Consider the following 56204-nt stretch of genomic DNA (forward strand, 5'->3'; position numbering starts at 1 on the left):
CTTCGCCGCGGGCATCGACGTGAGCGCGTCCGAGGTCAGGCTCGTCGTGCTGAGCCGTCGCACGCGACGCGAGGCGTCGGTCCGGGTGGAATGGCTGGGCGCGGTCCCGCTCGAGCGCGCCGCCATGTCCGGTGTCGAAATCGTGGACAGCGCCGCTGTTTCGCGCGCGATCGCGGCGCTTTTCGCCGAGTGGCCACGGCGCCGCGCCACCGGCCTGCTGTCGTGTTCGATGGCGCTTCCCGGCAGCGCCACGCTGATCGACTCAATCCCGATGAACCTCTCGCCGCCTGATGCGATCGGCGGGGTGTCCATGGACACCCTTGCGGAACTCGAACCCGCCGTGTACGCCCACGCTGAACGGGTGGCCGGCATCGAACGCCAGGCGCTGGCGGTGGACTGGTTCGTCGACGAAAGCAATCGCGGCTGCGGCCCGGGCGGTGCCTCGTCGCAGGGCGATGGCGCGGCGCGAGTGACGATTGCCGCGGCGGCTCGGCGGCACCTCGAAGCACGTGTCGAGGCCGCCGCGGCCGCGGGAATCGCCTTGAGCGCGATCGATGGCGAGCCGCCCGCTGCATTGCGTGCGCTCTGCTACGCGGCCCATTACGAAATGCGGGAAAGCGAACGCTACGCCGCGGTCTGGGTGGGCGGCGACGGCGTCTACGGTTGGCGTATCGCCGACGACGCAGTCGAAGCCTATATGCGGTATCCGGCGCCCCAGCACCCGGATTTACCGGCCGCGCTGCGCGCGCTGACCGACGGCGAAGAGCTCGGATGCCTGATGACCGGAGGCGACTTGGAGGTGCTGGCTGAATGCGGGATGACGCTCGCCGACGTGGGCGATCTCCTCGGGTGCACGGTGTTCCCCTTCGAGTGTGCGTCGTTTCTCGATGCAAACGCGCACCATCGGTTGGGCGACGCCTATCGCTGGGCGCAGGCGCCGACGTTCGCCGTCGCGTTCGGCCTCGCCCTGCGCGGGGTGTACGAATGATCGCAAGGCTATTGCCCGGCCGGGGCGGGCAGCCTATCGGCATTTGTATCGGCGGCTTCAATTTGCTGCCTTACCGGCACAACGTCACGCGCGGCCGGCGTCGCCGACTCATCGCTCAGGCGGCCACGGCTGTGCTGTTCGGCGCGCTTGCCGCGCTCGCATGGACCGGGTGGGGCGATGCATTCGGGGCGTCGGGTTCGATGCGGCGGCGAGCGGAGCTGCAAGCGCTGCTCGCCGACTTCGCGGCGCCGCTTGGCGAGTACCGACAACTCGAGCGTGCGGACGCGGAGGCCCGCGAGCGTAGGGCGATTGGCGCTCAACTGGCGAAGCCGCGCGCCTGGTTGGTCGGTATCGCCGAGACGCTGAGCCGCGCGCCGAATCCCGGCGTCGTGCTGCGTCGTTTGACGCTGACCGGCAAGGGGCTCGCCCTCGACGCGACTGCCGTCGATGTTCCCGCCGCCACCTCATGGATCGAGCGATTAGGGCGGGCGGATGGCGTTCGAGCGGCTGAAATAACGCATTGGCGATCGGCCGCCGGCGCCGGCAGCCCTTCCGCCGTGGACATCGCGGCACGGCTGCAGTGGGAGGGTGAGGGGCCTGCCGACGCTCCGTCCAGCACCAGGGACTCGAGGCGAGGGCGCCGATGATCGCGGTTGCGAAGAAAGACGGCGGCGGATTCTTCCGCGGGATGGCACGCGCAGCTCACAGACCGGGGCCCCGCGGACAGCGATTCCGTCGATGGCTCGCAAGCTTTGCGTCGCCTCCCGAACGTTGGAGCGGGAAGCATCGGCTTCTCGCATACGTCGCGCTTGCCGCCACTGCGTTCGCACTCGGCGCGCACGGTTGGCGCGCGGTCGGTGTCGGTGCGACGGCTGGCAGCGGAGCCGCGTTGGCGGATCTCGAGCGACGCGTCGAAGAGGCACGCGCCGCACTCGAGCGGTTGCCGGCAATGAAAAAGGCGGCGATCGAGAGCGATGCTTCTCGCGATACGGCGTCTCGCTCGCCGACAGCAATGTGGCAGGCCATTTCGTCCCTCGCGCAGCGAAGCGGCATGACGCTGGGCGCCCTCGAACCGGGCGCGGTCGGCTCAGACGGCATTCGGGCGGCGCGGGCCGTGCGGGTCGCGGCACATGGTGACTTTGCCTCGCTTCTTGCATTCATGCGGGCGTTGCCGGACCTCCCGGCACTCGCCGTGCCGGTTGCACTGCAGCTCGAGCCCGCGCAACACGGACTCGCGATCGACGCGACACTGCAGGTGTACGACGCACTGCCAGGCGACTCGCTTGCCGATGAGGCGGCGATTGCCGAGGCCGTCAAGGCCGATAGCGGTCCGGGTCCGTTCGCCGATCCGTTCGCGGCCGCGCCGGGCGCTCGTGAGGGAGCGGGCGCGACCGAGATCCGTCTGGTCGGGCTCATGCACGAGCAAGCGCGGGCGCATGGGCTCGCGTTGCTCGCGACCGCCGATAGCGTGGCCATCTACTGGCCTGGCCAGACGATAGGTACGGAGCAGGTCGTCAGTATCGACGCGCGCGGTGTGACGCTCGCAAGCGGGGAGCAACGGCGCGTGATGAAGCTCGAGAGGGAATCGATCTCATGAAGAACCGGCGAATTTTGGTCTGTCTGTCCGCCGCTTCGTCCATGGCCGTCGCTTTCGCGCACGCGGCATTGCCGCCACTGCCGCCACTGCCGCCGGCGATGACGGACGCCGTGTCATACCAGGACGCTTACGACGACGGCGAAGATAGCGACGACGATGACCTCGATCGCGTCAGTGACCACAATAGCGATGGTGCCGGTGCCGGTGCCGGTGCCGGTGCAGCCCACATCGGCGCGCGACCGGACGCTGATGTCGGCGAAGCGCGCGCTTCGGTTCCCGCTCGCGAATTTCCGTCCACTGGCGTTGCCGAAACCGCCGCGGCGCCGGATGAAAAGCCCGGCCAGGCGTTGCCCGGTCCGCGGCAGGCGCTCGAGGGGCCGCCCGTGCCGCTCGCACCGGCCGAGCGCGTCAGCGACTCGCATAAAGGCCGGATCGGCGAGCGGGACGGTTACGCGGACGACGACAAACCGATCACGCTTCATTTCCGCCATGCGGAGCTCGCGGACGTCCTCGAAGCGTTTGCGCGCTTCACCGGCCTCAACATCGTGGCCAGCGAGAAAGTGCGCGGCTCGGTATCGCTTCACCTCGATAACGTGCCGTGGCGTACCGCGTTCGACACGCTGCTCGATGTGAATGGGCTCGCGATGGCGCGACGCGGAAATGTGATCTGGGTGGCGCCGCTCGCCGAGCTCGCGGCGCGTCAGCGTCAGCGCTTCGAGTCGCACGCCCGGGCGGCCGATCTCGAGCCGCTCTCGAGCAGAACGTTCGCGCTGCGCTATCCGCGCGCCGAGGATGTTCAGCGCCTGCTGACGGCACCTGGCGCGCAACGTGTCCTCTCCAAGCGCGGGGGGGCGATGGCCGACGCACGCACGAACCTGTTGTTCGTGACGGACCTGGATGCGCGTCTCGCCCAAGTGGCCGACCTGATCGCCGAGCTCGACAAGCCGACGCGGCAGGTGCTCATCGAAGCGCGCATCGTCGAGGGTGTGCGCGGGTTTTCGCGCGATCTGGGTGCCCGGCTGTCGCTATACTCGACCGGTGCGAAAGCGGATGGCGGCGGCGCGCGAGCGCAGGCGCTCGGCCTCGCCGGCGGCAAAGACGGCGTCGTCCATGACCTTTCGGCCCGCGCGCTCGGCGGTTTCGATGCGGCCGCGGTGGGCCTCGCGCTTTTCGCCGCGCGAGCCACGCGCCTCGTCACGACCGAGCTTTCGGCGCTCGAAGCGCAGGGACGGGGCCAGATCGTGTCGAGCCCGCGCGTCGTGACGGCTGATCGGGCCAAGGCCATGGTCGAGCAAGGCACCGAGATCCCTTATCAGGCCCGGGTGCGCAACGGCGTCGGCGTGCAATTTCGCCGGGCGACGCTCAAACTCGACGTGGAGCCGCGGATCACGCCGAACGGGCGCGTCATTCTGGACCTCGAAATCGCGAAGGACAGCGTGGGACAAGAGACGGCCGCCGGACCCGCCATCGACACCAAACGCGTGCACACGCGCGTCGAGGTGGAGGACGGCGGCACCGTGTCGATCGGAGGGATTTATGAGACCGAGGACCGCGACGATGTGACGGGCGTGCCAGTGTTGGGCAAAATACCGATTCTGGGCGCACTTTTCCGCCATCGGGCGCAGCGTGAGCAAGCGAAAGAGCTTGCTGTTTTCATCACACCGCGCGTGGTCGAACTCGATTGAGACCGGCCGGCCATGCGGAATACGGTGGCGACAGTGGCGAGCGCGCCGGGGCGGCCCGCGCGGGCCGGCTGAGCCCGGCCGGATGGCGCACTCGACAAGCTTGCGGCTTTGCCAGTAAGCTGCGCCACGAACTTTGTCCGAATCAATCAGAGGAATACCGTTGCAAGAGCGGGGCGCTGACACCAATATTTTCTTCGTGGGACTCATGGGGGCCGGCAAGACCACCGTGGGACGCGCCGTGGCTCGCCGGCTCGATCGGCCGTTCTTCGATTCGGACCATGAAATCGAGGCGCGCACGGGCGCGCGCATCCCTGTCATCTTCGAGCTGGAGGGAGAGGCGGGCTTTCGCGAGCGCGAAGCGCAGATGATCGCCGAGCTGACGGCGCGCCAGTCCATCGTGCTCGCCACGGGCGGCGGAGCGATCCTGCGTCCGAATAACAGGGAGTTGCTGCACACGCGCGGCCTGGTCGTCTATCTTCGGGCGAATCCGCACGATCTTTGGCTGCGTACGCGCAAGGACAAGAACCGGCCGTTGCTGCAGACCGAAGATCCGAAGGCGAAGCTCGAGGCGCTTTACGAACTGCGCGACCCGCTTTATCGCGAATGCGCCCATTTCGTCGTCGAAACGGGGCGACCGTCGGTGAACGGGCTCGTCAACATGGTCCTGATGCAACTCGAAATGGCCGGCATCAACCGGCAGGTCAACTCTTGACGAGGCTTAGCGGAGCAATTCCTTGATGATTACGGTCAGTGTCGATTTAGGCGAACGCAGCTATCCCATTCACATCGGGGCCGATCTCATCGGCCGCACCGATCTCTTCGCGCCGCACATCGCGGGCGCCACCGTGACGATCGTGACGAACACGACCGTCGAGCCGCTTTACGGAGACCGGTTGCGAGCGGCGCTCGCGCCGCTCGGCAAAACAGTATCGACGGTCGTGCTGCCCGACGGCGAGGCTTACAAGAACTGGGAAACGCTCAACCGCATTTTCGATGCGCTGCTCGAGCGGCATGCGGATCGCAAGACGACGCTGATCGCGCTCGGCGGAGGCGTGATCGGCGACATGACGGGCTTCGCGGCGGCCAGCTACATGCGCGGCGTACCGTTCATCCAGGTGCCGACGACGCTGCTCTCGCAGGTCGATTCGTCGGTGGGCGGCAAGACGGGCATCAATCATCCGCTCGGCAAGAACATGATCGGCGCCTTCTACCAGCCGCTCGCCGTCGTGGCCGATACGGCCGCCTTGCGAACGCTGCCCGAGCGCGAACTGGCGGCAGGCATCGCCGAAGTCATCAAGACGGCCGCGATTGCCGATGCGGCGTTCTTCGAGTGGATCGAGGCGAACGTCGAGGCGCTCAATCGTTGCGATCCCGACGCGCTCGCGCATGCGATCAAGCGCTGCTGCGAGATCAAGGCGTCGGTTGTCGCCGCCGACGAGCGCGAGGGCGGGTTGCGCGCCATTCTCAATTTCGGGCACACGTTCGGTCATGCGATCGAAGCGGGTCTCGGCTACGGCGAATGGCTGCATGGCGAAGCCGTCGGCTGCGGCATGGCGATGGCGGCCGATCTATCGGTGCGGCTCGGTCATTTGGATGATGCTTCGCGCAAGCGCCTCGTCAGCCTCGTTTCGGCCGCCTGCCTGCCGGTGCGTGCGCCGGCGCTCGGCCAAGAGCGCTATATCGAATTGATGAAGGGCGACAAGAAGGCCGAGGCGGGCACGATCAAGTTCATCCTTCTGAAGCGACTCGGTGAGCCGCTGATCACGAGCGCGCCCGAGGCGGCGCTGCGCGCGACGCTCGCGGCGAGCGGCTGACCCGCTCGCGGGGCGGTCGGATGCGATGGGCAAGCGCCGAGCACACCGAACTGGCGTGACGTTGGAATAGGAGGCGGAGGAAGGTGAAGCAGATGCCGACGCATGAAGAATCGACCGGCGCGTCGCGAACCGAAGCGCGCGAGGAGCCGTCGCCTGGCGTATTGGGCGCACCGACGGTCGCGATGCTCGAAGCGCACCTCGCTCCGTACGCCGCTCATTCGTCGCGCTCGCGCGGCCGGCGCTACCCGGAGCCCCCGCCCGTCGCGCGCACGGAATTCCAGCGCGATCGCGACCGTATCGTTCATTCAACGGCCTTCAGGCGCCTCGAATACAAAACACAGGTTTTCGTCAATCACGAGGGCGATCTATTCCGCACGCGGCTCACGCATAGCCTCGAAGTGGCGCAAATCGCGCGTTCGGTCGCGCGCAACCTGCGCGTGAACGAAGATCTCGTCGAAGCGATTTCGCTCGCGCACGACCTCGGCCACACGCCGTTCGGCCATGCCGGGCAAGATGCGTTGAACGACTGCATGCGCGCGTATGGCGGCTTCGAGCATAACCTGCAGAGCCTCGCCGTCGTCGACGAACTGGAAGAGCATTACGGCGCATTCGACGGGCTCAATCTCTGCTTCGAGACGCGCGAGGGCATTCTCAAGCATTGCTCGCGAGAGAACGCGACGAAGCTCGGCGAGCTCGGCGAGCGATTCCTGAAAGGTAGGCGCCCTTCGCTCGAAGCGCAGATCGCCAACATCGCCGATGAAATCGCCTACAACAATCACGATGTCGACGACGGACTTCGTTCAGGACTGCTGACGATCGAGCAGCTCGCGGAAGTGGAGCTTTGGCAAACGCACTACGAAGACGCCCGGCGCGCGCATCCGCGGCTTGATGGACGTCGGCTCGTGCATGAAACGGTGCGCCGCATCATCAACACGCTGATCGTCGACCTCATCGAGGCGACGCGTCGCAATCTGCTCGAGCACGCGCCCGATTCGCTCGACGCCGTGCGCGCGGCGCCCCCGCTCGTCGCGCATAGCGAGCCGATCGCCGCGCAGGCGGCCGAGCTCAAGCGCTTTCTCTTCAAGAATCTTTACCGCCATTACCGCGTCATGCGGATGGCCAACAAGGCGCGGCGCGTCATTACGGGGCTTTTCGACGCGTTCACCGACGATCCGCGGCTTTTGCCGCCCGATTACATCGCGGGCGATCCGACCGATCAACCGCGGCGCATTGCCCATTACATCGCCGGCATGACGGATCGATATGCGCTCAAGGAATACCAACGTCTTTTTGTCATAAACGACCAATAGACTGCCCGGTCTGCCGAAGGACGGCGAGGCCCGGTCCACTGACCGCAAGCCTCGCGAGACGGGCGTGAACGCGAAAGCGGGCACGTCATAGTGGGGTATATGACCCGCGGGCCTACAGGCCAGGTGTCATTTTCCAAGGAGAAGAAGACAAATGAAGCGTTGTTCGACGTGGGTTCGTTTGATGGCGTTCGGCGCGGCGCTTGCCGCCGGGGCAAGCCAAAGCGCCGTTGCGGCGACGGAAATTCAGTTCTGGCATGCGATGGACGCGGCGCTCGGCGAGCGCGTCAACGATATCGCCAAGGACTTCAATGCCTCCCAGAGCGATTACAAGATCGTGCCGGTCTTCAAGGGAACCTACGATCAGACGCTCGCGGCCGGCATCGCGGCCTATCGCAGCGGCAACGCGCCGGCGATCCTGCAGGTGTACGAGGTCGGCACGGCGACGATGATGCAGGCCAAGAAGGCGATCATCCCGGCGACGGACGTGTTCAAGCAGGCCGGCGTGCCGCTCGACCAAAAGGCCTTTGTGCCGACGGTCGCCAGCTACTACAGCGACGCGAAGACGGACGAGCTCGTTTCGATGCCGTTCAACAGCTCGACGCCGGTGCTCTATTACAACAAGGATGCGTTCAAGAAGGCGGGCCTCGATCCGAACAAGCCGCCCAAGACGTGGGAAGAAGTGGCTGCCGATGCAGAGAAGCTGAAGGCGGCCGGCATGTCGTGCGGCTTCACGACCGGCTGGCAAAGCTGGATCCAGCTCGAGAACTACAGCGCCTGGCACGGTCTGCCCTTCGCGAGCGAGAACAACGGCTTCGACGGCACCGACGCCAAGCTCGAATTCAACGGGCCGCAGCAAATCGCGCATATCGCCATGCTGCAGAAGATGGCGAAGGAAGGCACGTTCACCTACGCGGGCCGCAAGGACGAGGCGAACTCGAAGTTCTACAGCGGCGATTGCGGCATCATGACGAACTCGTCGAGCTCGCTCGCGAACATCCGCAAGTATGCGAAGTTCGACTTCGGCACCGGCATGATGCCGTACGATGCGAGCGTGAAGGGCGCGCCGCAGAACGCGATCATCGGCGGCGCGAGCCTCTGGGTGCTCGCGGGCAAGGTTCCGAACGTCTACAAGGGTGTCGCGAAGTTCCTCGCCTATCTGAGCTCGCCGGCGGTTGCGGCGAAGTGGCATGAGGATACGGGCTATCTGCCGGTGACAAAAGCGGCGTACGAGCTCGCGGAACAGCACGGTTTCTACGCGCAGCATCCGGGCGCGGACACGGCGACCAAGCAAATGCTGAACAAGCCGCCCCTGCCGTTCACCAAGGGGCTGCGTCTCGGCAATATGCCGCAGATCCGCACGGTCATCGACGAAGAGCTCGAGCAGGTCTGGGCGCAGAAGAAGACGCCCAAGGATGCGCTCGATTCCGCCGTGTCGCGTGGCAACGAGCTGCTGCGCCGCTTCGAGCAATCGGGCACGTAACACGCGCGGGCCATGAGCGATCGTTTCCGGTCCCGCTTCGCCGCGAGTCCGCTGCCGTATCTGCTCGTCGCGCCACAGCTCGCGATCACCGCCGTCTTCTTTCTTTGGCCGGCCGGTGTCGCGCTGTGGCAGTCGACGCAAATGCAGGACGCGTTCGGCACTTCGAGTGAATTCGTCGGTTTCGCCAATTTCGCGCATTTGTTCGCGGATCCGCTCTACCTCGATTCGTTCAAGACGACGCTGATCTTCAGCGCGCTGGTGACGGGCTCGGGCCTCGTCGTCTCGCTGTTGCTCGCCGCTTGCGCGGATCGCGTGACGCGCGGCGCCAAGGCCTATCGCACGTTGCTGATCTGGCCGTATGCCGTGGCGCCGGCCATCGCGGCCGTGCTATGGGCCTTTCTCTTCAATCCGAGCATCGGCCTCATCACGTATGCGCTCGCGAAGGGCGGCGTCGTCTGGAATCACGCGCTCAACGGCTCGCAGGCGATGTTTCTCGTCGTGCTCGCCTCCGTCTGGAAGCAGGTCAGCTACAGCTTCCTGTTCTTCTACGCGGGGCTGCAGGCGATTCCGCGCTCGCTGATCGAGGCCGCGGCGATCGACGGAGCGGGTCCCGTCCGGCGATTTTTCGGCATAGCGCTGCCGCTGCTGTCTCCCACGACGTTCTTTCTGCTCGTCGTCAATCTCGTCTACGCGTTCTTCGACACCTTCCCCGTCATCGACGCGGCGACCGGAGGCGGCCCCGCGCAGGCGACGAAGACGCTCATCTACAAGATCTTCGCGGAAGGATTTCAAGGCCTCGATATCGGCAGTTCGGGCGCGCAGTCGATCGTGTTGATGGTGATCGTCGTCGCGCTGACTGTCATCCAGTTCCGCTTCATCGAACGCAAGGTGCAGTACACGTGATTTCACGGAGCAGGTTCCGATGATCGAGAATCGAAGAGGCTTCGATCTCTTTTGCCATGCGGTATTGATCGCCGGCATCCTGGTGATCGCCTTTCCCGTCTACGTCGCCTTCTGCGCGGCGACGATGAGCGAGCGCGAGGTTTTCTCGGTGCCGCTCTCGCTGATGCCGGGCACGCATCTGCTCGAAAATGTGGTTTATGTATGGACGCACGGCACGGGCAACGCGGCGAGTCCGTTCGGACGGATGCTCATGAACAGTCTCGTCATGTCGCTCGCGATCTCGATCGGCAAGATCGCCGTCTCGATTCTGTCGGCCTACGCCATCGTCTTTTTTCGCTTCCCGTTGCGTAATACGGCGTTCTGGCTGATTTTCATCACGCTGATGTTGCCGGTCGAGGTACGGATCTTTCCGACCGTGCAGGTCGTCTCGTCACTGCATCTGACGAACAGCTATGCGGGCTTGACGCTGCCGCTGATTGCGTCGGCCACGGCCACGTTCCTCTTCCGCCAGTTCTTCATGACGCTGCCGGACGAGCTGATCGAGGCGGCGCGTATCGACGGGGCGGGGCCGCTGCGCTTTTTCCGCGATGTGGTGCTGCCGCTTTCGAAGACGAACATTGCGGCCCTCTTCGTCATCACGTTCATCTACGGCTGGAATCAGTATCTCTGGCCGATCCTGATCACGAGCGATCAGTCGCTGACGACGGCTGTCGTCGGCATCAAGTCGATGATCGGGAGCGGCGACACGGCCACCGAATGGCATTACGTAATGGCGGCAACGCTGCTCGCCATGCTGCCGCCGCTCGTCATCGTGATCGCGATGCAGCGATGGTTCGTGCGGGGCCTCGTCGATTCGGAAAAATGAAAGTGGCGTCCCGCGAGCGGCGGCCGCCAGGGCACTATCTAAGGATCAGGATCTCGGGAGAACGAACCGAATGGCTGCATTGAGCTTGAACCGCGTGCGCAAGACCTACGATGCCAAGCAATACGTCCTGCACGGCATCGACGTCGAAATCGGCGACGGCGAATTCGTCGTTCTCGTCGGCCCGTCGGGCTGCGGCAAGTCGACGCTCTTGCGCATGGTCGCGGGGCTCGAAAGCGTATCCGAGGGCGAGATCAAGATCGGCGAGCGCGTCGTCAACGGCCTCGAGCCGAAGGATCGCGACATCGCGATGGTGTTTCAGAACTACGCGCTCTACCCGCATATGAGCGTGCGCGAAAACATGGCCTACGGACTCAAGATCCGCGGGGTGAGCGGCGCCGAGATCGATGCGCGGGTGGCGGCGGCGGCGAAGATTCTCGAGCTCGATCCGTTGCTGTCGCGGCGGCCGCGCGAGCTCTCGGGCGGACAGCGACAGCGCGTGGCGATGGGCCGTGCGATCGTGCGCGAGCCAGCCGTTTTTCTCTTCGACGAGCCGCTCTCGAATCTCGACGCGAAGCTGCGCGTGCAGATGCGGCTCGAGATTCAGCGCTTGCATGCGCGGCTCGCGACGACGAGCCTTTATGTCACGCACGATCAGGTCGAAGCCATGACGCTCGCGGAACGCGTGATCGTCATGAATCGCGGGCACGCCGAGCAAATCGGCGCGCCGACGGAGGTCTACGAACGGCCGGCGACGGTCTTCGTAGCGGGCTTCATCGGCTCGCCGGCGATGAACCTCGTGTCAGGACGGCTGTCGCAAGAGGGCAACCGATTCGAAGTGGCCGGCGGCGGGCCGGTCCTCGAGCTCGACGGCGCGCACGCCATCGGCGGCACGCTCGAGGGCGGGCGCGAGTGGATTCTCGGTATTCGGCCCGAGCACATGACGCCGCGCGCGGACGGGCCTCGCGCGTCGCTCCTCGTCGATTCGTGCGAGTTGCTCGGCGCGGACAATCTGGCGCATGGGCGCTGGGGCGATCACGATGTGACGGTTCGCCTTCCGCACGGACATCGGCCGACGCGCGGGGAGACGCTGCTGGCCGCTTTGCCGCTCGAACATCTTCACTTCTTCGATCCGGCCACGGGCAGGCGAGCGAACTGACAGGCTACCGGAAGGGCAGCGCGCGGAAACGAAAAAGCGCAGCGGCGGCCAAGGGCGCAACGAGTGAACGCAGATGACGATGAACACGAACAGTTGGCCTTACCCGCGCGTGGTCGCACATCGCGGCGGCGGCGCGCTCGCGCCCGAGAACACCTTGGCGGCGATCGATACGGGCGCGCGTTTCGGGCTGCGCATGATCGAATTCGATGCGAAGCTCTCGTCCGACGACGTCGTCTTCCTGCTCCATGACGACAAGGTGGACCGCACGTCGAACGGACGCGGTGACGCAGCCGGCATGACCTATGCCGAACTCGAGGCGCTCGATGCCGGGAGCTGGTTCGACGCCCGTTTCGCGGGCGAGCGGATGCCGACGCTCGAGGCCGTCGCCGCACGCTGCGCGGTGCTCGGACTCGCCGCGAATGTCGAGATCAAGCCGTGTCCGGGGCGCGAGGCGGCGACGGCGCGCCGCGTGGCGACGGAGGCCGCGCGGCTTTGGGCCGGCGCGATGTTGCCGCCGCTGCTGTCGTCGTTTTCCTTCGAGGCGCTCGCGGCTGCGCGCGGCGCGGCCCCGGCGTTGCCGCGCGGCTTGCTGTTCGGCGGCGTGCCCGCCGATTGGCGTTCACAGACGGCTGCGCTCGAGTGCGTTTCGTTGCACGCCGATCATCGCAAGCTCGACGCGCGGCTCGTCGAGCAAATCAAGGCCGAGGGGCTCTTCATCCTCGCTTATACAGTCAACGACCCCGCCCGTGCGCGCGAACTCGCGCAGTGGGGCGTCGACACGATCTGCACCGACCGCATCGATCTGATCGGTGCGGACTTCCTGGCTTCTACGTGAGCACACACTCACGTAGCGGCTTGCGGCGATGTCACCGGCTGCGCGCGAGGAGCCAGCCGGTGAGCAGGGCGAGGCCTCCCACGACGGCAACGGTTTCCCACGGGTTTTCCCGTACGTAGTCGTTGGCGCCTGCCATCGCGTTGACCGCGCGCGTGCGCATCGTTGCGCGAGCGCCGTCGAGCCGCGCTCTCGTCACGTCGATGCGTTTCCTCAATTGCTCGCGCAATTGGGCGGCGTCGGCCTGCGCGCCTTCAGAGAGGGCTTCCTCCAGTTCCGACAGTAGTTCGCGCATTTCTCCTCCGATGTCCTCGGCGGCGTTGCGGCTATGGCGGGCGATACGGCGGGCGTGTCGTCCCGTGCTCTGCCACGATGTTTCGAGCGCGTCTCGCGTATTCGGTAGTGCGGTCATGGTCGCTCCGTCAGCTTCTTTCCTATAACGGGATAAGGCCCCGTTCGAAGAGCGGGGAATGCCACGAGCCGCAACATCGATGCCAGCGGGCGGCTAGCCGAAGGCGCCCGCGCTCGGGACCCATGGTTCGTATGAGGGTACGAGCGCATGCGTAAAAATGGGACGAAACACACGTAGAAAAGTGATTCGGTTCGATTGGGCGGCCCGGCACGACGCCGCCGCGGCTGCGGCGGCGTCAGCGCGGTCACCGCGCGGCCCGAGTTGAACTAGGCTAGAAGGCGTAGCCGATCTTTGCGTAGGTCACGATCGGGTCGAGCCTGATCTTTGCTTGCGTGCGTAGCGTTGTACCAAGCGGGCCGGACGGCGACGTCGTGAAGTCGGCCGTCGCGCTGACCGGGATGTAGGACACGGACAGGCCGGCGAACCAATGCTTGGTGAAGTTGTAGTTGAAGCCGAGATTGAAAACGGGCGCCCAGGAACGATCTGCCGATGCGGTGGTCGGACCCCCTAGGACGCCTGATTCGAACGTGGTGTTCGTAATCTGCGCATCGGTGAACCAGACACGCGTGACGCCCAGGCCGACGTACGGGCGGAACTTGTCGTCCGGTTTCCGGAAGTTCCACTTGAAGAGCACGGCCGGGCTCCAGAGGCGCGCGCTGCCTAGTTTGCCGAACTGCGAGAATCCGTCGGCGCCGTTGATGTCGAACTTCGGCGGGATGCCAAGCTCGAACTCCGCGGCGAGGTGATCGGTGACGAAGTAGCCGAGCGAGAACCCGAGCGTGTCCGATTGGTCGATCCGGGCGCCGGTGTTGGGCTGGTACTGGTTGATGGGCGTGCCGCCCTGGCTGAGTACCTTCAACTGGTCACTGGAACTTTGAGGCGAGAGATGGAACCACCCCGTTGTGACGTAGAACGTGCCGGCCGATTGTGCTTGTGCAGCCGTTGCGCAGGCGAGCGCCACGACGGCCCCCGTAGTGGCCTGTTTTAGTTTCATATGCGTCTTCCTCCATAAAAGGCCCGCCTATTATGAGTAAAAGGATTGAGTCAGACCAAGTGCGCTCGCTAGAGCATTCTCCCTAAGCGGGGCGCGCTTGCGGCGGAACCGCTCGAGGAACCGCGGCGGCTCGTGCGCCGCGTCGTCCCTTCGGGTCATCACCAACGTTCTTAACGGAATCCAGCATGGCACGGCTTGCACGTCTTTACGTCCCTGAACAGCCGCAGCACGTGATCCTGCGCGGACTCGATCAGCAGCCCGCCTTCGTCGACGAGCAGGATTACGAGCTATTCGTCGATTGCTTGAAAGCCGCTTCACGCGACCACCGCCTCGGCGTCCACGCCTATGTGCTGATGCCGGGCGCGGTGCAGCTCCTCGTCACGCCGAGCGACGAATCGAGCTTGCCCAAAGCGATGCAGGCGGTCGGCAGGCGCTACGTGGCGCACTTCAACCGCCGCTACTCGCGGCGGGGCACCCTCTGGGAAGGTCGCTATCGCGCGACCGTCATCGAAGGGGAGCGCTACTTCCTGCTTGCCAGTCGTGTGATCGAGCTTTGTCCGGTTCGCGAGCGCCTCGTGACATCGCCGGAAGACTATCGATGGTCTAGTTATCGGCATCACATCGGCCTGGCTGTAGACAGTCTCGTCACGGACCACCCGCTTTACTGGTCGCTCGGCAATACGCCGTTCGAGCGGCAGCGCGCCTATAAGGAGCTTTGCGAGCAGCCGCTCGACGAGCGCGAGGCGAACGAGCTGCAGCAGGCGACACTGAAAGGATGGGTGCTCGGCGGCGAGTCGTATCGAGAATGGGCGGCGAGGGCGGCGAACCGGCGCGTCTCGCCGCTGCCGCGCGGCCGGCCGAAGAAGGTGCGCGAGACGCCGCAGACGCAATAGCGCTGCTGCGCGCTTGGAACCTGCTTGCCGCCGCCTGCCTTGGCATGCGTGAGCCGCGAGCGGGGTGAGTTCGCCTGTTCGATGCGCGTAGGGCGTCGGTTGGCGCGCTATCGGCAAAGATGGATACGAGGCGGTCGCGGACGGCACGTTCAGCGTGCCGTTTTCTATGCTCATTTTTGATGCGGCCCCAATAAAAGCGCACCGTTTGAATGCGCTGCAATAATTAGGGTCGTATCATGCGATTTTTGTTGCTATTCCTTTGATTCGTCGCGTATATTCCGATTTCCGACGGTTTTTCTTCGGCGCAATGCGCCTTCCCGGCGGCCCTATCGAGAGCGGCCGCGCGGGCAAACTGCGGCTCAGCCCTTTGAGAACGGCCCTTTCGAGGCCCCCTACAGGACGGTGTCCCCATGAACGAACAGCAACCGATGACTTCGGTCCCTGCGGCGCAAGGTCTGTACGACCCGCAAAACGAGCATGACGCCTGCGGCGTCGGCTTCGTCGCGCACATTAAGGGCGCGAAGACTCACGACATCATTCAGCAAGGGCTCAAGATTCTCGAGAATCTCGATCACCGCGGCGCCGTCGGCGCCGATGCGCTGATGGGCGACGGCGCCGGCATCCTGATCCAGATTCCCGATGCGTTCTATCGCGAGGAAATGGCGCGCCAGGGCGTGACGTTGCCGCCCGCCGGCGAGTACGGCGTCGGCATGATCTTTCTGCCCAAGGAGCATGCGTCTCGTCTCGCCTGCGAACAGGAGCTCGAGCGGACGGTGAAGGCGGAGGGCCAGGTCGTCCTCGGGTGGCGCGACGTGCCCGTCGATCATGCGATGCCGATATCGCCGGCCGTCAAGGCCTCCGAGCCCGTCATTCGTCAGATCTTCATCGGCCGTGGCCGCGACATCATGGTCACGGACGCGCTCGAGCGGAAGCTCTACGTGATCCGCAAGACGGCGAGCCACCGCATCCAGGCGCTCAAGCTCAAGCATGGCAAGGAGTATTTCGTGCCGTCGATGTCGGCGCGCACGGTCGTCTACAAGGGCTTGCTGCTCGCGGGGCAGGTGGGCGTCTACTATCGCGACCTGCAGGACGAGCGTGTCGTCTCCGCGCTCGCGCTCGTGCACCAGCGCTTCTCGACGAACACGTTCCCGGCCTGGGAGCTCGCGCACCCGTACCGGATGATCGCGCACAACGGCGAGATCAACACCGTTAAGGGCAACGTCAACTGGCTCAACGCGCGCACGGGCGCGATCGCGAGCGCCGTGCTCGGCGACGATCTGCACAAGCTCTGGCCGCTGATCTACCCGGGCCAGTCCGATACGGCCTCGTTCGACAACTGCCTCGAGCTCCTCGTGATGGCGGGCTATCCGCTCGTGCACGCGATGATGATGATGATTCCGGAGGCGTGGGAGCAGCACACGCTGATGGACGACAATCGGCGCGCCTTCTACGAGTATCACGCCGCCATGATGGAGCCGTGGGACGGCCCCGCCGCGATCGCGTTCACGGACGGCCGCCAGATCGGCGCAACGCTCGACCGTAACGGCCTGCGCCCCGCGCGCTATCTCATCACCGAAGACGATCTCGTGATCATGGCTTCGGAGGCTGGCGTGCTGCCGATCCCCGAATCGAAGATCGTCAAGAAGTGGCGTCTGCAGCCGGGCAAGATGTTCCTCATCGACATGGAGCACGGCCGCATCATCGACGACAAGGAACTCAAGGACAACCTCGCGAACGCGAAGCCGTACAAGAGCTGGATCGACGCCGTGCGCATCAAGCTCGACGAGATCGAGCCGAAGGCCGAGGACGTCATGACGGAGCGCCGCGAGGCGGCGGCGCTGCTCGACCGCCAGCAGGCGTTCGGCTATACGCAGGAGGACGTCAAGTTCCTGATGGCGCCGATGGCGCAGCAGGGCGAGGAGGCGGTCGGCTCGATGGGCAACGACTCGCCGCTCGCGGTGATGTCGAACAAGAACAAGACGCTCTACCACTACTTCAAGCAGCTCTTCGCGCAAGTCACGAACCCGCCGATCGATCCGATCCGCGAAAACCTCGTGATGTCGCTCGTCTCGTTCATCGGTCCGAAGCCGAACCTGCTCGACACGAACAACATCAACCCGCCGATGCGGCTCGAAGTGTCGCAGCCCGTGCTCGACTTCAAGGACATCGCGAAGATTCGCGCGATCGACCAATACACCGGCGGCAAATTCAGCTCGTACGAGCTCAACATCTGCTATCCGATCGCCTGGGGTAAGGAAGGCATCGAGGCGCGCCTCGCGTCGCTGTGCGCCGAAGCCGTCGATGCCGTGAAGTCCGGCTACAACATCCTGATCGTGTCGGATCGCCGCACCGATCGGGAGAACGTCGCGATTCCGGCGCTGCTCGCCACGGCCGCGATCCATACGCACCTCGTCTCGCAGGGTCTGCGCACGAGCACGGGCCTCGTCGTCGAGACCGGCTCGGCGCGTGAAGTTCATCACTTCGCGCTGCTCGCGGGCTACGGCGCGGAAGCGGTCCATCCGTACCTCGCGATGGAAACGCTTGTGCAGATGGCGCAGGGCATGAAGGGCGATCTCTCGCCCGAGAAGGCCATCTACAACTTCACGAAGGCGGTCGGCAAGGGCCTGCAGAAGGTGATGTCGAAGATGGGCATCTCGACCTATATGTCGTACACGGGCGCGCAGATTTTCGAGGCGGTCGGGCTCGCGAGCGATCTCGTCGAGAAGTACTTCAAGGGCACGGCCTCGAAGGTCGGCGGCATCGGTCTCTTCGAGGTCGCCGAGGAGGCCGTCCGTTTGCACCGCGAGGCGTTCGGCGACAACCCGGTGCTCTCGACGATGCTCGACGCCGGCGGCGAATACGCTTACCGCGTGCGCGGCGAAGATCACATGTGGACGCCCGACGCGATCGCCAAGCTCCAGCATTCGACGCGCAGCAACTCGTATCAGACGTACAAGGAGTACGCGCATCTGATCAACGATCAGACGCGCCGTCATATGACGTTCCGCGGCCTCTTCGAATTCAAGGTGGAGCCGTCCAAGGCGATTCCGCTCGACGAGGTGGAGTCGGCCAAGGACATCGTGAAGCGCTTCGCGACCGGTGCGATGTCGCTCGGCTCGATCAGCACGGAGGCCCATGCGACGCTCGCGATCGCGATGAACCGCATCGGCGGCAAATCGAACACGGGCGAGGGCGGCGAGGACGAGAACCGTTACCGCAACGAGCTGCGCGGCATTCCGATCAAGAACGGCGATACGCTCGCCTCGGTGATCGGCGCCGAAGTGGTGCGCGACATCGCGCTCAAGGAAGGCGATTCCCTGCGCTCGAAGATCAAGCAGGTCGCCTCGGGCCGCTTCGGCGTCACGGCCGAGTACCTGGCCTCGGCGGATCAGATTCAGATCAAGATGGCGCAGGGCGCGAAGCCCGGCGAGGGCGGCCAGCTGCCGGGCCATAAGGTTTCCGAGTACATCGGCAAGCTGCGCTATTCGGTGCCCGGCGTCGGCCTCATCTCGCCGCCGCCGCATCACGACATCTATTCGATCGAGGATCTGGCCCAACTCATTCACGATCTGAAGAACGCGAACCCGGTCGCGAGCATCTCGGTGAAGCTCGTCTCCGAAGTGGGCGTCGGCACGGTCGCGGCTGGTGTCGCCAAAGCCAAGGCCGACCACGTCGTGATCGCCGGTCACGATGGCGGCACGGGCGCGTCGCCGCTCTCGTCGGTCAAGCACGCGGGCACGCCGTGGGAACTCGGCCTCGCCGAAACGCAGCAGACGCTCGTGCTCAACCGCCTGCGCGGCCGTATCCGCGTGCAGGCCGACGGCCAGATGAAGACGGGCCGCGACGTCGTGATCGGCGCGCTGCTCGGCGCGGACGAGTTCGGCTTCGCGACGGCTCCGCTCGTCGTCGAGGGCTGCATCATGATGCGCAAGTGCCATCTGAACACGTGTCCGGTCGGCGTCGCCACGCAGGATCCAGTGCTGCGCGCGAAGTTCCAGGGCCAGCCCGAGCACGTCGTCAACTATTTCTTCTTCGTCGCCGAAGAAGTGCGCGAGATCATGGCGCAACTCGGCATCCGCAAGTTCGACGACCTGATCGGCCGCGCGGATCTGCTCGACATGAAGAAAGGAATCGAGCATTGGAAGGCGCGCGGCCTCGATTTCTCGAACATCTTCTATCAGCCCAAGGTTTCGGCCGACATCGCGCGCCGGCATGTCGAGGAGCAGGATCACGGCCTCGTGCGCGCACTCGATCACACGCTGATCGAGAAGTCGCGCGCGGCCATCGAGAACGGCGAGCACGTTTCGTTCATCCAGCCCGTGCGCAACGTGAATCGCACGGTCGGCGCAATGCTCTCGGGGATGATCGCGAAGAAGTACGGTCACGACGGGCTGCCCGACGACACGATCCATATCCAGTTGAAGGGCACGGCGGGGCAGAGCTTCGGCGCGTTCCTCGCGCGCGGCATCACGCTCGATCTCGTCGGCGACGGCAACGACTACGTCGGCAAGGGCCTCTCGGGCGGTCGCATCATCATTCGCCCGACGAACGATTTCCGCGGCAAGTCCGAGGAAAACATCATCTGCGGCAACACGGTGATGTACGGCGCGATCGAGGGTGAGGCGTATCTGCGCGGTGTGGCCGGCGAGCGCTTCTGCGTGCGCAACTCGGGGGCTTCCGCTGTCGTCGAGGGAACGGGCGATCACGGCTGCGAGTACATGACGGGCGGCACCGTCGTCGTGCTCGGCGAGACGGGCCGCAACTTCGCGGCGGGGATGTCGGGCGGCGTCGCGTTCGTCTACGACCCCGAAGGCACGTTCGCCGGCAAGTGCAACAAATCGATGGTCGCGCTCGAGCCCGTGCTGCAGCAGGCCGAGCAGGAGCGCACGGTCGATCGCGCGCTCTGGCATACGGGCGTGACCGACGAGGCGCTGCTGAAGGGGCTCGTCGAGCGGCACTTCCAGTTCACGGGCTCGCCGCGCGCGAAGGCGCTGCTCGAGGATTGGGACGCGTCGCGCCGGCAGTTCGTCAAGGTCTTCCCGACCGAGTACAAGCGCGCGCTTGCCGAGCTCGGAGCGAAGAAGGCCGCCAGCGAGGTGCTCGCGGCGTGAGCGGCGCGTTCACGCGCACCTGAATGCGCCCGTTCGCCTCGCGGTGCGGAAGTCACCGGAGCGAGCGGGCGATAGATAAGATGCCATCGAGGCTTGCCGCCTGCGCACCCCGCGCAGGCGGCGCCCGCCGGCCCCCGATACGACGATTTGGATCAAGACAAGAGAACCCCATGGGCAAGGCAACCGGTTTTCTCGAATATGAACGCCGCCACGAGGCGTACGAAGCGCCGCTCGCGCGCGTCAAGCATTACAAGGAATTCGTTCTCGCGCTGAGCGACGAGGACGCGAAGATTCAGGGCGCGCGCTGCATGGATTGCGGCATTCCGTTTTGCAACAACGGCTGCCCCGTCAACAACATCATCCCGGACTTCAACGATCTCGTTTATCGCCAGGACTGGCGGCACGCGATCGATGTCCTCCATTCGACGAACAACTTCCCCGAGTTCACGGGCCGCATCTGCCCGGCGCCGTGCGAGGCTGCGTGCACGCTCGGCATCAACGCCGATCCCGTCGGCATCAAGTCGATCGAGCACGCGATCATCGACAAGGCCTGGTCCGAAGGGTGGGTCGTCTCGCAGCCGCCCAAGAAGAAGACCGGCAAGAAAGTCGCCGTCGTCGGCTCGGGGCCCGCCGGCCTTGCCGCCGCGCAGCAGCTTGCGCGCGCGGGCCACGAAGTGACGGTCTTCGAGAAGAACGATCGCATCGGCGGCTTGTTGCGCTATGGCATTCCTGACTTCAAGCTCGAGAAGTGGCTCATCGACCGCCGCATGCGGCAGATGGAAGGCGAAGGCGTGACCTTCCGCACGAACGTGTTCGTCGGAAAGGACGCGTTGCCGTCGCACATCGGCAACACGGCCAAGGAGACGATCACGCCCGAAGAGCTTCTCGAGAAGTTTGATGCGGTCATCGCCGCGGGCGGCTCGGAAACGCCGCGCGATCTGCCCGTGCCGGGCCGCGAGTTGGCGGGCATCCACTTCGCGATGGAGTTTCTGCCGCAGCAGAACAAGGTCAACGCAGGCGACAAGGTGGCCGATCAGCTGCTCGCCAAGGGCAAGCATGTGATCGTGATCGGTGGGGGCGATACGGGTTCCGACTGCGTCGGCACCTCCAATCGTCATGGTGCGAAGAGCGTGACTCAGTTCGAGCTCTTGCCGCAGCCGCCCGAGGAAGAGAACAAGCCGCTCGTCTGGCCGTATTGGCCGGTCAAGCTGCGCACGTCGTCTTCGCACGAAGAAGGCTGCAGCCGCGATTGGTCGGTGGCGACGAAGCGCTTCGAAGGCAAGAACGGCAAGGTCGAGAAGCTCGTGGCGGCGCGCGTCGAATGGAAGGACGGCAAGATGCAGGAAGTGCCGGGTTCCGAGTTCGAAATGAAGGCCGACCTCGTGCTGCTCGCCATGGGCTTCACCCAGCCTGCTTCGCCCGTGCTCGACGCTTTCGGCGTCGACAAGGACGCCCGCGGCAACGTTCGCGCGACGACCGAGGGCGAGCGCGCCTACTACACGTCCGTCGACAAGGTGTTCGCGGCCGGCGACATGCGCCGCGGGCAGTCGCTCGTCGTCTGGGCGATTCGGGAAGGCCGCCAATGTGCGCGCTCAGTCGACGCCTACCTGATGGGCAGCTCGGAGCTCCCGCGCTGACGACGCCGATGTCGCCGGCGGCGCCGGTGGCCGAGCGCGATGATTGGCATCGCTGCTTCATTGCGCTCGTCCCCGATGCATCGACGCGCGAGACGTTCGCGTCGATGCCGCTCGACGTCGCCGTGCGCCGCGTGCCCGTCGATCAATTGCATCTGACGCTGGCGTTTCTCGGCTCTGTCTCGCCGGAGAAGGGCGCTTTGCTGGCAGCGGCGCTGCCGTCCGTGATCGTGCCGCTGCCGGCGCTTGACGGCGAGCGGTTCGAATATTGGCCGAATCGGTCGCATCCGCGCCTCGTCGTCGTTTCTTTTGCCCTGTCCGACGCGCTGGCCGAAATCGAATCGCGTGTGCGCACGCTCGTTGCGGGGCTCGGGCTGCCGATCGACGACCATCGCCCGTTTCTTCCGCACGTCACGCTTGCGCGGCTGCCTCGTAACGCGAAGCCGATCGCGGCTCCGGTTGCGCGATCGGACGGCACTGCCGACCGGCGAGGCGAAACGGCGGCAGAGACTGGCTCTGTCTCGCGCTTCGATACCTTGACGCTATACTCGAGCACCCTTGAGCGTCGTGGCGCTCGCTATCGTGCGCTTGCATCGGCGTGCGTGCCGGCGGACTGACTCGACTGGGACTTCGTTGACGCGTTCGTATGGGCGGAGTTAGGGGGGCCGGCATCGACATGAAAGACCGATGTTGAATGAGCCCCATTATTGGCGCGACGTCCGTCACCTTTCTGTCTCTTACCGATTGCTACATTTGGCATCCAAAGCTTTCTGGCCGCGATAACCTTGCGATTTGCCGCTTCGCGGCGCGGGTGCGTTTGCGTTTTCGTCCTGCCGGCTCGCCGGCATCCGCTACTTGTCCTTAACCACTGCAATGACTCCGACCGCCAAAGTCGATTCGTCCTCCGGACGCATCGGCTTCGACATCCACCTTCCGCAGCGGACCGCGACTGAGGATGTATGCCGCTCGCGCCGCACGTTCCTGAAGGGGACGGCGAGCGTCATGCTTGCCGGCGCCGGCAGCGCGCTGCTGGCGGCATGTGGAGGTGGCGGGCCCGGTTCGGGCGATGCGGCGGCGACGCCACGCCTGGCCTCGGTCGAAAACTTTCGCGATGTGGGCGGGGCCGCGTCCGGCTATCCGACGATCGACGGCAAGGTCGTGCGACGCGGCGTGTTTTACCGTTCGAACGTCCTGGCGCCCAGCGCGGCCGATAAGGCGACGCTCGACGCGCTCGGCATCGCGGTGGTGTACGACTTGCGCACGCCTGGAGAGATCGCGCGCACGGCGGATGCGCTGCCCGTCGGCGCGGGCTATCAAACGATCAACGTGATCGGCGCCGACGACGTGGTGTCAGCGGCGTATGACACCCCAGCGGACGCGATCGCGGCGATGGAGCGCGCGCAGCGCGCGTATGTGCTCGGCGCCGCTCAGCGACAGGGTTTCGGGGCGCTGCTCATGCAACTGGCGGCGACGGCGGGCGCGCAGGTGATCCATTCGAGTTACGGCAAGGACCGAACCGGTTGGGCCGCCGCGCTGATGTTGAGCATCGCCAACGTGCCGTTCGACGTGATCATGCAGGATTACTTGCTGTCGAATACTTACGCGGCGGCCTCGATATCGGCGCGCGTCGCGGCCGTGTCGACACAGAGCGGGCAGGCGGCCGCGCTGGCCGATGCGCCTGCTTTCAGTGTGCAACCGAGCTTTCTACAGGTCGCCTTTGATCAGGTGCATGAGACGTTCGGGACGATGAATGCCTATCTGACCCAGGGGTTGGGGCTGTCGCCGGATCAGATCGATCGGTTGCATGATCGGCTGGTTGTATAGCGGGAATGGGCCTAGCTCTATAACGCTCCCCAGTTTCCTCGCGTGACCTTTTGGCCGTCCGAGAAAAAAAAGGTCCGCCCCGGCCATACAGGGCGGACCTAAAGGGGCTGGCATTTGCGGAGATGCCAGGCCCCCACTATAAGTCCGCCCCGGTCGCTTCAGGCCCGCCGGTAAGGCGGAGTAAGCTCGCCGCCCGCAACCCCAACCGCGATCGGCGGCGGATCGTCCGGATGTGTATGCGGCTCCGCCTGCATCTCATGCTGAGCCGGCAGAGGAAACGGCACAGGCAACGCCAATGCCACCGGCAGCGCGATCCGTACACGCAGCCCGCCGCCGGCATCGTTGCTGAGCTCGCAACGCCCACCCCGATCGCGTGCGAGCCGCGTCACAATCGCGAGCCCGAGGCCGCAATGGCCCGCGCTGCCGCGCGCCGGATCCAGCCGCACGAACGGTTTCATCGCCGCCGCCATGCGGTCCTCCGGAATGCCCGAACCATGATCGCGAACATCGATGACCCAATGCCGCTCCTCGCGCAACGTCGTGATTTCGACAGGCGGCTCGCCATGCTCGAACGCGTTGTCGACAAGATTCGTCATGAGCCGGTCGAGCAGCGTGCGCGGCAGCACGAACTGCGGTCCCGCTTTCAGATCGAGCGCAAAGAGCGGCGTGTCGGCCGGCGCATCGTCCGAATTGCAGAACTGCCGCTGAATGAATGCATCGACTTCGACGGGCGGCCCCGTTTCGGGTGTCTGGCCAGCGAACTCCAGAAACTGCTGGACGATGCTCGTCAGCGAATCGACATCCTCGATGAGCCCGCCCCGCTCCTCCTCGGCGATCAATACGCTCGCGCGCAGCTTGAGCCGCGTCAGCGGCGCTTTGAGGTCGTGCGCAACGCCCGCGAGCATTACCGCCTGATCGTCGCCGGCCTCGTTGAGCCGTCGCATCATGTCGTTGAAAGAAGCGATAAGATCGCGCAGCTCGCGCGGCCCGCTCTCATCCACCGCGTCGGGCCGCTGGCCCGCGCCGAACGCGGCGGCCGCATGCGCGACGCGGGCAAGCGGCCGCTGCATCTGCCAGGCAGCCCCGAGCGAAAGCAGGATCGCCGCGGCGAGCATCGACACGCCTTCGATCAGAAAGCGCGGCGGCGGCGGAATGTTGACGGGCACGATGACCCACATCGACTTGCCGGGGAATCGAACCCAGAGGCGCGGCGGGCGCAGGTCGTCCGCGGCGAACTCGGTGCCGGACGGCAGATGCGGACGCAGATGAGCGGTCAGCTCGACCAACGGTCTCGTGCGCGGCGTATGCAAGTGGATCGTCGACGGCACGTTCCACGTCGGCATCAGATGCACGCGCAACGCAGGCGCGAGCTCGGCGCTATCCCGCGTTTCCGAGTTGACGGCCTGTAACGCGAAAAGAATGCCGCGCGCGAAGCCATCGACCTCGTGATGCGGCTGCCGCGACATCAGCACGAACCAGCCGGCCTGAATCGCGAACAATACGGCCATCGACAGCAGCGCCATCCTGCCGAACAACGTATTGAGCGGATTCCTCATCGGCGATCACCGGCCGGCGGCGGACTCGTCGGCGGACTGAGCAGAGCGCGGATGGCCGGACGGTGGAGCAGGCTGGCCGGCGGACGAATCGGCCGCCTCGCTGGCGGCCGGCTCGCTGAACGGCGTGCCGTCGGCGTCGGGCACGAAAACGTAGCCCTTGCCTCGCACGGTCTGTACATAGCAGGGGTTGGCCGGATCGTCTTCGATCACGCGGCGCAACCTCCAGATCGGCACATCGAGGCTGCGGTCGCGAAACGGCAGGTCGTCGCGGTGCACGAGATCGTGGATCAGCACGCGCGAGAGCACCTTGTACGGATTGTTCGCGAAGATCTTCAAGAGCGCGAACTCGCTGTCGCGCAAGGGCAGCCGCTGATCGTCGCGCGTCAACGTGCGCGTGACGAAATCGAGCTCGAAGCGCCCGAAGCGGTAGCGCTGGCGCGCCTCCGGCGCGCTCGTCGTCGAGGGGCCGCGCCGCCGCAGCACCGTCTGGATGCGCGCGAGCAGTTCGCGCGGATCGAACGGCTTCGTCAGGTAGTCGTCGGCGCCGAGCGACAGGCCCTGGATCCGGTCCGTCACGCTGCCGCGCGCGGTGACGAAAATGACGGGAATGTCGTCGCCCGCCGCCCGCAAGGCGGTCAGCGCACGCAGCCCATCCGTCTGCGGCATCATGATGTCGAGCACGACGACCGACGGCCGCTCGCGTTCGAGCCGGCGCGCCAGATGGGTGCCGTCGTGCAGTACGGACGCCTCGAAACCGTTGTCCCGCAGGAAACGGCAAAGCAAATCACGCACGACGGGGTCGTCGTCGACGATGAGGACCTGTTGACTCATTCCGGAATTCTAGACTGAGCCGGGACCCAAAGGGCCGGTCGTTCCTTACCAAGGCTTACTTGAGGGCCGGGCCGCGTCCGTGAGCGCTCGCCGGCACAAGCGTCCCACGCTTTTTCGCGCTGGCGAAATCCGAGCTGCCCTTCCGTTTCACGCCCCGATTTTCTTACCGAATCGCTCCGCCGGAAAGGATTCTCCGCGCAATCGAAACGCGCCGTAACGACCGGATGAATCGGCGCGTTTCTTGGCCGATCGGACGTTCGACGGCGATTCGAGAATGCGTCGCATGGCATTGCCGCACCGTTGCCGAGAGCTCCGTCGAACGAAGCGTCTCACGGGCACGGCATTCCGACCGACTTCCTAAACGAGCAGCAAACGAGGCCACCAGCGATGACCGTTCAAAGAACTTCCGGCAGTCCGACGCCATTGTCGACCGTTTCGCCTACCAAGAGCGCGACGAAACCCGCTGCATCGCGCCCCGCGGGGACCGCAAAGGCAGACACTTCCTCGTCGAGTGATCTGACCTCCAAGTCATCGTCGCCGAGTGCGACGGGCCTCGTCGGCAATCACGTCAATACGACGGCGTGAGCGCGACATACTTGCGACGCCGGCGCACTCACGCGCCGCGTGCGCGCTTGCAGCGCTTGCGCAAAGCGGCGCGGCGCGGGGCCTGTTGGGCTGGCGCGGCGGCGTTGATGCTGTCGATCGGCGGCTGCGGTCTGGCCGCGTTTCCGTGCCGGGTCGTCTCCGCGACGCTCAAGGTCGTGCCCGGTGTCGGCGACGTGGCCGCGACGCCGTTCGACACCTGCGCATCGGCGATCGACTAGAGAGTTGCGTGTCCGTTGATGAGTGAGTCGCAAGCCATGAGACTCGTACCGTTCATCGGCGCGGCGTTCATAGCCGCCGCCATTTTGTCGGGCGCCTGCCTCGGCGCTCCGGCAGGAGTGCCCGCGCATTCGCGGCGGGCGAGCGTGCCCGCCGTCCACATCGAAAAGGCCGTGCAGCAGTCGAAGCCGTTCGCGTTTCGCGGCATTGCCCTCGGCATCACGCTCGATGAGTTCCGCGCGGGCCCCATGGTGCGGGCAACGCCGTCCGGCAGCGTGCCCGTTTGCGAGACCGACGTTGCGGCGGGCGCGCTCGGCATGGAGCTGCATTCGGACCAGAGTGTCACGGTGGCTTGCCGCTGGGCGCACCGGACAGCGGACGGCTGGCGGCGCTCGCAGGCCGTCGTCGATGGCTCGCTCGCGCAGGATCACGTGCTGCGTTTCGCACGCACGGCGGGGCAAGGGGAATATCGCCTCTATGAGATGTCGTTCGTCGTCGACGAAACCGTCGCGCGAGACTTGCGCGAGGCGCTCGCGCAACGCTATGGAGCGCCGCATCTGGCGACGGATGCGGCGCCGGACCCATCGCGCGGGGCCGCTCCGATTTACGTCTGGCGCAACGAGCTGAGCTCGATCACGCTCTGCTACCTGCCGGCGAGCCATAACGCAACGTTGACGTACTTGCTCAACGATCCGGACGCATGGCTGAAGTCGGTCGCGCGCCGCTGGCTCGACGACAGCGCCGATGCGGTATGAAGCGCGGCGCGCTCGTCGGTTCTCCTTTCGCCTGGTTCGAGGAAAGTCAATGTCCGCATTACGCTCCGCTCGCCTCATTGCCGTGCTTGGCGCAGCCGTCAGTCTGATCGCCTCGCTCAGCGCCTGCATGTTCGGCCACCCGAGCCCGTCGATCGTCGATGTGCCGATGAACCCACCGCTCTCCGCCGCGCCCGTGACCGTCAATACGATGGGCGCCATCTATCAAGCCGGCGCGCCGCTCGTTCTGTACGAAACGCCGCGCGCTCAGCACATCGGCGATGTGTTGACGATTCGCCTCTCGGAAAGCTATTCGGCCAACGACAGAACCGACTCGTCGGGCAAGCGCTCGGCGGACATGACGGCCCAGGCGGCTGACGGGGCGAACAAGGCCGTGCAGCGGCTCGCGAAGATGTTCAACGTCGGCTCCACGAGTTCGGATTTCAGCGGCACCGGCAGCATCGTCGACGCGCGCGGGATGTCGGGGACGTTGGCCGTCACGGTGATCGGCACGACGCCGAACGGCAACTTCGTCGTCGCCGGCGAGAAGGTGATCGCGCTCAAAGGGAACCGCGAGCGCCTGCGCCTCTCGGGCGTCGTCAATCCAAAAGATATCGAGTCCGGCAATTACGTGGAATCGAACAAGGTAGCCAACGCGCGCATCGAAGAGGCCGGCTTTGGCGCCCTCAACGACACGACGACGATGAGTTGGCTGCAGCGAATGTTCCTGAGTGCCGTGATTTTTTAGAAGCACGAAGAGCGCGACAGGCGCTCATGCATCGGTATCGGCAGGTAGGCAGCGCTCGGCCGCGCCGACGTCGCCCGCCGGCACGAAGACATACCCGCGGCCCCATACGGTTTGCACGTAGCGCGGCTCGGACGGATCGCTTTCGATGATTTGCCGCAGCCGCCAGATCGACACGTCGAGGCTGCGGCTGCGGTGCGTCTGCGCGCCGCCATGCAGTTTTTCGATCAGCTGCGCGCGCGAGAGTACAGTCATCGCATGCGTGACGAACACTTTCAGCGTCGCGAATTCGTTCGTGCTGATCGCTACGCGCTCGCCGTCGCGAAATAGCTCGCGCGTCGCGAAGCTCACTTCGAAGCGGCCGAAGCGATAAGGCGCACGCGCTTCAGGTGCGCCCGGCACGAGCGAGCCGCGGCGCCGCAAGACGGTACGGATGCGCGCGACGAGTTCGCTCGGGTCGAAGGGCTTGCCCAGATAGTCGTCGGCGCCCAGCTCGAGGCCGATCACGCGATCGATCACGTCATCGCGCGCAGTCAGCAAAATGACGGGCACGTCGTTGCCCGCGGCGCGCAGCGCGCGCAAAGCGCTGACGCCATCGAGCGCGGGCATCATGATGTCGAGCACGATGAGCGCCGGGCGTTCGGCTTCGAGCGTGCGCGCGAGCCCCATGCCGTCTTCGAGCAGCGAGACCGCGTAGCCGCGCTGCCCGAGATAGTCGCGCAATAGCTCGCGCACGACAGGGTCGTCGTCGACGACAAGAATCGAGGGGTTCATGGCCGGATGTTAAAAGAGAGCGCGTCATCCAGAAAAGCGCCAACTGCTTTCGAATCCTTACTACGCGGCTCGTCGGCGGGGAGAGCGCTGCCCTCGCTGTGCTTTCGAAGCCACTGCGGCGACTGACCGCGCCGCTTTCAATCCGCGAGCGGCGAGCTCAACGCCGAGGCGGATTCGACGCCGCGCTCGACGATCATTTTGTCGATGAGCCCTTTCACCTTCCCTGATGCGCTCGAGAATCGGTTCAGGTCGAGCTCGCCCGCCTCGTAGCGGGCCGTGACGAGGATTTGGCCGCGCTCGATCAACGTGAGGTCGATCTCCGCAAGATAGGCGACAGGTTGCGGCGCGTACGGACGACGGCCGTACGCAACCGACGCCGAGTAAGTGAGCTCGGCCTCGCAATTGGCCGGCGACGCGCCGGGGTTGTAGACGCCCGAGTTCACGCCGCGGCGCTCCAGCGCGAGCTGCAGCGCCGGCACGAGGTCGAGGGCCGAGACGTTCGGATTGAGCTCGATGCAGACCCTGTGGACGAGTGCCGGTCTACCCGTTACGAAGGCCGGTGCGGAGTAGTTCGCGGCGATCGCGTAACCTGCCTGGATGGTCGAGCCGGCCGCGTCGAGGGCGGTAAAGACGGTCCAGGCGCAGCCGCTCATGCCAAGCGTGGCGGCAGCCGCGAGGGCGACGGTCGGCGCGCGACACGCGAGCGACATGGGCGGGACTCCGATGGGGCGATGGATGAGATCGATCGCGAGGCGCAACGCGTCGATCGAAAACCGTCCCGCGTCCCTCGCTTACCATCGATGATCGCCGCAGCCGAGCCGCGCCGAAGCCACGAACAACCTGGCTGGCCGGCAACTGCTTTCGGGCTGTTGCGGGCGCTTGCAGGTGCTTTCGAGATGTTTCGGACTGCTTGTTATCGGCTCTGCGCCTCGCGTCAGGCCACCGCGCGTTCCTCATGGCGCTCGATATCGAGCGTGTGAGGATGAAACGCCGCGAGCGATTCGCGATGCGCGACGCTGACGATCGCCGTGGCCGGCAACCGCTCGTTGAGCAGTCGATAGACGTGCGCTTCGTTGCCCGGATCGAGCGCGCTCGTCGCTTCATCGAGGAAAACGAAATCGGGCTTGTGCAGCAGCACGCGCGCGGCGGCGAGCCGCTGCTGCTCTCCGGGCGAGAGCACGCGGGTCCAATGGGCCGATTCGGCGAGCCTGTCGACGTAGCCGTCGAGCCGGCAGGCGACGAGCGCTTCGCGGCACGCTTCGTCACTGAACACATCGGCTTGCGCCGGATACGTGAGCGCCGCCTTCAGCGTGCCGATCGGCAAATAGCTCTGCTGCGGCACGAACATCGTCTTCGCGCCGACCGGAACGTCGATGGCGCCGTCGCCGAACGGCCAGAGGCCGGCGAACGCACGCAGCAGCGTGCTCTTGCCGCAGCCGGATGGCCCGCGCACGAGCCAGCGCGAGCCCGGCTCGATGACGATATCGGAGATCGTCGCGAGCGGCGTGCCCTTCGGCAACGCGAGCTCGAGCCCGTGCGTGGAGAGCGAGCTCGAATCGACGTAGTGCAGATTGATGCCGCCGCGCGCGGTGGACGGCAGCACCGACTCTTTGAGATGCGTCGCCCGCATGACGCGTTTGAATTCGCGCAAACGGTTGACGGTGGCGCGCCATTCGACGAGCGACGAGTAACTGTTGATGAACCACGAGAACGAATCGCTGACGCTGCCGAACGCCTGCGCGATCTGCATGAGGACGCCCATCGTGTACGCCCCGGCGAAGTAGCGCGGCGAAGCGACGACGATCGGAAAGATGATCGCGATCTGGCCGTAGAAGCTCAGCACGAAGTTCATCCGCTTCGTGTACTTCATGATGAGCCACCAGTTGTCGCGGATGCGCGCGAATATCCCGCGGGCGTTCGTGTTTTCCGTGTCGATGCCGTTATAAAACGCGATCTGCTCGGCGTTCTCGCGCACGCGGATGAGCCCGAAGCGGAAATCGGCCTCGACGCGCTGTTGCTGATAGTTGATCGACACGAGCGGATGGCCGACCTTCTTGATCAGCAGCGAACCGCCGAGCGCGTAGAGCGCGGCGGCCCAGACCATATAGCCGGGAATGGTGAGCGGCGTGCCTCCGAGCGTGACCGTCAACGCTCCCGCGATCGTCCAAAGGATCGTGACGAACGAGATGAGCGTCACGACGGTCGAGAGCAGATCGAGCGAAAGGGTGAGCGTCGTCGTCGCGAAAGATTGCAGGTCGTCGCTCAACCGCTGGTCGGGGTTGTCGGCGAGCCGGTCGCGCTCGATGCGGTAGAAGGCGCGCTCCCCGAACCATTCGTTGAGAAAGCGGTTGGTGATCCATTGGCGCCAGCGGAAACCGAGCATCTGGCGCAGATACGTGCGGTAGACCGCAAGGATGATGTAAGAGAACGCGATGACCGTGAAGACGACGAGCAAATGCGGGAAGTGGCTGACGTCTTTTTCCTGCAGCGCGTTGTAGAACTGCGCGTTCCAACTGTTCAACCGTACGTTGATCCAGACGATCGCGAGATTCATTGCGACGATCGTGACGAGCAGCCCCCAGGCGACTTTCCATTCCTCGGAGACCCAGTACGGCTTGATCAGGCTCCATGCGGAGATGGAATCGGTGTCACGCGGTGCTCTGCCGCGCAGGGAAAAAGCAGCGTTGGATGGGGTCATGGAGTTCTCGATCGAAACCGGCTCGTGGAGCGGGATGCGCGCGAAGTACGGCAAGCATTGTTTCGCCGAGCTCTTAAAAGAGGCTTAACGGGGCGGGACCGAAACGGCCGCTCCTCGGCCAATGCAGGCGCTCACGTACACGTAGTCGGCACATTGTGCCAGAGCCGGAGGCCGACGGCCGTTTGCGGCTCCTTCGTCTTTTGTGGTCTAATGGCCAACGACGAAACAGGGGTGCTTCGTGCAGTGACGCGCGGCGTGACCGCGCTCAGGCGAGGCTGAGAGAGACCCTTCGCACCCGATCCGGGTAATACCGGCGCGGGAAGTTTCTCACCGGATCTGCGTGGGACGTTCATGGCGAACGTTCCGCTTTCCACCGGGCAGCGCCCACATTGCTGCGGCGCATTTCCCAAGGCTCGGTCGGCCCCAGCACCGGTTTCGTCCTTTGTACGGTGATCCGTACGGTAAGGATCGATCCGATGACCGCTCAATCTTCAGTCGTTTCAGCTGCGCGTCCCGATTTCGCCGTGCTCGGCGGCGGGCTATGCGGCCGGCTCGTCGCCTGGCTGCTCGCGGGCGACGGTTATCGCGTCGCCCTCTATGAGCGCGGCGACGCGGCTGGCACCGGCGCGGCGGCCTGGGTGGCGGCCGCGATGCTCGCGCCGCTCGCCGAAGCGGCGAGCGCCGAGCCGCTTCTCGTCGAGCTCGGCGCGGCCTCGCTCGAGCTCTGGCCGCGCCTCATCGCCGAGCTCCCCGAGCCGGTGTTCTTCCAGCGCAACGGCACGCTTGTCGTCTGGCACCGCGCCGATCGGCCCGAGGCTGCGTTGTTCGAGCGGCGCGTGCACGCGAACGCGCCGGCTTCGCTCGTGGCCGATGGCGGCCTCACCACACTCGACGGCGCCGCGCTCGCCGCCGCCGAGCCCGCGCTGGCCGGGCGTTTCAACCAGGGCTTGCTGCTGCCGCGCGAAGGCCAGCTCGACAATCGGCAAGTGCTCGCGGCGCTTGCTGCAGGACTCCAAGCGCGCGGCGTAGTCTCGCATTGGAACACGCCTGTCGCGGATGGGGCATTGCCGGCCGCTCACGTGACGATCGATTGCCGCGGCCTCGGCGCCAAGGCGGCGCTGCCGGCGTTGCGCGGCATTCGTGGCGAGGTGGCCCGCGTGCACGCCCCCGATGTCGCGCTCACGCGCCCCGTGCGGATGCTGCATCCGCGCTATCCGATCTACATTGCGCCGAAGGAGCGGGGGCTTTTCGTGATCGGCGCGACCGAGATCGAGGGCGAGGACATGTCGCCCGTCACCGTCCGCTCGGCGCTCGAGCTGCTCTCCGCGGCGTTCGCCGTGCATCCTGCCTTCGGCGAGGCACGTATCGTGGAGCTCAACGCGCAGTGCCGCCCGACATTGCCCGACCACCGTCCGGCGATCGTCTGGAATGGGGCGGCAACGATCGCCGTCAACGGTCTTTATCGTCACGGCTATATGATCGCGCCCGAAGTCGCGCGCACGGCGGCCGAGCTGGCCACCGCCGTCCATGCTCGCCGCGTGACGGACGCCGACGGCTTCGACGAGTGGCGCAATCAGGCGCGCTGGGCGCAAATGCTGCATTTCAGTGAGAACGAAGGGGCGGGCGGGTCCGGGCGTCGATCGCTTTCCGAGGCGCGCCGGCAACCCGGATATCGAAGTCATTCCGCCGAACCGACGTAGTTTGCAAACATGGAAATCGAGATCAACCACAAGCCCCTCACGTTGCCCGACGGCGCCACGGTGGCCGACGCGCTCGCCGCATTCGGCGCGCGGCCGCCTTTCGCCGTTGCGCTGAACGGCCAGTTCGTCGCGCGCGCACAGCATCCGGCGCGCATGCTGAACCCGGGGGACCGGCTCGACATCGTTCATCCCGTCGCGGGCGGCTGAGCGCGCGATCGTTACGTTTCGATCGGGACCGCCGCCGTCGCCCGTTGCTTGCTCAATGCCTGAGGATTCTTCAATGACTTCCGCTTCCGCCGCCGATCCACTGACGCTTTACGGTGTCGCCTTCGCGAGCCGCGTGCTGCTTGGCACGTCGCGCTACCCGTCGCTCGCGTCGCTCTCCGATTCCATCGAGGCAGCGCGGCCCGGCATGGTGACGGTCGCGCTGCGCCGCCAGATGCAGGCCGATACGGCCGAGGCGGGCTTCTTCGATCTGCTCAAGCGCCACGCCGTGCCGCTGCTGCCGAATACGGCCGGCTGCCAGACCGTCGACGAAGCCGTGACGACGGCGCATATGGCGCGCGAAGTCTTCGAGACCGAATGGATCAAGCTCGAGCTGATCGGCGACGACTACACGCTTCAGCCCGATCCGATCGGACTCGTGGAGGCGGCCGCGCGCCTCGTCAAGGACGGCTTCAAAGTACTGCCGTACTGCACCGAGGATCTGGTCGTGGGGCGCCGTCTCGTCGATGTCGGATGCGAGGCGCTGATGCCGTGGGGGGCGCCGATCGGCACGGGCAAGGGCATCGTCAATCCGTATGGCCTGCGTGTGCTGCGCGAGCGCCTGCCCGACGTGCCGCTCATCGTCGATGCGGGGCTCGGCGTGCCTTCGCACGCGTGCCAGGTCATGGAATGGGGGTTCGACGGCGTGCTGCTCAATACGGCGGTCTCGCAGGCCACGGACCCTGCCGCGATGGCGCGTGCGTTCGCGATGGGCGTCGAGGCGGGACGTGCCGCCTATCGGGCGGGGCCGATGGACGAGCGCGACAGCGCGCAGGCGAGCACGCCCGTCGTCGGCATGCCTTTCTGGCATCAGGATCCGGGCTGATCGCCCGGCCCCGGGAGGCACGCATGACGCGCACACTCGCCTTCGCCGACCGCGAAATCTTCTGGCCGCCGGCCGACGAGTTGACCGAAGCCGCCGAGCGCATTCGCGCGCGCCTGGGCGACTGGCCGCCGGCGGGCGAGCCTTGGCGCATCTGCCTGACGCCGCCCGACACGCCGCGCGCGGGCGATCTCATCGTCGCCGCCGGAGAGCGCAAGCATGGCGCGGATCCTGCCGACCGGGCCAAATGGCTCGCCGCGGGCGCGAGCGTCATCGATGCGGACGAGCACGGCGCGCGACTCACGACCGACAAAGGGCGTTATGCGCTCGCCGGGCCGCTCGCCGAGGACTGGCTGGCGGCGCTCGCGAGCTTTCTCGACTGCGGCTTCGACGCGCGCGACGCGCTCGTCTTGGCGCTCGCGTGGCGCGACGGCGACGAAGCCGATGCCGCGCGTGAAGACGCCTGGCCCGCCGATCTCACGCACTTTCCGCGCGTCGAGGGACTGCCGGCGGCGCCCGCGCAGCCGTTCGCGCGCTGCCCCGACCGGCTCGGGCTCTACGCGGTCATGCCGAGCGCCCCGTGGGTCGAGCGCGTGCTCGATCTCGGCGTGTCGACGGTTCAGCTTCGCGTGAAGGAGGCGAGCCCGGCGCTCGCGGCCGAGATTGCCGAGAGCGTCGCGGCCGGCCGCAGGCACGGCGCGCGGGTCTTCATCAACGACCATTGGCGCGAAGCCATCGATGCGGGCGCTTACGGCGTCCATCTCGGCCAGGAGGATATCGAGACGGCCGATCTCGCGGCAATCGCGGCGGCCGGCGTCAGGCTCGGCCTTTCGACGCACGGCTATTACGAGATGCTCTGCGCGCTGCATTTTCGCCCGAGCTATCTTGCCTTCGGCGCCGTCTTTCCGACGGCCACGAAGACGGTGGCGACGGCGCCGCAAGGCCTGGAGCGGCTGGCGCGCTACGTGCGTCTCGTCGGCGGGGCAGTCCCGCTCGTAGCCATCGGCGGGATCGACCTCGCTAAACTGCCGGCCGTGCTGGCGACGGGCGTCGGCAGCGCGGCCGTCGTCAGCGCGATCACGGGGGCGGACGATCCGGCCGCCGCCGTGGCGGCGCTCGAGCGCATCGTTGCAAAACGGTAACGGTCTTTTTGCACCGGAGTAACGCTGCGTCACGACAGTGTTTTCCCTAAGGCCCTATAATTCCGCTTCCGCATAAAGGGAGCGCCCGCTTCGTGCCGCCTTCTTCATCCGAGCCCATTCTCGAGTTGCGCAACGTCGATTTCGGCTACGACGACGACCGTCTCGTTCTATCGAACCTGAACATGCAGTTTTCGCGCGGCCAGGTCGTGGCCGTGATGGGCGCGTCGGGCGGCGGCAAGACGACGGTGCTGCGCCTGATCGGCGGCCTCGAGCGCGCGCGCCGCGGCGAGGTGCTTTTTCATGGCCGCGACGTCGGCAAGGAAAGTCGCGAAGGGCTTTATGCGCTGCGCCGGAAGATGGGCATGCTGTTCCAGTTCGGTGCACTTTTCACCGACATGACCGTCTTCGAGAACGTCGCCTTCGCCTTGCGTGAGCATACGGACTTGCCCGAGCCGCTGATTCGCGACCTCGTGCTCATGAAGCTCAATGCCGTCGGCCTGCGCGGCGCGCGCGATCTGGCGCCGTCGCAGATTTCGGGCGGCATGGCGCGCCGCGTCGCGCTCGCGCGCGCCATCGCGCTCGACCCCGAATTGATGATGTACGACGAGCCCTTCGCCGGTCTCGACCCGATTTCGCTCGGCATCACGGCCAATCTGATTCGCACGCTCAACCAGGCGCTCGGTGCGACGTCGATTCTCGTCACGCACGATGTGCCCGAATCGTTTGCGATCGCCGATTACGTCTACTTTCTCGCGAACGGCTCCGTGCTGGCCGAAGGCACGCCGGCCGAGCTGCGCGAATCGAAGGAGCCGATGGTGCGGCAATTCATCGATGGCGCGCCCGACGGCCCATTCCGTTTCCACTATCCGGCGAAGGCGCCGCTCGCCGCCGATTTCGGCGTCGCCGGAGACCGCGCATGATCGGCCTCATCAGTCTGCTCGGGCGCCGCGTGCTCGACGGCGTGGCCCGCACGGGTTACGCGACGCGCATCTTCGTGCGCCTCGTGCTCGAGTTGTTCGTATTGCTGCGGCGGCCGAATCTCGTCATCAAGCAGATCTACTTCGTCGGCAACTATTCGCTGCTCATCATCGCCGTATCGGGGCTCTTCGTTGGCTTCGTCCTCGGCTTGCAGGGCTATTACACGCTGAACCGCTACGGCTCGGAGAGCGCGCTCGGCCTGCTTGTCGCGCTGTCGCTCGTGCGTGAGCTCGGCCCCGTCGTCACCGCGCTCCTCTTCGCGGGCCGCGCGGGCACGTCGCTCACGGCCGAGATCGGCCTCATGAAGGCGGGCGAGCAATTGACGGCGCTCGAAATGATGGCCGTCGATCCGCTTGCCACGATCGTGGCGCCGCGCATGTGGGCCGGGATCATCGCGATGCCGCTGCTCGCGGCGATCTTCAGCGCTGTCGGCATTATCGGCGGCTACATCGTCGGTGTGCTGATGATCGGCGTCGATGCGGGTGCGTTCTGGTCGCAGATGCAAGGCGGCGTCGACGTCTGGGCCGATGTCGGCAATGGCGTCGTCAAGAGCGTGGTGTTCGGCTTCGCCGTCACGTTCATCGCGCTCTTTCAGGGCTATGAGGCGAAGGCGACGCCCGAGGGCGTCTCGCGCGCGACGACGCGCACCGTCGTCTACGGCTCGCTCGCCGTGCTCGGCCTCGATTTCATTCTGACGGCGTTGATGTTCAGCTAGCGCGTTTTGCGCTGGCCTCAATTGGCATAGTGGATGACCGGCGTCTTCAGGACGCGGATGGCATCGCGGGCGCGCCCGCGGTTCTTTAGGATGAAGATGAAAAAAACTGCTCTCGACTTCTGGGTCGGCTTGTTCGTGCTGCTGGGTTTCGCCGCCGTGCTGTTTCTCGCCTTGAAGGCCGGCAACATGAGCTCGCTCTCGTTTCAGGCGACGTACCCGGTGAAGCTCAAATTCGACAACATCGGCGGCCTCAAGGTGCGCGCGCCGGTGAAAAGCGCTGGCGTGGTCGTGGGCCGCGTGGCGTCGATCGGATTCGATACGAACACCTATCAGGCCGTCGTCACGATCGATATCGACAAGCAATATGAATTTCCGAAGGATTCGTCGGCGAAGATCCAGACTTCCGGTCTTCTCGGCGAGCAGTACATCGGCCTCGAGCCCGGCGGCGACAGCGAAATGCTGAAGCCCGGCGACACGATCGCGATGACGCAGTCGGCGATCGTGCTCGAGAACCTGATCGGGCAGTTCCTCTACGGGAAGGCAGCCGATATGGGTGCGTCGAAGGGCGGCTCGGCGGCGACGCCGCCCGCGGCGCCGGCAGCCGCTCCGGCGGCACCGCCTCCCGCACCGGCGTCGGCCAGTGCCGCGGCGTCGGGCGCCGGCGGTTGAAATGAAACGACCGGCGGGAAGCTGAAATGAAACGCGCCCTTTCTTCGCTGCCCGGCATCGGAGTGTCGCAAGGGTACGGCAGGCACCGACATTACGGAGAAAAATAAATGCAGACCACGCATGTAAAAAACGTGGCATTGGCCATTGCGGCAGCGGCGCTCGCCGGCTGTGCGTCCGTCCAGACGCCCACGCCCGGCGACCCGCTCGAGAGCCTCAACCGAGGGGTGTTCAAGTTCAACGACACCGTCGACACGTACGCGCTGAAGCCGGTGGCGAAGGGCTACCAGCGCGTGGTGCCGGACCCGGTGCGCAAGAGCGTCACGAACTTCTTCTCGAACGTCGGCGACGTCTACATCGCCGCGAACGAGCTGCTGCAGCTCAAGATCGCGGACGGCGTCGGCGACATCATGCGCGTCACGATCAATACGATCTTCGGCGTCGGCGGCCTCTTCGACGTCGCCACGTTGGCCAAGCTGCCGAAGCACTCGTCGGACTTCGGCATCACGCTGGGGCATTACGGCGTGCCGTCGGGTCCTTACCTCGTGTTGCCGCTGCTCGGGCCGAGCACGGTGCGCGATGCGGCCGGGCTCGTCGTCGATTACTATGGGAATCCGCTCAGCTATGTCCAGCCATCGTCGGTCAGCTGGGCGCTTTACGGTGTGAATCTCATCAACACGCGTGCGAATCTGCTCACGACGACCGATGTGCTCCAGGCCGCGGCGATCGACAAATATTCGTTCATCCGCGGTGCTTATCTGCAGCGGCGGCGCTTCCTGATTTCAGGCGGCGATGGCGCCGCTCCGACCTACGAGCAGCCGCCGCCGAATTATGATGATGGGTCGTCGGGCGCGGCCCCGACGCCGGCACCCGTACCCGCATCGGGGCCGGCCGGCGCGGCGCCGGCCGGCCCGTCGGCTGCTTCGGGCGCCACGGCCGCTGCGCAACCCGCTGAAGCGGCCTCGGGAGCGTCGGGCGTGGCCGCGCCGGCGCCGCTCGGTGGGCCGGACGGCGAAACGGTGCCGGGCCAGCAGTATGTCCCGCCGCCGCAGCGCACCGGCTTCCCGGTGATTCGCATGCTGAAGTGAAACCGCCCCCGCGCGCGCTCGATGACGCGTGGGGACGTAACAGTTCGACACGAATCTTGCTCGATCGGGCTGGACCGGGCTCGAACTTGCACGGTACTGTAACCGAGCTTTCACGGAACTTAGGATTGACGATGAAAAGATTCTTTCTGATTTCTCTGTTTGCCGCGTTCGTTTCTTTCTCGAATGCCGGTTTTGCGCAACAGGCGGTCAACAACGTCGACACGGGCAATCCGGACACCATGATCAAGACGGTGACCGGGCGCGTGCTCGACACGCTGCGCACCGACAAGTCGATCAAGAGTGGCGACATCAACCGCATCACGCAGGTCGTGAATCAGGAAATCCTGCCGTACACCGACTTCCGCCGCACGACGCAGCTCGCGATGGGCCGCGCCTGGCGCACCGCGACGCCGCAGCAGCAGGACCAGATGGTCGAGCAATTCAAGATGCTGCTGATCCGCACTTATTCGGGCGCCCTCTCGCAATTCCGCGATCAGCAGATCGAGTTCAAGCCGTTCCGAGCCTCGCCGACCGATACCGACGTCGTCGTGCGCAGCTCCGTCATCAGCAACGGGCAGCCCGTCGAGCTCGACTATCGTCTTTACAAGACGCCGCAAGGCTGGCGCGTCTACGACCTGAACGTGGCGGGTGCGTGGCTCATTCAGGCCTATCAGCAGCAATTCACGGAGAAGATCAACGAGGGCGGCGTGCAAGGCCTGATCGACTTCCTTACGCAGCGCAACGAGCAGCTCGCGGCCGGCAAGCAGCCGTCTTGAGTGACGCAAACCGCACGATGAACCGCTTTACGACCGGTACGACCATCACGCACGCGAGCGCGAAAGCCGCGCTCGGCGCCGGGCTCGCGAGCATCGAGGCCGGCGCGTCGGGCGTCGACTGCTCGCCGCTCGCCGAGTTCGATTCCTCGGCGCTCGCCGTCTTGCTCGCCTGGCGGCGCGCGGCTGAAGTGCGCGGCGGCAACTTCGAAATCGTCGATCTTCCCGCCGGCCTCGCAAGTCTTGCCGAGGCTTACGGCGTCCTTGGGCTCGTCGCGGCGCGACATCGACGCTCGCAGGAAGGGGCCACGGCCGAACTCTGAAGCTCGGCGGCGGCGGACGGGCGCGCCGACATCCGCCTCCCTTCGTCCCGCTTCGACAGCCTCTTGATGGTCGCCGAGCCATCGGCTGACCGCCTCTTCCCGCGAGCGATCCCGCACCCAATCGGCCAACGGAGAGTTGGCCTATAATCAACCGTTTTTCCGGACATCCGTTCCGCCCCGCATTTCGGGGGGACGGTCAGACCCGGATGAACGGGGCAGCGGCTATCTAGGCGTCGGTTTTCGCCTGCCGCGTTGCCAGCATTCAAACGTCGAACCCAAGGCGCGCCGCCGGCAAAGGCCGCGCACATCCATGTCAGCCATAGAGATCCGCAACGTCAAGAAGCGCTACAAGGCACTGCAAGCGCTCAAAGGCGTCAGCTTGACGGTCGACGAGGGCGAATTCTTCGGCCTGCTCGGCCCCAACGGCGCGGGCAAGACCACGCTGATCAGCATCCTCGCGGGACTGGCGCGCGCCGACGAAGGCAGCGTGTCGGTGCTCGGGCACGATGTCGTGACCGATTTCCGCGGGGCGCGCCGCTCGCTCGGCGTGGTGCCGCAAGAACTCGTGTTCGACCCGTTCTTCACGGTGCGCGAGACGCTGCGCATCCAGTCGGGCTATTACGGACTGCGCCGCAACGACGACTGGATCGACGAGGTCATGGCGAATCTCGATCTGACCGAAAAAGCCGACGCGAACATGCGCGCGCTGTCGGGCGGCATGAAGCGCCGCGTGCTCGTCGCGCAGGCGCTCGTGCACCGGCCTCCCGTCATCGTGCTCGACGAGCCGACAGCCGGCGTCGACGTCGAGCTGCGCCAGACGCTCTGGAAATTCATTTCGAGGCTCAATCGCGAGGGCCATACGATCGTTTTGACCACGCATTACCTCGAGGAAGCGGAATCGCTGTGCGATCGCATCGCGATGCTGCGCCGAGGCGAGGTGGTCGCGCTCGACAGCACGAGTGCGCTGCTCGCGCGCTTCGCCGGGATGCAGCTCTTCGTGCGGCTCGCCGCGGGCGTGCTGCCCGTTGAGCTGCGCGCGCTCGAAGTGGAGCCGTCGGCTCCGGGCGCACGCCAGCACTTGCTGCGGCTGTCGAGCTATGACGAGGTCGAGCCGATCCTCGCGCGCTGCCGGGCGGCCGGTTGTACGTTCGAGGAAATCGACGTGCGCAAGGCTGATCTCGAAGACGTTTTTGTCCAGTTGATGAGCGGGCCTGAGCTGGTCGAGGGCTTAGCATGATGTTACGACCCCCACGCTCATTACATTCGCTGCCCCCTCCCACACGGGGACTTCCTGGCTGCGCCTGCGGCGCATCTGCGGGGCGCGTGGGGGCGGCCGCCTCCCTTGGGGCGGCCCGGCGGGAGGCGGCATGCGACCGACCCTAACGACATCCGCCGCGCCGGAGCGAACCGCCATGAGCGGTTTTCGCACGCTGTTCTACAAGGAGACGCTGCGCTTCTGGAAGGTTTCGTTCCAGACGGTGCTCGCGCCTGTCGTGACGGCGCTGCTTTATCTGGCGATCTTCGGCCATGCATTGCGCGGCCACGTCGAGGTCTACCCCGGCGTCGGGTACACGAGCTTCCTAATCCCCGGTCTCATCATGATGAGCGTGCTGCAAAACGCGTTCGCGAACAGCTCGTCGTCGCTGATCCAGTCGAAGATCACGGGCAACCTCGTTTTCGTGCTGCTGCCGCCGCTCACGCATTGGGAGCTGTTCAGCGCCTATGTGCTCGCGTCGGTCGTGCGCGGACTCGCGGTCGGCTTCGGCGTTTTCATCGCCACGATCTGGTTCGTGCCGATGACGTTCGCCGCGCCGCTCTTCATCATCGGATTCGCCGCGCTCGGCTCGGCGCTGCTCGGCACGCTCGGTCTCATTGCCGGCATCTGGGCCGAGAAGTTCGATCAATTGGCGGCGTTTCAGAACTTCCTGATCATGCCGCTCACGTTTCTTTCGGGCGTGTTCTACTCGACCCACACGCTGCCGGATATCTGGCGCCAGGTGTCGCGGCTGAACCCGTTCTTTTACATGATCGACGGCTTTCGCTACGGCTTTTTCGGCGTGTCAGACGTCGATCCGCTCGCGAGCCTCGCCGTCGTCGCCGCGTTTTTCGTCGTGATCGCCGCGCTCGCGATGCGTCTCATCGCATCGGGCTACAAGCTGCGCCACTGAAAATGAAACAGACCCCACGCCCCGAAGGAAGTCCCGTGGGGACGCGTACTGGCGCGCGGAACCCGAACTAAGCAAGGAGCTTGAAACCATGTTGCCGACTCCCGAGGTAGTCAAGCAATACATCACGGCGGGGCTGCCGTGCACCCATATCGAAGTCGAGGGCGACGGCCAGCACTTTTTTGCGACGATCGTCTCCGAGGCGTTCGAGGGCAAACGCCCGATTCAACGTCATCAGCTCGTCTATGCGGCGCTCGGCGATCGCATGCGGGCGGAAATCCACGCGCTGAGCATGAAGACACTCACGCCGGCCGAATGGCAAAACGCATAATTCAGGAACCGTAGTGCGCATTACACAAGACGAAACGAGCGGCGCCGGCGGCGCCGCGGCAGAGAGCAGGGCCGAGGGCGAAGCCAACCAGGGACAAATGAGCATGGACAAGCTTGCGATCGAAGGCGGCCGGACACTTTCCGGCGAGGTCGGCATATCGGGCGCGAAAAACGCGGCGCTGCCGATTCTTTGCGCGAGCCTGCTCGCCGCCGACCCGATCCATCTCGAGAACGTGCCGGACCTCAAAGACGTGCGCACGACGCTCAAGCTGCTGACGCAGATGGGCGTTCGCGCCGAGACGGCGGGCGATGCGGTCGCGCTCGACGCGACCCATGTCGACAATCCCGTCGCGTCCTATGACCTCGTGAAGACGATGCGCGCATCGATCCTCGTGCTCGGACCGCTCGTCGCGCGCTTCGGCGTCGCGAAGGTATCGCTGCCGGGCGGCTGCGCGATCGGTGCGCGCCCCGTCGATCAGCACATCAAGGGCCTGCAGGCGATGGGCGCCGAGATCAGCATCGAGCACGGCTATATCGAGGCGCGCGCCAATCGCCTGAAGGGCGCGCGAATCGTCACGGACATGATCACGGTCACGGGCACCGAGAATCTTTTGATGGCCGCCGCGCTCGCCGAGGGGCAAACGATCCTCGAAAACGCGGCGCGCGAGCCCGAGGTCAGCGACCTTGCGCGTCTGCTCGTCGCGATGGGCGCGAAGATAGAGGGCATCGGCACGGACCGGCTCGTGATCGAGGGCGTCGATAAGCTGCATGGCGCGCGGCATGCCGTCATTCCCGATCGCATCGAGGCGGGCACATTCCTGTGCGCGGTGGCGGCGGCCGGCGGCGACGTCACGCTGCGCGACGTGCGCCCCGAAACGCTCGACGCCGTGACGGCGAAGCTGCGCGAAGCCGGCGTGACGATCGAGGAAGGCGACGACTGGATCCGCGTGCGGATGCACCGCCGTCCGACGGCCGTATCGGTGCGCACCTCAGAGTACCCGGCGTTCCCGACCGACATGCAGGCGCAGTTCATGGCGCTCAATGCGATCGCCGAGGGCGCGGCGCAAGTCGTCGAGACCATTTTCGAGAACCGCTTCATGCACGTGCAGGAGCTCAATCGGCTCGGCGCGAACATCAGCGTCGACGGCAACACGGCGCTCGTCGCGGGCGTGCCGAAGCTATCGGGCGCGACCGTCATGGCGACGGACCTGCGCGCCTCCGCGAGCCTCGTCATCGCGGGGCTCGTCGCGGACGGCGAGACGCTCGTCGACCGGATCTATCACCTCGATCGCGGTTACGACCGGATGGAGGAAAAGCTGACAAAGATCGGCGCCCACGTGCGCCGCCTCACCGGCAGCGCGGCGAATGCCGCGGGCGTGGGGAGCTTCGCATGAGCGCCCCGCAGTTGACGCTCGCGCTTTCGAAAGGGCGTATTTTCGAGGAAACGATGCCGCTGCTCGCCGCGGCCGGCGTGCAGGTCTCGGAAGACCCCGAGACCTCGCGCAAGCTGATTCTCGGAACGAGTGCGCCGAACCTGCGCGTCATCATCGTGCGCGCGACCGACGTGCCGACTTACGTCGAGTACGGCGCGGCCGATTTCGGCGTGGCCGGCAAGGACGTGCTGATCGAGCACGGCGGCAGCGGCCTTTATCAGCCCGTCGATCTGAACATCGCGCGCTGCCGGATGTCGGTGGCGGTGAAAGCCGGCTTCGACTATGCGAACGCAGTGCGCCAGGGCGCGCGCCTGCGCGTTGCGACGAAGTACGTGCAGACGGCGCGCGAGCACTTCGCGGCGAAGGGCGTGCACGTCGACCTGATCAAGCTCTACGGCTCGATGGAACTCGCGCCGCTCGTCGGGCTGGCCGATGCGATCGTCGACCTCGTCAGCACCGGCGGGACGTTGCGCGCGAACCATCTCGTCGAGGTCGAGGAGATCATGCCAATCTCGTCTCGCCTCGTGGTGAATCAGGCTGCGCTGAAGCTGAAGCGCTCGGCGCTCGAGCCGTTTCTCGATGCGTTCGAGAGCGCATCGCGACGCGGCGGTGGCCAGGCGTAAGACGGCGGCGCCGAACGATCACGAGATCGGCGCGCCTTTACCGGAACGGATACCAGCATGTCTCTGAAGATTCGCAAACTCGATTCGAGCGCCGCCGGTTTCGATGCGGCGCTCGCGGCGGTGCTCGCCTTCGAGGCGAGCGAGGACGAGGCGATCGAGCGCTCCGTCGCGCAAATTCTTGCCGACGTGAAGCGGCGCGGCGACGCGGCGGTGCTCGAGTACACGAACCGCTTCGACCGGCTCGACGCGTCGAGCGTCGCCGCGCTCGAGCTGCCGATCACGGAGCTCGAGGCGGCGCTCGAAAGCCTCCAGCCGAAGCAGCGCGCGGCGCTCGAAGCGGCGGCCGCGCGCGTGCGCGGCTACCATGAGAAGCAGAAGATCGAATGCGGCAGCCATAGCTGGCAGTACACGGAGGCCGACGGCACGGTGCTCGGCCAGAAGGTGACGCCGCTCGATCGCGCGGGAATCTACGTGCCCGGCGGCAAGGCCGCGTACCCCTCGTCGGTGCTGATGAATGCCTTGCCGGCGCGCGTGGCCGGCGTGCGCGAGATCGTCATGGTCGTGCCGACGCCCGACGGCGTGAAGAACCCGCTCGTGCTGGCGGCGGCGCTCATCGGCGGCGTCGATCGCGTCTTCACGATCGGCGGCGCGCAAGCGATCGGCGCGCTCGCGTACGGCACCGAGACGGTGCCCGCGGTCGACAAGATCTGCGGCCCCGGCAATGCCTATGTGGCATCGGCGAAGCGCCGCGTGTTCGGCACGGTCGGCATCGACATGATCGCCGGGCCTTCCGAGATTCTGGTTCTGTGCGACGGCACGACCGATCCGCGCTGGGTCGCGATGGATCTCTTCTCGCAGGCCGAGCACGACGAGCTTGCTCAATCGATTCTGCTCGCGCCCGACGACGCGTTCATCGCGCGCGTCGAAGAGGCGATCGCGGAGCTCCTGCCGACGATGCCGCGCCGCGACGTGATCCAGCGCTCGCTGGAAGATCGCGGCGCGCTCGTGAAGGTGCGGGACATGGCCGAGGCCTGCGCGATCGCGAACCGGATCGCCCCCGAGCATCTCGAGATTTCGGCGCTCGACCCGCAGCAGTGGGCGAACGAGATTCGCCATGCGGGCGCGATCTTCGTCGGCCGCTTCACGAGCGAAAGCCTCGGCGACTACTGCGCCGGGCCGAACCACGTACTGCCGACGTCGCGCACGGCGCGCTTTTCGTCGCCGCTCGGCGTCTACGATTTCTTCAAGCGCTCGAGTGTGATCGAAGTCAGTGCCGAGGGCGCGCAGACGCTCGGCGAGATCGCGGCCGAGCTTGCTTATGGTGAAGGGTTGCCGGCACATGCGAAGAGTGCCGAATACCGCATGAAGCAAACCGGGTGAAGCGAAAGACCCAATGGCCAGGAAGGACACGGGCCGGACAACCGGCTGAACGATTATGACGACACCTAAAGACGTTATCCGCGGCGACGTGCTGGCGATGACGAGCTATCCGGTTCCCGATGCCACGGGTTTCGTGAAGCTCGATGCGATGGAGAACCCCTACGAGCTGCCCGACGCGCTCGCGCGGCAGCTCGGCGAGCACCTGGCCGGCGTGGCGCTGAACCGCTATCCGGCGCCGCGGCCCGCCGCGCTGATCGAGAAGCTCAAGCGCGTGATGGGCGTGCCGGCCGGCTGCGCCGTGCTGCTCGGCAACGGCTCCGACGAGATCATCAGCATGATCGCCGTCGCTTGCGCCAAGCCCGGCGCGAAGCTGCTCGCGCCGGTGCCGGCCTTCGTGATGTACCAGATGTCGGCGAAGTTCGCGCAGATCGAGTTCATCGGCGTGCCGCACCGAGCCGATCTCACGCTCGATACGGAGGCGATGCTGGCCGCCATCGCCGAGCATCGGCCGGCCGTCGTCTATCTGGCGTACCCGAACAATCCGACGGGCACGCTCTACTCCGAAGAGGACGTCGAGCGTGTCATCGCGGCGGCGGGGCAAAGCCTCGTCGTCATCGACGAGGCCTATCAGCCTTTCGCGCAAAAGAGCTGGCTGCCGCGCGTGCTCGAATTCGGCAATGTCGTCGTCATGCGAACGGTGTCGAAGCTCGGTCTGGCCGGCATCCGGCTCGGCTACCTGGCGGGCTCGCCCGTCTGGCTCGACGAGCTCGACAAAGTCCGGCCGCCCTACAACGTCAACGTTTTGACGCAGGCCGCCGCCGAGTTCATGCTCGATCACATCGACGATGTGCTCGAGGTGCAGGCCGCCGATTTGCGGGCCGAACGGACGCGCCTTGCCGATGCCGTCGCGGCGTTGCCGGGCACCACCGTCTTCCCGAGCGCCGGCAATTTTCTGCTCGTGCGCGTGCCCGACGCGGACGCCGCGTTCGAAACCCTTCTCGCGGCGCGGATTTTGGTCAAAAACGTGAGTAAAATCCACCCATTGCTTGCGAATTGCCTGCGCTTGACGGTCGGCACGCCGGACGAAAACGCGCAAATGCTCGCGGCGCTCAAACTGGTTTTGAAGTAAAGACTGAAAAGCGGGCCTGAGGCAGGGCGCCGAAGCGAGGCGCCCGTGCCGGACTGCCGCACTTCATTCTTGTTTTTCGAAGCAACTTATTTCCCGCTTGATTCGAGGTTTTCCATGCGTGTGGCGGAAGTCGTTCGCAATACCAGCGAAACGCAGATCCGTGTGAAGATCAATCTGGACGGCACCGGCGAGCAGAAGCTCGCGACGGGCGTGCCGTTTCTCGACCACATGCTCGATCAGATTGCGCGGCACGGGCTCATCGACCTCGAGATCGAGGCGCATGGGGACCTCCATATCGACGATCACCATACCGTCGAAGACACGGGCATCACGCTCGGCCAGGCCGTGGCCAAGGCCATCGGCGACAAGAAAGGGATTCGCCGGTACGGTCATGCCTACGTGCCGCTCGACGAGGCGCTCTCGCGTGTCGTCATCGATTTCTCGGGCCGTCCGGGCCTCGAATTTCATGTGCCGTTCACGCGCGCGCGGATCGGCACGTTCGACGTGGACCTGTCGATCGAGTTTTTTCGCGGCTTCGTGAATCACGCGGGCGTCACGCTGCATATCGACAATCTGCGCGGGCTCAACGCTCACCATCAGATGGAAACGGTCTTCAAGGCTTTCGGCCGCGCGCTGCGCATGGCCGCGGAGCTCGACGAACGCGCGGCGGGGCAGGTCCCGTCGACTAAAGGCAGCCTATAGCGACTGGGATAGGGCGGCAAACCCCAAGGGACGAGCGACCGGCGCAGGACGCGCCGACCGGCTTGCGATGGATTTTCTGAAATCGTTCATTTCGTTGCTCGCGCTGATCAATCCGGTCGGCGCGGTGCCGTTTTTCTTGAGTCTCACTTCGGAGCAGTCCGAGGGTGAGCGGCGACGCACGATCCGGATCGCCTCGATCTCCGTGTTTTGCGTCATCGCGATCACGACGGTGCTCGGCCAGCAGATCATCAGCTTCTTCGGGATCTCGGTCGGCTCGCTCGAGGTGGGCGGCGGGATCATCATGCTGCTGATGGCCGTCAACATGCTCAATGCGCAAATCGGCAATACGCGCGCCACGGCCGAAGAGCGCGATGAGGCCGAATCGAAGAACAGCATCGCGGTCGTGCCGCTCGCGATCCCGCTGCTCACGGGGCCGGGCTCGATCAGCACGGTGATCGTCTACGCGGCGGGCGCGCACCACTGGTACGACCGGATCGGGCTCGTCGTGATCGGCGCCGTGCTGGCGGTGATTTGCTTCCTGTCGCTGCGGCTCGCCGAGCCGATTGCGCGCTGGGTCGGACAAACGGGTATCAATATCGGTACGCGGTTGATGGGTTTGATGTTGTCGGCGCTCGCGGTGGAGTTCATCGTCGACGGGTTGAAGGCGTTGTTGCCTAATTTGCGGTAGCTGTTTCGACGCGGCTATTTTGGTGCGATAAAGATCGCGATGAAGAAAATTGCAATTGTGGACTATGGGATGGGCAACCTGCGCTCCGTGCAGCAGGCGCTGAAAAAGGCGGCGCCTGAAGCCGAGGTGGCCATCGTCGATCGCCCCGAGGACATACGCGCCGCCGAGCGCGTCGTCCTGCCCGGGCAGGGCGCGATGCCCGACTGCATGCGCTCGCTGCGCGAGTCGGGGCTCCAGGAGGCGGTGCTCGAGGCGTCGCGCACGAAGCCGTTGATGGGCGTATGCGTCGGCGAGCAAATGCTGCTCGATTGGAGCGAGGAAGGCGACACGAACGGGCTCGGCCTCATTCATGGCAAAGTCGTGCGGTTCGCGCTCGAAGGCCGGCTGCAGGACGACGGCTCGCGCTTCAAGGTGCCGCAAATGGGCTGGAACCGCGTGCGTCAGGTGCACGCGCATCCGCTCTGGGACGGCGTGCCCGACGGAAGCTTTTTTTATTTCGTGCACAGTTACTACGTCGTCCCCGACAATCGCGCGCATAGCGTGGGGGAAACGGACTACGGCAATTCGTTTACGTCGGCCGTGGCGCGCGACAATTTGTTCGCCACCCAGTTTCACCCCGAAAAAAGCGCAGACGCAGGCTTGCGTGTCTACCGCAATTTCGTGCATTGGAACCCGTAAATTCGTGAATTTGCTTGCCAGGTTTTACGCCGGCACGCCGGCCGAAGCGCTTCGAGACTGTACTAAACTAGCGAAACGGTTCGCGGCCCGGGCCGCCGACCTCCAACTCATCCCAGACTTAACGCGATTGCTATGCTGCTGATTCCCGCCATCGACCTCAAGGACGGTCAGTGTGTGCGCCTCAAACAAGGCGATATGGACCAAGCGACGATATTCTCCGAGGATCCCGCGGCGATGGCCCGGCACTGGGTGGAGCGCGGCGCTCGGCGGCTGCATCTCGTCGATTTGAACGGCGCGTTCGCGGGCAAGCCGAAGAACGAGGAGGCGATTCGCGCGATCATCGAGGAAGTCGGCAACGAAATTCCCGTTCAACTGGGCGGCGGCATCCGGGATCTCGAGACGATCGAGCGTTATCTCGACGACGGCCTCTCGTACGTGATCATCGGCACGGCCGCCGTGAAGAATCCCGGCTTCCTGCAGGATGCCTGCACGGCTTTCGGCGGGCATATCATCGTCGGGCTCGACGCGAAGGACGGAAAAGTGGCGACGGACGGCTGGAGCAAGCTCACGGGCCACGAAGTCGTCGATCTCGCGCGCAAGTTCGAGGATTACGGTTGCGAGTCGATCATCTATACCGACATCGGCCGCGACGGAATGCTGCAGGGCATCAATATCGACGCGACGGTGCGCCTCGCGCGCGCGGTCAAGATTCCGGTGATCGCGAGTGGCGGGCTTTCGAGCATCGCCGATATCGATGCGCTGTGCGAGGTCCAGGACGAAGGCATCGAGGGCGTCATCTGCGGGCGCGCGATCTATTCGGGCGATCTCGACTTCTCCCAGGCGCAAACGCGCGCCGATACCTTGCGGGAATCGGACGACGCCTGACCGAACGGCGCTTCGCGCGCGCCGCCGCGGCCGGCGGCTACCCGCCAGGAGGTCTGGCCACCCGGTCCGGTCACGAACATTCACGATGGCATCCGCCTTTGGCCGGGCGGGCTTTCAGCGGCACTTGCACCAATATGGCACTAGCTAAACGCATCATTCCCTGTCTCGACGTGACCGCCGGGCGAGTCGTCAAAGGCGTGAACTTCGTCGAGCTGCGCGACGCCGGGGATCCGGTCGAGATCGCGCATCGTTATGACGAGCAAGGCGCCGACGAGTTGACGTTTCTCGACATCACGGCCACGTCGGACGGCCGCGATTTGATCCTGCCGATCATCGAGGCCGTCGCTTCGCAGGTCTTCATTCCGCTGACGGTCGGCGGCGGCGTGCGTGCCGTCGAAGACGTGCGGCGGCTGCTCAACGCCGGCGCGGACAAGATCAGCATGAATTCGTCGGCCGTCGCCAATCCGCAATTGGTGCGCGATGCGGCCGGCAAGTACGGCTCGCAGTGCATCGTCGTCGCGATCGACGCCAAGCGCGTCTCGGGCGAAGGCGAGGCGCCGCGTTGGGAGGTCTTCACGCATGGCGGGCGCAAGCCGACCGGGCTCGATGCCGTGCAATGGGCGAAGCAGATGGCCGAGTACGGTGCCGGCGAGATCCTTTTGACGAGCATGGACCGCGACGGGACGAAGAGCGGCTTCGATCTCGCGCTGACGCGCGCCGTATCGGACGCGGTCCCGGTGCCCGTGATCGCTTCGGGCGGGGTCGGCTCGCTGAAGGACCTGGCCGACGGCATCATCAAAGGCCACGCGGACGCCGTGCTGGCCGCGAGCATCTTCCACTACGGCGAGCATACGGTCGGCGAGGCGAAGCGCTTCATGGCCGAACAAGGCATTCCCGTGAGACAGTGAGATGGAACGATTGCTCACGCTCATTCCATTCGCTGCTGCCCGGAGGTTCAGATGATTGCGCCCGACAAGTCGTGGCTCGACAAGGTTCAATGGGACGCGAACGGCCTCGTTCCGGTGATTGCGCAGGAAGCTTCGACGAACGACGTGCTGATGTTCGCTTGGATGAACCGCGAGGCGCTCGCGAAGACGATCGAGACGGGCCGTGCCGTTTATTTTTCGCGTTCGCGCCAGCGCCTCTGGTTCAAGGGCGAGGAGTCGGGCCATGTGCAGCATGTGCGCGAGGTGCGGCTCGACTGCGACGAGGACGTCGTGCTGCTCAAAGTCGAGCAGGTATCGGGGATCGCCTGCCACACGGGCCGGCATTCCTGCTTCTTTCAGAAATTCGAGGGCACGGCCGACGAGGGCGACTGGGTGGCCGTCGATCCCGTGCTGAAGGATCCCGAGCATATTTACCGATAAGCTCGGCTGCGCGCGCGGCCGAGATCGTGTCGACGGAGCCGGCCGGTTCGCCCGCCGCATCGATCGACGCCGTTCCGATTCACTGATTGAATGAAGCGACATCACTGATGCAATCGACCGAAGATACGCTGGTGCGGCTTGCGGCCGTGATCGATAGCCGCAAGGGCGGCGATCCCGAGAGTTCGTATGTTGCCCGCCTGTTTCACAAGGGTGACGATGCGGTGCTGAAGAAGATCGGCGAGGAGGCGACCGAGGTCGTGCTCGCCGCGAAGGACGTGCGCCAGGGCGGCGCGCCGGCCGCGCTCGTCGGCGAGGTGGCCGATCTCTGGTTCCACTGCCTCGTCATGCTCTCGCATTTCGAGCTGAGCCCGGCCGATGTCATCGCCGAGCTCGAGCGCCGCGAGGGGATGTCGGGCATCGAAGAGAAGGCGCTGCGCAAGCGCCGCGAGCGCGAAGAGAACGGCGGATAGGGTTAGAAGGTAACAACCGGCCGAGAGCGGCACGAGCGAGCTCGATCGATCATCGATCGAGCGGTTTCGAAAGGCGAGAGGCGCGAAGATGGAAGATCCAGGCAGACGTTCACCTGTTTCCTACGGCGGCACGACCGATGCGGACCGCATTCGCACGCTGACGCACGTGCTTTATGGGCTCTATGCGGTGCATTGGTTCACGGGCGGCATTTCGGGCCTCGTCGCGATCATCATCGACTACCTGAAACGGCCGGACGCGGCCGGCACGCCGTACGAGGCGCATTTCGAGTGGCAGATCCGGACGTTCTGGCTCGGCCTGATCGGCTATGTGATCGGCGGCGTGCTGGTGTTCGTCGTGATCGGCTTTTTCATCCTTGCAGCCGTTTCGATCTGGATGCTGTACCGTATCGTCAAGGGCTGGCTGTATCTGTACGACAACAAGCCGCTCGAGCCGCGCGCGTGGTTCTGATCGAAGCCGCCGCGCCCCATTCACCGGGAAGACCATGAGCCACGAAAACTGCCTCTTTTGCAAGATCGCCGCCGGCGAAATTCCGAGCACGAAAGTGCACGAGGACGACGAATTTCTCGCTTTCAAGGACATCCGCCCGGCCGCGGCCACGCATATTCTCGTGATTCCGCGCCGGCACATCGATACGCTCTCGAATTGCGATGAAAGCGATGCCCCGCTGCTTGGTAGAATGATGGTTCTGGTGGCGCGCCTCGCCGATAAACTCGGCTGCGCCTATACCGGCGGCGAGACGGGTTTTCGCACGGTGATCAATACGGGGCCAGGCGGGGGACAGGAAGTCTACCATCTGCACGCGCATCTGCTTGCCGGGCCGCGCCCGTGGCAGCGGATGGGTTAAGCGCGCCGCACTATCAAGGTTTCAGGAGATTCACATGGGTTCGTTGAGCATTTGGCACTGGCTGATCGTGCTTTTGATCGTGGCGCTCGTCTTCGGGACGAAGAAGCTGCGCAATATCGGCAGCGATCTCGGCAGCGCCGTGAAGGGATTCAAGGAAGGGATGAAGGAAGGCGAGACGCCCGCTTCCCCGGCATCGACGAGCGAGCGGCGCGAATTGCCGAACGGCGCTGTCGACGTCGAGGCGAAGGAAAAGGTTCGCTCGAGCGACTACCGCTGATCCGGGCCGCTCGCGTGGGCGTCCGATGACCTGATGACGGAAGAACGAAGCCGATGCTCGACCTCGGTCTGACCAAGATGGCCTTGATCGGCGTGGTGGCGCTGGTCGTGCTCGGCCCCGAGCGGCTGCCGCGCGTGGCGCGCACGGCGGGCGCGCTCTTCGGCCGTGCGCAGCGCTACATCAACGACGTGAAGGCGGAAGTTACGCGTGAAATCGAACTCGACGAGCTGCGCCGCATGAAGACCGATTTCGAATCGGCGGCGCGCAACGTCGAAAACAAGATCCACGATACCGTGCGCCGCGAGGAAACCGAATTGACCGACGCTTGGCGCGCGGGCACCTCGGTGTCGCCGAGCATCGCGAGCGGGGCGTCCGCTGCCATCGAAGACGCCGGTACGGCGGGCGCCGCCGAGCCGCCGCCATTCGGCATGCCCGGCAACGGCGGCGGTGCGCCCGGCGCGGAGAAGCGGCGCAATTGGCGGGCGAAGCGGCTTGCCACGCCAGTCTGGTATAAACGCGCGACGGGGCGCCGCATACACGTACAGTCGGGCGCCGCGCGCGTGGCGCGCCACACGCCGGCGAGCTTGCGGACGCCGAAGCGCTTTCTCTGATTCTGAGCGCGCGTGCGAGCCGCCTTTCCCGTCTTTCCACTTTCGAAGCCGCAAGTGACGATATTCCAACGAGGGCCGGTGTGAGCGACCCCAACAAACCCGACAGCCCCAACGACCCCAACGACGGGGGCCCCGAGGAAACCTTCATCTCGCATCTCGTCGAGTTGCGCGACCGGATCATTCGGGCGGGGATTTCCGTCATCGTCGTCTTCGTCGCGCTCGTCTATTGGGCGCCCGACATTTTCCGCTTGCTTGCGCGGCCGCTGATGGAGAATCTGCCCGCCGGCGGGAAGATGATCGTGACCGACGTGACCGGCTCGTTCTTCGTGCCGATGAAGGTCACGATGGTCGTGGCGCTCGTGATCGCTTTGCCGTTCGTCCTTTACCAGATCTGGGCGTTCGTCGCGCCGGGCCTTTATCAGCACGAGAAGCGGCTCGTCACGCCGCTCGTCGGCAGCAGCTACGTGTTGTTCCTCTGCGGGATGGCGTTTGCCTATTTCGTCGTGTTCCCGACGATCTTTCGCGTCATGGCGCACTACAACGCGCCGCTCGGCGCGGAGATGACGACGGACATCAACAACTACCTGAGTTTCGTGCTGGCGATGTTCATTGCGTTCGGGGTGACGTTCGAAGTGCCGATAGTCGTCGTCTTGCTTGTGCGGATGGGCGTGCTGACGATCAAAAAGCTGAAGGAGATCCGGCCCTACGTCGTGGTGGGGGCGTTCATCGTCGCGGCCGTCGTGACGCCGCCCGACGTCTTCTCGCAGTTGATTCTGGCCGTGCCGCTGATCGTCCTCTATGAGGCCGGCATCATCGCGGCGCGGTTCTTGGTCGGCAAGGACAGCGCGCTCGCCGATAAGGAGCACGCCGCGAGCTGATCGAGCGCCGCCCGCGCGGCGCTCGGCTTGCGGCCGCAGCTCATTCGTCGGGCTGCGAATTGTCGTCGCTGGCCTGCTTCGGCGGGGGCGGGCGCTTGCCGATCGTCACCTTGACTTCCATTTCCTTGTTCTTCCGCTTCAGGCGGATCTTGGCGTCGGTGCCAGGCTTGATCTGCGCGATTACGTTGAGCAGGCGCGTCGTATCCGTGATGTCCTGACCGTTCACGTTGAGCAGCACGTCACCGGGTTTGATGCCGGCCTTGTCGGCGGGCCCACCCTGAAGCACGCCGGCCACGATGGTGCCCTTTTGCTCCAGTCCGAACGACTCGGCGATCGCGGGTGTCACATCCTGCGGCTCGACGCCGATCCAGCCGCGCGTGACCGCTCCAGTCGTGATGATGCTCTCGAGCACGCTCTTGGCCGTCGAGACGGGGATCGCGAAGCCGATCCCGAGCGAGCCGCCCGAGCGCGAGTAGATGGCCGTATTAATGCCGAGCAGGTTGCCGTGCGCATCGATTAGCGCGCCGCCCGAGTTCCCCGGGTTGATCGGCGCATCGGTCTGAATGAAGTTCTCGAACGTATTGATGCCGAGGTGATTGCGCCCGAGCGCACTGATGATGCCCATCGTGACGGTTTGGCCGACCCCGAACGGGTTGCCGATCGCGAGCACGACGTCGCCCACGCGCGCCTCGTCCATCCTGCCGAGCGTCATCGTCGGCAGATTCGACATGTTGATCTTGAGCACGGCGAGATCGGTTTCGGGGTCGACGCCGACTACTTTCGCATTCGTTCTGCGGCCGTCGGCCAGCGCGACTTCGATCTCATCTGCCCCGTCGACGACATGTTGGTTCGTTAGAATGTAGCCTTCCGAGCTGACGATGACGCCCGAGCCGAGGTTCGTCGCCGGCTCGTCCTGCGGCTCTTTGCCGCCTTTCGGATTGCCGAAGAAGTACCGGAACAGCGGGTCGTTCGCTTGCGGATTCGGCGGCAGCGATCCACCCTTGCCGGAGAAGACGTTGACGACGGCCGGCATCGCTTTTTGGGCGGCGTCGGCATACGAGGTCACGGCCGTGCTCGAGCCCGTTCCCGGCGCGACTTCCCGCAGCGCGACGATCGGCGAGGCGAGCTGCTTGCCGAATTGCCCCTGCCGCTGCAGCCATTGCGGCTTGAGCGTCACCACGATGAACATGAGCGCGAGCAGCACTGTCACCGCTTGGGCAAAAAACAGCCAAAACCGTCTAAGCATTTGAAGAATCGAGGTTTATATGGATCGCATAGAACTTGAATTGTACTTGAATGGGTTGCTCGAAACCGGCCGGTTCAAGGATTACAGCCCCAACGGGCTGCAGGTGGAAGGACGTCGGCGCATCGACAAGATCGCCACCGGCGTTACCGCTTCGCTAGCCTTTCTGGAAGCGGCGCTCGAATGGGGGGCGGACGCCGTCCTCGTCCATCACGGCTATTTCTGGCGCAACGAAACCCCGCAAATTACGGGCCGCAAATACCGCCGCCTGAAGCTCCTGCTTGCCAACGACATCAATCTTTTCGCCTTTCATTTACCGCTCGACGCCCAT

At 65.3% G+C, this 56204-nt stretch carries 58 protein-coding genes and 1 riboswitch (2 of these 59 only partly in view); of the genes, 50 read left to right on the forward strand and 8 right to left on the reverse strand.

Annotated features, from left to right (window positions below; translation table 11 throughout):
- From pilM to ugpQ, 12 genes are all read left to right on the forward strand, one after another.
- Window positions 1-988: the 3' portion of a pilus assembly protein PilM gene (gene pilM / locus C9I57_RS23685; RefSeq protein ID WP_107153041.1), read on the forward strand. 56 nt of this gene lie to the left of the window's left edge; the window shows 988 of its 1044 coding nt (coding positions 57-1044); the start codon falls outside the window, past its left edge; it ends in the stop codon at window positions 986-988.
- Window positions 985-1635 (forward strand): PilN domain-containing protein, encoded by a 651-nt coding sequence (locus tag C9I57_RS23690; RefSeq protein ID WP_107153042.1) that lies wholly within the window; start codon window positions 985-987, stop codon window positions 1633-1635. The genes pilM and C9I57_RS23690 overlap by 4 nt, the downstream gene beginning before the upstream one ends.
- Window positions 1632-2585: a hypothetical protein gene (locus C9I57_RS23695; RefSeq protein ID WP_107153043.1), complete on the forward strand. Its 954-nt coding sequence runs from the start codon at window positions 1632-1634 to the stop codon at window positions 2583-2585. Before C9I57_RS23690 ends, C9I57_RS23695 begins: the two co-directional genes overlap by 4 nt.
- Window positions 2582-4270: a type IV pilus secretin PilQ gene (locus C9I57_RS23700; protein ID WP_258187793.1), complete on the forward strand. Its 1689-nt coding sequence runs from the start codon at window positions 2582-2584 to the stop codon at window positions 4268-4270. Before C9I57_RS23695 ends, C9I57_RS23700 begins: the two co-directional genes overlap by 4 nt.
- A 205-nt stretch (window positions 4271-4475) precedes the next feature.
- Window positions 4476-4982, forward strand: coding sequence for a shikimate kinase (locus C9I57_RS23705; protein WP_107153174.1), 507 nt, complete (start codon window positions 4476-4478; stop codon window positions 4980-4982).
- A gap of 25 nt (window positions 4983-5007) precedes the next feature.
- Complete coding sequence (gene aroB / locus C9I57_RS23710) at window positions 5008-6084, forward strand: 3-dehydroquinate synthase (RefSeq protein WP_107153044.1); 1077 nt, start codon at window positions 5008-5010, stop codon at window positions 6082-6084.
- 161 nt (window positions 6085-6245) lie between these two features.
- Window positions 6246-7394 (forward strand): deoxyguanosinetriphosphate triphosphohydrolase, encoded by a 1149-nt coding sequence (locus C9I57_RS23715; RefSeq protein ID WP_440130246.1) that lies wholly within the window; start codon window positions 6246-6248, stop codon window positions 7392-7394.
- A gap of 151 nt (window positions 7395-7545) precedes the next feature.
- On the forward strand, window positions 7546-8874 hold the full coding sequence (ugpB, locus tag C9I57_RS23720; RefSeq protein WP_107153046.1) for a sn-glycerol-3-phosphate ABC transporter substrate-binding protein UgpB: 1329 nt from the start codon (window positions 7546-7548) through the stop codon (window positions 8872-8874).
- A 12-nt stretch (window positions 8875-8886) separates the two neighbouring features.
- On the forward strand, window positions 8887-9777 hold the full coding sequence (gene ugpA / locus C9I57_RS23725) for a sn-glycerol-3-phosphate ABC transporter permease UgpA (RefSeq protein WP_107153047.1): 891 nt from the start codon (window positions 8887-8889) through the stop codon (window positions 9775-9777).
- 19 nt (window positions 9778-9796) lie between these two features.
- Window positions 9797-10642, forward strand: coding sequence for a sn-glycerol-3-phosphate ABC transporter permease UgpE (gene ugpE, locus C9I57_RS23730; protein WP_107153048.1), 846 nt, complete (start codon window positions 9797-9799; stop codon window positions 10640-10642).
- A 70-nt stretch (window positions 10643-10712) separates the two neighbouring features.
- Complete coding sequence (locus tag C9I57_RS23735; protein WP_107153049.1) at window positions 10713-11798, forward strand: sn-glycerol-3-phosphate import ATP-binding protein UgpC; 1086 nt, start codon at window positions 10713-10715, stop codon at window positions 11796-11798.
- A 73-nt stretch (window positions 11799-11871) separates the two neighbouring features.
- Window positions 11872-12633, forward strand: a complete 762-nt coding sequence (ugpQ, locus tag C9I57_RS23740; RefSeq protein WP_107153050.1) for a glycerophosphodiester phosphodiesterase — start codon at window positions 11872-11874, stop codon at window positions 12631-12633.
- 31 nt (window positions 12634-12664) lie between these two features.
- Here the strand turns inward: ugpQ and C9I57_RS23745 are convergent, their stop codons facing one another.
- On the reverse strand, window positions 12665-13042 hold the full coding sequence (locus C9I57_RS23745; protein WP_107153051.1) for a DUF883 family protein: 378 nt from the start codon (window positions 13040-13042) through the stop codon (window positions 12665-12667).
- A 271-nt stretch (window positions 13043-13313) separates the two neighbouring features.
- Window positions 13314-14036: an OmpW/AlkL family protein gene (locus tag C9I57_RS23750; protein ID WP_107153052.1), complete on the reverse strand. Its 723-nt coding sequence runs from the start codon at window positions 14034-14036 to the stop codon at window positions 13314-13316.
- A 185-nt stretch (window positions 14037-14221) separates the two neighbouring features.
- Here C9I57_RS23750 and C9I57_RS23755 point away from each other — a divergent pair, with 185 nt between their 5' ends.
- The 5 genes from C9I57_RS23755 (at window position 14222) to C9I57_RS23780 (ending at window position 23498) form a co-directional block, all read left to right on the forward strand.
- Window positions 14222-14929, forward strand: a complete 708-nt coding sequence (locus tag C9I57_RS23755) for a transposase (RefSeq protein ID WP_107153053.1) — start codon at window positions 14222-14224, stop codon at window positions 14927-14929.
- Window positions 14930-15339: 410 nt separating this feature from the next.
- Window positions 15340-20040, forward strand: coding sequence for a glutamate synthase-related protein (locus tag C9I57_RS23765; protein WP_107153055.1), 4701 nt, complete (start codon window positions 15340-15342; stop codon window positions 20038-20040).
- Window positions 20041-20210: 170 nt separating this feature from the next.
- Window positions 20211-21677, forward strand: a complete 1467-nt coding sequence (locus tag C9I57_RS23770) for a glutamate synthase subunit beta (RefSeq protein ID WP_107153056.1) — start codon at window positions 20211-20213, stop codon at window positions 21675-21677.
- Between the two features lie 26 nt (window positions 21678-21703).
- A complete protein-coding gene (thpR, locus tag C9I57_RS23775) occupies window positions 21704-22291 on the forward strand; it encodes an RNA 2',3'-cyclic phosphodiesterase (RefSeq protein ID WP_258187794.1) in 588 nt (195 codons plus the stop codon).
- A gap of 256 nt (window positions 22292-22547) precedes the next feature.
- A complete protein-coding gene (locus tag C9I57_RS23780; RefSeq protein WP_308836368.1) occupies window positions 22548-23498 on the forward strand; it encodes a tyrosine-protein phosphatase in 951 nt (316 codons plus the stop codon).
- Between the two features lie 158 nt (window positions 23499-23656).
- Here C9I57_RS23780 and C9I57_RS23785 read toward each other — a convergent pair whose 3' ends face one another.
- On the reverse strand, window positions 23657-25054 hold the full coding sequence (locus tag C9I57_RS23785; RefSeq protein ID WP_107153059.1) for an ATP-binding protein: 1398 nt from the start codon (window positions 25052-25054) through the stop codon (window positions 23657-23659).
- Between the two features lie 6 nt (window positions 25055-25060).
- A complete protein-coding gene (locus C9I57_RS23790) occupies window positions 25061-25885 on the reverse strand; it encodes a response regulator (RefSeq protein ID WP_107153060.1) in 825 nt (274 codons plus the stop codon).
- Between the two features lie 641 nt (window positions 25886-26526).
- On the opposite strand from C9I57_RS23790, the gene C9I57_RS23795 reads away from it, so the two are divergent.
- Genes C9I57_RS23795 through C9I57_RS23805 form a run of 3 tightly spaced genes read left to right on the forward strand, consistent with a single transcriptional unit; the run spans window position 26527 to window position 28207 of the window.
- The gene (locus C9I57_RS23795) at window positions 26527-26709 is read left to right on the forward strand and encodes a DUF6726 family protein (protein ID WP_369008109.1); all 183 of its coding nucleotides are present in this window, start codon (window positions 26527-26529) and stop codon (window positions 26707-26709) included.
- A gap of 36 nt (window positions 26710-26745) precedes the next feature.
- Window positions 26746-27462 carry a hypothetical protein gene (locus C9I57_RS23800; protein ID WP_107153175.1) on the forward strand — a complete coding sequence of 239 codons (717 nt, stop codon included), beginning with the start codon at window positions 26746-26748 and terminating at the stop codon, window positions 27460-27462.
- A gap of 49 nt (window positions 27463-27511) precedes the next feature.
- Window positions 27512-28207: a flagellar basal body L-ring protein FlgH gene (locus tag C9I57_RS23805; protein WP_107153062.1), complete on the forward strand. Its 696-nt coding sequence runs from the start codon at window positions 27512-27514 to the stop codon at window positions 28205-28207.
- A gap of 24 nt (window positions 28208-28231) precedes the next feature.
- Here the strand turns inward: C9I57_RS23805 and C9I57_RS23810 are convergent, their stop codons facing one another.
- The 3 genes from C9I57_RS23810 to C9I57_RS23820 all read right to left on the reverse strand — a co-directional run bounded on the left by C9I57_RS23810 (window position 28232) and on the right by C9I57_RS23820 (window position 31676).
- A complete protein-coding gene (locus tag C9I57_RS23810; RefSeq protein WP_107153063.1) occupies window positions 28232-28978 on the reverse strand; it encodes a response regulator in 747 nt (248 codons plus the stop codon).
- 137 nt (window positions 28979-29115) lie between these two features.
- Complete coding sequence (locus C9I57_RS23815; RefSeq protein ID WP_107153176.1) at window positions 29116-29688, reverse strand: hypothetical protein; 573 nt, start codon at window positions 29686-29688, stop codon at window positions 29116-29118.
- Between the two features lie 224 nt (window positions 29689-29912).
- Window positions 29913-31676 (reverse strand): ABC transporter ATP-binding protein/permease, encoded by a 1764-nt coding sequence (locus tag C9I57_RS23820; RefSeq protein WP_107153064.1) that lies wholly within the window; start codon window positions 31674-31676, stop codon window positions 29913-29915.
- Between the two features lie 217 nt (window positions 31677-31893).
- A riboswitch (TPP riboswitch) is annotated at window positions 31894-32015 on the forward strand.
- A 137-nt stretch (window positions 32016-32152) separates the two neighbouring features.
- Between C9I57_RS23820 and C9I57_RS23825 the strand changes: the two genes are divergently transcribed.
- The 29 genes from C9I57_RS23825 to tatC all read left to right on the forward strand — a co-directional run bounded on the left by C9I57_RS23825 (window position 32153) and on the right by tatC (window position 54630).
- Window positions 32153-33376 carry an FAD-dependent oxidoreductase gene (locus C9I57_RS23825; RefSeq protein WP_107153065.1) on the forward strand — a complete coding sequence of 408 codons (1224 nt, stop codon included), beginning with the start codon at window positions 32153-32155 and terminating at the stop codon, window positions 33374-33376.
- A 9-nt stretch (window positions 33377-33385) separates the two neighbouring features.
- The gene (thiS, locus tag C9I57_RS23830) at window positions 33386-33583 is read left to right on the forward strand and encodes a sulfur carrier protein ThiS (protein ID WP_018440414.1); all 198 of its coding nucleotides are present in this window, start codon (window positions 33386-33388) and stop codon (window positions 33581-33583) included.
- Window positions 33584-33656: 73 nt separating this feature from the next.
- Entirely contained in the window at window positions 33657-34466 is an 810-nt protein-coding gene (locus tag C9I57_RS23835) for a thiazole synthase (RefSeq protein ID WP_107153066.1), read from the forward strand.
- Window positions 34467-34489: 23 nt separating this feature from the next.
- Window positions 34490-35605: a thiamine phosphate synthase gene (thiE, locus tag C9I57_RS23840; RefSeq protein WP_107153067.1), complete on the forward strand. Its 1116-nt coding sequence runs from the start codon at window positions 34490-34492 to the stop codon at window positions 35603-35605.
- A gap of 92 nt (window positions 35606-35697) precedes the next feature.
- The gene (locus C9I57_RS23845) at window positions 35698-36525 is read left to right on the forward strand and encodes an ABC transporter ATP-binding protein (RefSeq protein ID WP_107153068.1); all 828 of its coding nucleotides are present in this window, start codon (window positions 35698-35700) and stop codon (window positions 36523-36525) included.
- Window positions 36522-37298, forward strand: a complete 777-nt coding sequence (mlaE, locus tag C9I57_RS23850; RefSeq protein WP_107153069.1) for a lipid asymmetry maintenance ABC transporter permease subunit MlaE — start codon at window positions 36522-36524, stop codon at window positions 37296-37298. The genes C9I57_RS23845 and mlaE overlap by 4 nt, the downstream gene beginning before the upstream one ends.
- 96 nt (window positions 37299-37394) lie before the next feature.
- On the forward strand, window positions 37395-37967 hold the full coding sequence (mlaD, locus tag C9I57_RS23855; protein WP_107153177.1) for an outer membrane lipid asymmetry maintenance protein MlaD: 573 nt from the start codon (window positions 37395-37397) through the stop codon (window positions 37965-37967).
- A gap of 107 nt (window positions 37968-38074) precedes the next feature.
- Window positions 38075-39052, forward strand: a complete 978-nt coding sequence (locus tag C9I57_RS23860; RefSeq protein WP_107153070.1) for an MlaA family lipoprotein — start codon at window positions 38075-38077, stop codon at window positions 39050-39052.
- Between the two features lie 131 nt (window positions 39053-39183).
- A complete protein-coding gene (locus C9I57_RS23865; RefSeq protein ID WP_107153071.1) occupies window positions 39184-39828 on the forward strand; it encodes an MlaC/ttg2D family ABC transporter substrate-binding protein in 645 nt (214 codons plus the stop codon).
- A gap of 17 nt (window positions 39829-39845) precedes the next feature.
- Complete coding sequence (locus C9I57_RS23870) at window positions 39846-40148, forward strand: STAS domain-containing protein (protein ID WP_181321939.1); 303 nt, start codon at window positions 39846-39848, stop codon at window positions 40146-40148.
- Window positions 40149-40458: 310 nt separating this feature from the next.
- Window positions 40459-41385, forward strand: coding sequence for an ABC transporter ATP-binding protein (locus C9I57_RS23875; RefSeq protein WP_107153073.1), 927 nt, complete (start codon window positions 40459-40461; stop codon window positions 41383-41385).
- Window positions 41386-41560: 175 nt separating this feature from the next.
- Window positions 41561-42316, forward strand: coding sequence for an ABC transporter permease (locus tag C9I57_RS23880; protein ID WP_107153074.1), 756 nt, complete (start codon window positions 41561-41563; stop codon window positions 42314-42316).
- Window positions 42317-42404: 88 nt separating this feature from the next.
- On the forward strand, window positions 42405-42644 hold the full coding sequence (locus C9I57_RS23885) for a BolA family protein (protein ID WP_018440403.1): 240 nt from the start codon (window positions 42405-42407) through the stop codon (window positions 42642-42644).
- Between the two features lie 13 nt (window positions 42645-42657).
- Window positions 42658-44037 carry a UDP-N-acetylglucosamine 1-carboxyvinyltransferase gene (gene murA, locus C9I57_RS23890; protein ID WP_440130244.1) on the forward strand — a complete coding sequence of 460 codons (1380 nt, stop codon included), beginning with the start codon at window positions 42658-42660 and terminating at the stop codon, window positions 44035-44037.
- Complete coding sequence (gene hisG, locus C9I57_RS23895) at window positions 44034-44699, forward strand: ATP phosphoribosyltransferase (protein ID WP_107153075.1); 666 nt, start codon at window positions 44034-44036, stop codon at window positions 44697-44699. Before murA ends, hisG begins: the two co-directional genes overlap by 4 nt.
- Before the next feature lie 57 nt (window positions 44700-44756).
- Window positions 44757-46079 (forward strand): histidinol dehydrogenase, encoded by a 1323-nt coding sequence (hisD, locus tag C9I57_RS23900; protein WP_107153076.1) that lies wholly within the window; start codon window positions 44757-44759, stop codon window positions 46077-46079.
- A 55-nt stretch (window positions 46080-46134) separates the two neighbouring features.
- Window positions 46135-47208 carry a histidinol-phosphate transaminase gene (hisC, locus tag C9I57_RS23905; protein ID WP_107153077.1) on the forward strand — a complete coding sequence of 358 codons (1074 nt, stop codon included), beginning with the start codon at window positions 46135-46137 and terminating at the stop codon, window positions 47206-47208.
- 114 nt (window positions 47209-47322) lie between these two features.
- Window positions 47323-47910, forward strand: a complete 588-nt coding sequence (gene hisB, locus C9I57_RS23910) for an imidazoleglycerol-phosphate dehydratase HisB (protein ID WP_107153078.1) — start codon at window positions 47323-47325, stop codon at window positions 47908-47910.
- Window positions 47911-47977: 67 nt separating this feature from the next.
- A complete protein-coding gene (locus C9I57_RS23915; protein WP_107153079.1) occupies window positions 47978-48598 on the forward strand; it encodes a YchE family NAAT transporter in 621 nt (206 codons plus the stop codon).
- Between the two features lie 39 nt (window positions 48599-48637).
- The gene (gene hisH / locus C9I57_RS23920; protein ID WP_107153080.1) at window positions 48638-49276 is read left to right on the forward strand and encodes an imidazole glycerol phosphate synthase subunit HisH; all 639 of its coding nucleotides are present in this window, start codon (window positions 48638-48640) and stop codon (window positions 49274-49276) included.
- 132 nt (window positions 49277-49408) lie between these two features.
- Window positions 49409-50161, forward strand: a complete 753-nt coding sequence (gene hisA / locus C9I57_RS23925; RefSeq protein WP_107153081.1) for a 1-(5-phosphoribosyl)-5-[(5-phosphoribosylamino)methylideneamino]imidazole-4-carboxamide isomerase — start codon at window positions 49409-49411, stop codon at window positions 50159-50161.
- A gap of 134 nt (window positions 50162-50295) precedes the next feature.
- The gene (gene hisF / locus C9I57_RS23930; protein ID WP_107153082.1) at window positions 50296-51069 is read left to right on the forward strand and encodes an imidazole glycerol phosphate synthase subunit HisF; all 774 of its coding nucleotides are present in this window, start codon (window positions 50296-50298) and stop codon (window positions 51067-51069) included.
- A gap of 51 nt (window positions 51070-51120) precedes the next feature.
- On the forward strand, window positions 51121-51528 hold the full coding sequence (hisI, locus tag C9I57_RS23935) for a phosphoribosyl-AMP cyclohydrolase (RefSeq protein ID WP_018440393.1): 408 nt from the start codon (window positions 51121-51123) through the stop codon (window positions 51526-51528).
- 104 nt (window positions 51529-51632) lie between these two features.
- A complete protein-coding gene (locus C9I57_RS23940) occupies window positions 51633-51998 on the forward strand; it encodes a phosphoribosyl-ATP diphosphatase (protein ID WP_181321940.1) in 366 nt (121 codons plus the stop codon).
- An 88-nt stretch (window positions 51999-52086) separates the two neighbouring features.
- On the forward strand, window positions 52087-52467 hold the full coding sequence (locus C9I57_RS23945; RefSeq protein ID WP_107153084.1) for a DUF4870 family protein: 381 nt from the start codon (window positions 52087-52089) through the stop codon (window positions 52465-52467).
- A 34-nt stretch (window positions 52468-52501) separates the two neighbouring features.
- Window positions 52502-52864, forward strand: coding sequence for a histidine triad nucleotide-binding protein (locus C9I57_RS23950; RefSeq protein ID WP_107153085.1), 363 nt, complete (start codon window positions 52502-52504; stop codon window positions 52862-52864).
- A 34-nt stretch (window positions 52865-52898) separates the two neighbouring features.
- Window positions 52899-53141 (forward strand): Sec-independent protein translocase subunit TatA, encoded by a 243-nt coding sequence (gene tatA, locus C9I57_RS23955; RefSeq protein ID WP_018440389.1) that lies wholly within the window; start codon window positions 52899-52901, stop codon window positions 53139-53141.
- A 53-nt stretch (window positions 53142-53194) separates the two neighbouring features.
- Window positions 53195-53752 (forward strand): Sec-independent protein translocase protein TatB, encoded by a 558-nt coding sequence (gene tatB, locus C9I57_RS23960; protein WP_107153086.1) that lies wholly within the window; start codon window positions 53195-53197, stop codon window positions 53750-53752.
- An 80-nt stretch (window positions 53753-53832) separates the two neighbouring features.
- Window positions 53833-54630, forward strand: a complete 798-nt coding sequence (tatC, locus tag C9I57_RS23965) for a twin-arginine translocase subunit TatC (RefSeq protein WP_107153087.1) — start codon at window positions 53833-53835, stop codon at window positions 54628-54630.
- A 40-nt stretch (window positions 54631-54670) separates the two neighbouring features.
- Here tatC and C9I57_RS23970 read toward each other — a convergent pair whose 3' ends face one another.
- Window positions 54671-55876, reverse strand: a complete 1206-nt coding sequence (locus C9I57_RS23970; RefSeq protein ID WP_107153088.1) for a Do family serine endopeptidase — start codon at window positions 55874-55876, stop codon at window positions 54671-54673.
- A 19-nt stretch (window positions 55877-55895) separates the two neighbouring features.
- Here C9I57_RS23970 and C9I57_RS23975 point away from each other — a divergent pair, with 19 nt between their 5' ends.
- Window positions 55896-56204, forward strand: the 5' end (the start) of a protein-coding gene (locus tag C9I57_RS23975) for a Nif3-like dinuclear metal center hexameric protein (protein WP_107153089.1). Its footprint extends 438 nt past the window's final position; only the first 309 of its 747 coding nucleotides appear in the window; its start codon is at window positions 55896-55898; its stop codon lies beyond the right edge, outside the window.

The sequence above is a fragment of the Trinickia symbiotica genome (genome assembly GCF_003028655.1).
Lineage (GTDB): Bacteria > Pseudomonadota > Gammaproteobacteria > Burkholderiales > Burkholderiaceae > Trinickia > Trinickia symbiotica_A.

Bases quoted from the DNA above. Each gene is read 5' to 3' on its own strand.
- C9I57_RS23815 (WP_107153176.1), bottom strand. From the start codon at position 29,688: ATGTCGCTCGCGTGTCGCGCGCCGACCGTCGCCCTCGCGGCTGCCGCC.
- C9I57_RS23735 (WP_107153049.1), top strand. From the start codon at position 10,713: ATGGCTGCATTGAGCTTGAACCGCGTGCGCAAGACCTACGATGCCAAG.
- hisD (WP_107153076.1), top strand. From the start codon at position 44,757: ATGTCTCTGAAGATTCGCAAACTCGATTCGAGCGCCGCCGGTTTCGAT.
- C9I57_RS23810 (WP_107153063.1), bottom strand. From the start codon at position 28,978: ATGAACCCCTCGATTCTTGTCGTCGACGACGACCCTGTCGTGCGCGAG.
- thiS (WP_018440414.1), top strand. From the start codon at position 33,386: ATGGAAATCGAGATCAACCACAAGCCCCTCACGTTGCCCGACGGCGCC.
- C9I57_RS23695 (WP_107153043.1), top strand. From the start codon at position 1,632: ATGATCGCGGTTGCGAAGAAAGACGGCGGCGGATTCTTCCGCGGGATG.
- tatB (WP_107153086.1), top strand. From the start codon at position 53,195: ATGCTCGACCTCGGTCTGACCAAGATGGCCTTGATCGGCGTGGTGGCG.
- C9I57_RS23915 (WP_107153079.1), top strand. From the start codon at position 47,978: ATGGATTTTCTGAAATCGTTCATTTCGTTGCTCGCGCTGATCAATCCG.
- thiE (WP_107153067.1), top strand. From the start codon at position 34,490: ATGACGCGCACACTCGCCTTCGCCGACCGCGAAATCTTCTGGCCGCCG.
- ugpA (WP_107153047.1), top strand. From the start codon at position 8,887: ATGAGCGATCGTTTCCGGTCCCGCTTCGCCGCGAGTCCGCTGCCGTAT.
- hisA (WP_107153081.1), top strand. From the start codon at position 49,409: ATGCTGCTGATTCCCGCCATCGACCTCAAGGACGGTCAGTGTGTGCGC.
- C9I57_RS23835 (WP_107153066.1), top strand. From the start codon at position 33,657: ATGACTTCCGCTTCCGCCGCCGATCCACTGACGCTTTACGGTGTCGCC.
- ugpB (WP_107153046.1), top strand. From the start codon at position 7,546: ATGAAGCGTTGTTCGACGTGGGTTCGTTTGATGGCGTTCGGCGCGGCG.
- hisC (WP_107153077.1), top strand. From the start codon at position 46,135: ATGACGACACCTAAAGACGTTATCCGCGGCGACGTGCTGGCGATGACG.
- C9I57_RS23865 (WP_107153071.1), top strand. From the start codon at position 39,184: ATGAAAAGATTCTTTCTGATTTCTCTGTTTGCCGCGTTCGTTTCTTTC.
- C9I57_RS23870 (WP_181321939.1), top strand. From the start codon at position 39,846: ATGAACCGCTTTACGACCGGTACGACCATCACGCACGCGAGCGCGAAA.
- hisI (WP_018440393.1), top strand. From the start codon at position 51,121: ATGATTGCGCCCGACAAGTCGTGGCTCGACAAGGTTCAATGGGACGCG.
- C9I57_RS23770 (WP_107153056.1), top strand. From the start codon at position 20,211: ATGGGCAAGGCAACCGGTTTTCTCGAATATGAACGCCGCCACGAGGCG.
- ugpE (WP_107153048.1), top strand. From the start codon at position 9,797: ATGATCGAGAATCGAAGAGGCTTCGATCTCTTTTGCCATGCGGTATTG.
- C9I57_RS23800 (WP_107153175.1), top strand. From the start codon at position 26,746: ATGAGACTCGTACCGTTCATCGGCGCGGCGTTCATAGCCGCCGCCATT.
- C9I57_RS23780 (WP_308836368.1), top strand. From the start codon at position 22,548: ATGACTCCGACCGCCAAAGTCGATTCGTCCTCCGGACGCATCGGCTTC.
- C9I57_RS23885 (WP_018440403.1), top strand. From the start codon at position 42,405: ATGTTGCCGACTCCCGAGGTAGTCAAGCAATACATCACGGCGGGGCTG.
- aroB (WP_107153044.1), top strand. From the start codon at position 5,008: ATGATTACGGTCAGTGTCGATTTAGGCGAACGCAGCTATCCCATTCAC.
- C9I57_RS23785 (WP_107153059.1), bottom strand. From the start codon at position 25,054: ATGAGGAATCCGCTCAATACGTTGTTCGGCAGGATGGCGCTGCTGTCG.
- C9I57_RS23700 (WP_258187793.1), top strand. From the start codon at position 2,582: ATGAAGAACCGGCGAATTTTGGTCTGTCTGTCCGCCGCTTCGTCCATG.
- C9I57_RS23750 (WP_107153052.1), bottom strand. From the start codon at position 14,036: ATGAAACTAAAACAGGCCACTACGGGGGCCGTCGTGGCGCTCGCCTGC.
- C9I57_RS23945 (WP_107153084.1), top strand. From the start codon at position 52,087: ATGGAAGATCCAGGCAGACGTTCACCTGTTTCCTACGGCGGCACGACC.
- C9I57_RS23755 (WP_107153053.1), top strand. From the start codon at position 14,222: ATGGCACGGCTTGCACGTCTTTACGTCCCTGAACAGCCGCAGCACGTG.
- mlaE (WP_107153069.1), top strand. From the start codon at position 36,522: ATGATCGGCCTCATCAGTCTGCTCGGGCGCCGCGTGCTCGACGGCGTG.
- hisF (WP_107153082.1), top strand. From the start codon at position 50,296: ATGGCACTAGCTAAACGCATCATTCCCTGTCTCGACGTGACCGCCGGG.
- C9I57_RS23765 (WP_107153055.1), top strand. From the start codon at position 15,340: ATGAACGAACAGCAACCGATGACTTCGGTCCCTGCGGCGCAAGGTCTG.
- mlaD (WP_107153177.1), top strand. From the start codon at position 37,395: ATGAAAAAAACTGCTCTCGACTTCTGGGTCGGCTTGTTCGTGCTGCTG.
- C9I57_RS23950 (WP_107153085.1), top strand. From the start codon at position 52,502: ATGAGCCACGAAAACTGCCTCTTTTGCAAGATCGCCGCCGGCGAAATT.
- ugpQ (WP_107153050.1), top strand. From the start codon at position 11,872: ATGACGATGAACACGAACAGTTGGCCTTACCCGCGCGTGGTCGCACAT.
- C9I57_RS23690 (WP_107153042.1), top strand. From the start codon at position 985: ATGATCGCAAGGCTATTGCCCGGCCGGGGCGGGCAGCCTATCGGCATT.
- C9I57_RS23745 (WP_107153051.1), bottom strand. From the start codon at position 13,042: ATGACCGCACTACCGAATACGCGAGACGCGCTCGAAACATCGTGGCAG.
- tatA (WP_018440389.1), top strand. From the start codon at position 52,899: ATGGGTTCGTTGAGCATTTGGCACTGGCTGATCGTGCTTTTGATCGTG.
- C9I57_RS23805 (WP_107153062.1), top strand. From the start codon at position 27,512: ATGTCCGCATTACGCTCCGCTCGCCTCATTGCCGTGCTTGGCGCAGCC.
- hisB (WP_107153078.1), top strand. From the start codon at position 47,323: ATGCGTGTGGCGGAAGTCGTTCGCAATACCAGCGAAACGCAGATCCGT.
- C9I57_RS23970 (WP_107153088.1), bottom strand. From the start codon at position 55,876: ATGCTTAGACGGTTTTGGCTGTTTTTTGCCCAAGCGGTGACAGTGCTG.
- C9I57_RS23820 (WP_107153064.1), bottom strand. From the start codon at position 31,676: ATGACCCCATCCAACGCTGCTTTTTCCCTGCGCGGCAGAGCACCGCGT.
- C9I57_RS23790 (WP_107153060.1), bottom strand. From the start codon at position 25,885: ATGAGTCAACAGGTCCTCATCGTCGACGACGACCCCGTCGTGCGTGAT.
- C9I57_RS23860 (WP_107153070.1), top strand. From the start codon at position 38,075: ATGCAGACCACGCATGTAAAAAACGTGGCATTGGCCATTGCGGCAGCG.
- hisH (WP_107153080.1), top strand. From the start codon at position 48,638: ATGAAGAAAATTGCAATTGTGGACTATGGGATGGGCAACCTGCGCTCC.
- C9I57_RS23875 (WP_107153073.1), top strand. From the start codon at position 40,459: ATGTCAGCCATAGAGATCCGCAACGTCAAGAAGCGCTACAAGGCACTG.
- C9I57_RS23705 (WP_107153174.1), top strand. From the start codon at position 4,476: ATGGGGGCCGGCAAGACCACCGTGGGACGCGCCGTGGCTCGCCGGCTC.
- hisG (WP_107153075.1), top strand. From the start codon at position 44,034: ATGAGCGCCCCGCAGTTGACGCTCGCGCTTTCGAAAGGGCGTATTTTC.
- C9I57_RS23825 (WP_107153065.1), top strand. From the start codon at position 32,153: ATGACCGCTCAATCTTCAGTCGTTTCAGCTGCGCGTCCCGATTTCGCC.
- C9I57_RS23880 (WP_107153074.1), top strand. From the start codon at position 41,561: ATGAGCGGTTTTCGCACGCTGTTCTACAAGGAGACGCTGCGCTTCTGG.